The 57,671-nt window shown below is 39.2% G+C and carries 56 protein-coding genes (2 of these 56 running past the window's edge); 24 read left to right on the top strand and 32 right to left on the bottom strand.

The features are described 5' to 3' along the window. Together LEP1GSC195_RS16120 and LEP1GSC195_RS16125 are read right to left on the bottom strand one after the other, a co-directional pair. Positions 1-4,806, bottom strand: the 5' portion of a protein-coding gene (locus LEP1GSC195_RS16120) for a LamG-like jellyroll fold domain-containing protein (RefSeq protein WP_015681887.1). Its footprint begins 1,074 nt before the window's first position; only the first 4,806 of its 5,880 coding nucleotides appear in the window; the start codon lies at positions 4,804-4,806; its stop codon lies beyond the left edge, outside the window. A 209-nt stretch (positions 4,807-5,015) separates the two neighbouring features. Further along, positions 5,016-5,990, bottom strand: coding sequence for a cysteine synthase A (locus tag LEP1GSC195_RS16125; protein ID WP_015680820.1), 975 nt, complete (start codon positions 5,988-5,990; stop codon positions 5,016-5,018). Between the two features lie 47 nt (positions 5,991-6,037). Here LEP1GSC195_RS16125 and LEP1GSC195_RS16130 point away from each other — a divergent pair, with 47 nt between their 5' ends. From LEP1GSC195_RS16130 to LEP1GSC195_RS16145, 4 genes are read left to right on the top strand one after another with little or no spacing between them, the layout of a single operon-like run. Then, entirely contained in the window at positions 6,038-7,357 is a 1,320-nt protein-coding gene (locus tag LEP1GSC195_RS16130) for an MFS transporter (RefSeq protein WP_015681420.1), read from the top strand. 43 nt (positions 7,358-7,400) lie between these two features. After that, positions 7,401-7,943: an SRPBCC family protein gene (locus LEP1GSC195_RS16135; RefSeq protein WP_015681915.1), complete on the top strand. Its 543-nt coding sequence runs from the start codon at positions 7,401-7,403 to the stop codon at positions 7,941-7,943. Positions 7,944-7,958: 15 nt separating this feature from the next. Continuing rightward, positions 7,959-9,026, top strand: a complete 1,068-nt coding sequence (locus LEP1GSC195_RS16140; protein ID WP_015682493.1) for a family 43 glycosylhydrolase — start codon at positions 7,959-7,961, stop codon at positions 9,024-9,026. Beyond that, the gene (locus LEP1GSC195_RS16145) at positions 9,023-9,883 is read left to right on the top strand and encodes a pirin family protein (RefSeq protein WP_015682314.1); all 861 of its coding nucleotides are present in this window, start codon (positions 9,023-9,025) and stop codon (positions 9,881-9,883) included. The genes LEP1GSC195_RS16140 and LEP1GSC195_RS16145 overlap by 4 nt, the downstream gene beginning before the upstream one ends. 16 nt (positions 9,884-9,899) lie before the next feature. Here LEP1GSC195_RS16145 and LEP1GSC195_RS16150 read toward each other — a convergent pair whose 3' ends face one another. The 4 genes from LEP1GSC195_RS16150 to LEP1GSC195_RS16165 are packed head-to-tail and all read right to left on the bottom strand — an operon-like array spanning position 9,900 to position 12,731. Beyond that, positions 9,900-10,202, bottom strand: a complete 303-nt coding sequence (locus LEP1GSC195_RS16150; RefSeq protein ID WP_040506862.1) for a hypothetical protein — start codon at positions 10,200-10,202, stop codon at positions 9,900-9,902. A 54-nt stretch (positions 10,203-10,256) separates the two neighbouring features. Then, complete coding sequence (locus LEP1GSC195_RS16155; RefSeq protein WP_015680994.1) at positions 10,257-11,273, bottom strand: type I phosphomannose isomerase catalytic subunit; 1,017 nt, start codon at positions 11,271-11,273, stop codon at positions 10,257-10,259. Between the two features lie 11 nt (positions 11,274-11,284). Continuing rightward, complete coding sequence (locus LEP1GSC195_RS16160; RefSeq protein ID WP_015682023.1) at positions 11,285-11,995, bottom strand: J domain-containing protein; 711 nt, start codon at positions 11,993-11,995, stop codon at positions 11,285-11,287. 16 nt (positions 11,996-12,011) lie between these two features. After that, a complete protein-coding gene (locus tag LEP1GSC195_RS16165; RefSeq protein ID WP_015682041.1) occupies positions 12,012-12,731 on the bottom strand; it encodes an LIC_12936 family protein in 720 nt (239 codons plus the stop codon). A 118-nt stretch (positions 12,732-12,849) separates the two neighbouring features. Between LEP1GSC195_RS16165 and LEP1GSC195_RS16170 the strand changes: the two genes are divergently transcribed. Then, positions 12,850-13,194 (top strand): STAS domain-containing protein, encoded by a 345-nt coding sequence (locus LEP1GSC195_RS16170; protein ID WP_015682560.1) that lies wholly within the window; start codon positions 12,850-12,852, stop codon positions 13,192-13,194. On the opposite strand, the gene LEP1GSC195_RS16175 is transcribed toward LEP1GSC195_RS16170, so the two are convergent. Further along, positions 13,195-13,764, bottom strand: a complete 570-nt coding sequence (locus tag LEP1GSC195_RS16175; RefSeq protein ID WP_232227820.1) for an LIC10729 family protein — start codon at positions 13,762-13,764, stop codon at positions 13,195-13,197. It lies immediately after the preceding gene. Between the two features lie 36 nt (positions 13,765-13,800). Here LEP1GSC195_RS16175 and LEP1GSC195_RS16180 point away from each other — a divergent pair, with 36 nt between their 5' ends. Continuing rightward, positions 13,801-14,733 carry a bifunctional riboflavin kinase/FAD synthetase gene (locus LEP1GSC195_RS16180; RefSeq protein WP_015681730.1) on the top strand — a complete coding sequence of 311 codons (933 nt, stop codon included), beginning with the start codon at positions 13,801-13,803 and terminating at the stop codon, positions 14,731-14,733. Here the strand turns inward: LEP1GSC195_RS16180 and LEP1GSC195_RS16185 are convergent. From LEP1GSC195_RS16185 to LEP1GSC195_RS16210, 6 genes are all read right to left on the bottom strand, one after another. Then, positions 14,719-15,486 carry a hypothetical protein gene (locus LEP1GSC195_RS16185; protein WP_015682647.1) on the bottom strand — a complete coding sequence of 256 codons (768 nt, stop codon included), beginning with the start codon at positions 15,484-15,486 and terminating at the stop codon, positions 14,719-14,721. The two genes, LEP1GSC195_RS16180 and LEP1GSC195_RS16185, sit on opposite strands and share 15 nt — an antisense overlap. A gap of 8 nt (positions 15,487-15,494) precedes the next feature. Then, the gene (gene rodA / locus LEP1GSC195_RS16190; RefSeq protein ID WP_015681513.1) at positions 15,495-17,009 is read right to left on the bottom strand and encodes a rod shape-determining protein RodA; all 1,515 of its coding nucleotides are present in this window, start codon (positions 17,007-17,009) and stop codon (positions 15,495-15,497) included. Next, on the bottom strand, positions 17,009-18,946 hold the full coding sequence (gene mrdA / locus LEP1GSC195_RS16195; protein ID WP_002979253.1) for a penicillin-binding protein 2: 1,938 nt from the start codon (positions 18,944-18,946) through the stop codon (positions 17,009-17,011). Before mrdA ends, rodA begins: the two co-directional genes overlap by 1 nt. After that, positions 18,943-19,458, bottom strand: coding sequence for a rod shape-determining protein MreD (gene mreD / locus LEP1GSC195_RS16200; protein WP_015682373.1), 516 nt, complete (start codon positions 19,456-19,458; stop codon positions 18,943-18,945). The genes mrdA and mreD overlap by 4 nt, the downstream gene beginning before the upstream one ends. Beyond that, positions 19,455-20,630 (bottom strand): rod shape-determining protein MreC, encoded by a 1,176-nt coding sequence (gene mreC / locus LEP1GSC195_RS16205; protein ID WP_040506866.1) that lies wholly within the window; start codon positions 20,628-20,630, stop codon positions 19,455-19,457. Before mreC ends, mreD begins: the two co-directional genes overlap by 4 nt. Positions 20,631-20,696: 66 nt before the next feature. Next, positions 20,697-21,332, bottom strand: a complete 636-nt coding sequence (locus tag LEP1GSC195_RS16210; protein WP_015680799.1) for a hypothetical protein — start codon at positions 21,330-21,332, stop codon at positions 20,697-20,699. 71 nt (positions 21,333-21,403) lie between these two features. Between LEP1GSC195_RS16210 and LEP1GSC195_RS16215 the strand changes: the two genes are divergently transcribed. The 4 genes from LEP1GSC195_RS16215 to LEP1GSC195_RS16230 are packed head-to-tail and all read left to right on the top strand — an operon-like array spanning position 21,404 to position 23,816. After that, positions 21,404-22,129: a hypothetical protein gene (locus LEP1GSC195_RS16215; RefSeq protein ID WP_015682725.1), complete on the top strand. Its 726-nt coding sequence runs from the start codon at positions 21,404-21,406 to the stop codon at positions 22,127-22,129. Between the two features lie 16 nt (positions 22,130-22,145). Further along, a complete protein-coding gene (locus tag LEP1GSC195_RS16220) occupies positions 22,146-22,856 on the top strand; it encodes a YqjF family protein (RefSeq protein WP_015682205.1) in 711 nt (236 codons plus the stop codon). Positions 22,857-22,900: 44 nt separating this feature from the next. Beyond that, positions 22,901-23,575, top strand: a complete 675-nt coding sequence (locus LEP1GSC195_RS16225) for a hypothetical protein (RefSeq protein ID WP_015681096.1) — start codon at positions 22,901-22,903, stop codon at positions 23,573-23,575. Between the two features lie 46 nt (positions 23,576-23,621). Then, on the top strand, positions 23,622-23,816 hold the full coding sequence (locus LEP1GSC195_RS16230; RefSeq protein ID WP_040506868.1) for a hypothetical protein: 195 nt from the start codon (positions 23,622-23,624) through the stop codon (positions 23,814-23,816). A gap of 70 nt (positions 23,817-23,886) precedes the next feature. On the opposite strand, the gene LEP1GSC195_RS16235 is transcribed toward LEP1GSC195_RS16230, so the two are convergent. From LEP1GSC195_RS16235 to LEP1GSC195_RS16260, 6 genes are read right to left on the bottom strand one after another with little or no spacing between them, the layout of a single operon-like run. Next, a complete protein-coding gene (locus tag LEP1GSC195_RS16235; protein ID WP_015680763.1) occupies positions 23,887-24,570 on the bottom strand; it encodes a hypothetical protein in 684 nt (227 codons plus the stop codon). 31 nt (positions 24,571-24,601) lie between these two features. Beyond that, the gene (locus LEP1GSC195_RS16240) at positions 24,602-25,396 is read right to left on the bottom strand and encodes a hypothetical protein (RefSeq protein ID WP_015682424.1); all 795 of its coding nucleotides are present in this window, start codon (positions 25,394-25,396) and stop codon (positions 24,602-24,604) included. A 27-nt stretch (positions 25,397-25,423) separates the two neighbouring features. Next, positions 25,424-26,014, bottom strand: a complete 591-nt coding sequence (locus tag LEP1GSC195_RS16245; protein WP_015681106.1) for an LOG family protein — start codon at positions 26,012-26,014, stop codon at positions 25,424-25,426. Between the two features lie 48 nt (positions 26,015-26,062). Further along, on the bottom strand, positions 26,063-26,908 hold the full coding sequence (locus LEP1GSC195_RS16250; RefSeq protein ID WP_015681569.1) for a DUF4846 domain-containing protein: 846 nt from the start codon (positions 26,906-26,908) through the stop codon (positions 26,063-26,065). Next, positions 26,905-27,927 carry a zinc-dependent alcohol dehydrogenase gene (locus LEP1GSC195_RS16255; RefSeq protein WP_015682392.1) on the bottom strand — a complete coding sequence of 341 codons (1,023 nt, stop codon included), beginning with the start codon at positions 27,925-27,927 and terminating at the stop codon, positions 26,905-26,907. The genes LEP1GSC195_RS16250 and LEP1GSC195_RS16255 overlap by 4 nt, the downstream gene beginning before the upstream one ends. Before the next feature lie 57 nt (positions 27,928-27,984). Next, complete coding sequence (locus LEP1GSC195_RS16260; RefSeq protein ID WP_015681891.1) at positions 27,985-28,812, bottom strand: hypothetical protein; 828 nt, start codon at positions 28,810-28,812, stop codon at positions 27,985-27,987. A gap of 86 nt (positions 28,813-28,898) precedes the next feature. Between LEP1GSC195_RS16260 and LEP1GSC195_RS16265 the strand changes: the two genes are divergently transcribed. Then, positions 28,899-30,539 carry an ankyrin repeat domain-containing protein gene (locus LEP1GSC195_RS16265; protein WP_015680832.1) on the top strand — a complete coding sequence of 547 codons (1,641 nt, stop codon included), beginning with the start codon at positions 28,899-28,901 and terminating at the stop codon, positions 30,537-30,539. Here LEP1GSC195_RS16265 and LEP1GSC195_RS16270 read toward each other — a convergent pair. Together LEP1GSC195_RS16270 and LEP1GSC195_RS16275 are read right to left on the bottom strand one after the other, a co-directional pair. After that, positions 30,536-30,970, bottom strand: a complete 435-nt coding sequence (locus LEP1GSC195_RS16270) for an ABA4-like family protein (protein ID WP_015681427.1) — start codon at positions 30,968-30,970, stop codon at positions 30,536-30,538. The genes LEP1GSC195_RS16265 and LEP1GSC195_RS16270 overlap by 4 nt on opposite strands. Beyond that, positions 30,967-31,890 (bottom strand): hypothetical protein, encoded by a 924-nt coding sequence (locus tag LEP1GSC195_RS16275; protein ID WP_015682772.1) that lies wholly within the window; start codon positions 31,888-31,890, stop codon positions 30,967-30,969. Before LEP1GSC195_RS16275 ends, LEP1GSC195_RS16270 begins: the two co-directional genes overlap by 4 nt. 71 nt (positions 31,891-31,961) lie before the next feature. Here LEP1GSC195_RS16275 and LEP1GSC195_RS16280 point away from each other — a divergent pair, with 71 nt between their 5' ends. Next, a complete protein-coding gene (locus tag LEP1GSC195_RS16280) occupies positions 31,962-32,633 on the top strand; it encodes a TetR/AcrR family transcriptional regulator (RefSeq protein WP_015681433.1) in 672 nt (223 codons plus the stop codon). Here the strand turns inward: LEP1GSC195_RS16280 and LEP1GSC195_RS16285 are convergent. Genes LEP1GSC195_RS16285 through LEP1GSC195_RS16295 form a run of 3 tightly spaced genes read right to left on the bottom strand, consistent with a single transcriptional unit; the run spans position 32,608 to position 35,681 of the window. Continuing rightward, positions 32,608-33,192: a DUF6272 family protein gene (locus LEP1GSC195_RS16285; protein WP_015681388.1), complete on the bottom strand. Its 585-nt coding sequence runs from the start codon at positions 33,190-33,192 to the stop codon at positions 32,608-32,610. The two genes, LEP1GSC195_RS16280 and LEP1GSC195_RS16285, sit on opposite strands and share 26 nt — an antisense overlap. 31 nt (positions 33,193-33,223) lie before the next feature. Next, positions 33,224-34,159 (bottom strand): adenylate/guanylate cyclase domain-containing protein, encoded by a 936-nt coding sequence (locus LEP1GSC195_RS16290; protein WP_015680795.1) that lies wholly within the window; start codon positions 34,157-34,159, stop codon positions 33,224-33,226. A 10-nt stretch (positions 34,160-34,169) separates the two neighbouring features. Further along, positions 34,170-35,681, bottom strand: coding sequence for a PP2C family protein-serine/threonine phosphatase (locus tag LEP1GSC195_RS16295; RefSeq protein ID WP_015681925.1), 1,512 nt, complete (start codon positions 35,679-35,681; stop codon positions 34,170-34,172). A 118-nt stretch (positions 35,682-35,799) separates the two neighbouring features. Between LEP1GSC195_RS16295 and LEP1GSC195_RS16300 the strand changes: the two genes are divergently transcribed. Further along, positions 35,800-36,960: a GNAT family N-acetyltransferase gene (locus LEP1GSC195_RS16300; RefSeq protein ID WP_040506870.1), complete on the top strand. Its 1,161-nt coding sequence runs from the start codon at positions 35,800-35,802 to the stop codon at positions 36,958-36,960. Between the two features lie 26 nt (positions 36,961-36,986). On the opposite strand, the gene LEP1GSC195_RS16305 is transcribed toward LEP1GSC195_RS16300, so the two are convergent. The 5 genes from LEP1GSC195_RS16305 to LEP1GSC195_RS16325 form a co-directional block, all read right to left on the bottom strand. Then, positions 36,987-37,334, bottom strand: coding sequence for a slr1659 superfamily regulator (locus LEP1GSC195_RS16305; RefSeq protein ID WP_015681804.1), 348 nt, complete (start codon positions 37,332-37,334; stop codon positions 36,987-36,989). A 13-nt stretch (positions 37,335-37,347) separates the two neighbouring features. Then, positions 37,348-37,905 carry a slr1658 superfamily regulator gene (locus LEP1GSC195_RS16310; RefSeq protein ID WP_015681533.1) on the bottom strand — a complete coding sequence of 186 codons (558 nt, stop codon included), beginning with the start codon at positions 37,903-37,905 and terminating at the stop codon, positions 37,348-37,350. Positions 37,906-37,917: 12 nt separating this feature from the next. Continuing rightward, positions 37,918-38,697, bottom strand: coding sequence for a class I SAM-dependent methyltransferase (locus LEP1GSC195_RS16315; protein WP_015680792.1), 780 nt, complete (start codon positions 38,695-38,697; stop codon positions 37,918-37,920). Between the two features lie 140 nt (positions 38,698-38,837). Next, positions 38,838-39,698, bottom strand: a complete 861-nt coding sequence (locus tag LEP1GSC195_RS16320; RefSeq protein WP_040506872.1) for an LIC_13355 family lipoprotein — start codon at positions 39,696-39,698, stop codon at positions 38,838-38,840. Between the two features lie 28 nt (positions 39,699-39,726). Continuing rightward, positions 39,727-40,362 (bottom strand): hypothetical protein, encoded by a 636-nt coding sequence (locus LEP1GSC195_RS16325; RefSeq protein ID WP_015682804.1) that lies wholly within the window; start codon positions 40,360-40,362, stop codon positions 39,727-39,729. 460 nt (positions 40,363-40,822) lie between these two features. Between LEP1GSC195_RS16325 and LEP1GSC195_RS16330 the strand changes: the two genes are divergently transcribed. Then, complete coding sequence (locus LEP1GSC195_RS16330; RefSeq protein WP_015680869.1) at positions 40,823-41,581, top strand: lysophospholipid acyltransferase family protein; 759 nt, start codon at positions 40,823-40,825, stop codon at positions 41,579-41,581. Position 41,582: 1 nt separating this feature from the next. Here the strand turns inward: LEP1GSC195_RS16330 and LEP1GSC195_RS16335 are convergent, their stop codons facing one another. From LEP1GSC195_RS16335 to LEP1GSC195_RS16345, 3 genes are read right to left on the bottom strand one after another with little or no spacing between them, the layout of a single operon-like run. After that, positions 41,583-42,200, bottom strand: a complete 618-nt coding sequence (locus LEP1GSC195_RS16335) for a TetR/AcrR family transcriptional regulator (protein WP_015680628.1) — start codon at positions 42,198-42,200, stop codon at positions 41,583-41,585. A 60-nt stretch (positions 42,201-42,260) separates the two neighbouring features. Continuing rightward, complete coding sequence (locus tag LEP1GSC195_RS16340) at positions 42,261-44,099, bottom strand: alginate export family protein (protein WP_015681099.1); 1,839 nt, start codon at positions 44,097-44,099, stop codon at positions 42,261-42,263. Positions 44,100-44,136: 37 nt separating this feature from the next. Further along, positions 44,137-45,123 (bottom strand): sodium-dependent bicarbonate transport family permease, encoded by a 987-nt coding sequence (locus LEP1GSC195_RS16345; protein WP_015681889.1) that lies wholly within the window; start codon positions 45,121-45,123, stop codon positions 44,137-44,139. A gap of 144 nt (positions 45,124-45,267) precedes the next feature. Here LEP1GSC195_RS16345 and LEP1GSC195_RS16350 point away from each other — a divergent pair, with 144 nt between their 5' ends. The 10 genes from LEP1GSC195_RS16350 to LEP1GSC195_RS16395 form a co-directional block, all read left to right on the top strand. Next, positions 45,268-46,833: an AraC family transcriptional regulator gene (locus LEP1GSC195_RS16350; RefSeq protein ID WP_040506875.1), complete on the top strand. Its 1,566-nt coding sequence runs from the start codon at positions 45,268-45,270 to the stop codon at positions 46,831-46,833. A gap of 18 nt (positions 46,834-46,851) precedes the next feature. Beyond that, a complete protein-coding gene (locus tag LEP1GSC195_RS16355) occupies positions 46,852-48,462 on the top strand; it encodes a SulP family inorganic anion transporter (protein ID WP_015682381.1) in 1,611 nt (536 codons plus the stop codon). A 60-nt stretch (positions 48,463-48,522) separates the two neighbouring features. Then, positions 48,523-49,455 (top strand): TPM domain-containing protein, encoded by a 933-nt coding sequence (locus tag LEP1GSC195_RS16360; RefSeq protein WP_232227822.1) that lies wholly within the window; start codon positions 48,523-48,525, stop codon positions 49,453-49,455. Positions 49,456-49,550: 95 nt separating this feature from the next. After that, positions 49,551-50,861: a TolC family protein gene (locus LEP1GSC195_RS16365; RefSeq protein ID WP_232227846.1), complete on the top strand. Its 1,311-nt coding sequence runs from the start codon at positions 49,551-49,553 to the stop codon at positions 50,859-50,861. Continuing rightward, positions 50,851-51,795, top strand: a complete 945-nt coding sequence (locus LEP1GSC195_RS16370) for an efflux RND transporter periplasmic adaptor subunit (protein WP_015680649.1) — start codon at positions 50,851-50,853, stop codon at positions 51,793-51,795. The genes LEP1GSC195_RS16365 and LEP1GSC195_RS16370 overlap by 11 nt, the downstream gene beginning before the upstream one ends. Positions 51,796-51,798: 3 nt before the next feature. After that, complete coding sequence (locus tag LEP1GSC195_RS16375) at positions 51,799-53,745, top strand: MacB family efflux pump subunit (protein ID WP_015682351.1); 1,947 nt, start codon at positions 51,799-51,801, stop codon at positions 53,743-53,745. Further along, positions 53,742-54,368: a TetR/AcrR family transcriptional regulator gene (locus LEP1GSC195_RS16380; RefSeq protein WP_015682771.1), complete on the top strand. Its 627-nt coding sequence runs from the start codon at positions 53,742-53,744 to the stop codon at positions 54,366-54,368. Before LEP1GSC195_RS16375 ends, LEP1GSC195_RS16380 begins: the two co-directional genes overlap by 4 nt. A gap of 77 nt (positions 54,369-54,445) precedes the next feature. Next, positions 54,446-56,419 (top strand): right-handed parallel beta-helix repeat-containing protein, encoded by a 1,974-nt coding sequence (locus LEP1GSC195_RS16385; RefSeq protein WP_015682122.1) that lies wholly within the window; start codon positions 54,446-54,448, stop codon positions 56,417-56,419. A gap of 15 nt (positions 56,420-56,434) precedes the next feature. Then, entirely contained in the window at positions 56,435-56,746 is a 312-nt protein-coding gene (locus LEP1GSC195_RS16390; RefSeq protein ID WP_015681405.1) for a PLDc N-terminal domain-containing protein, read from the top strand. Positions 56,747-56,764: 18 nt separating this feature from the next. After that, a protein-coding gene (locus tag LEP1GSC195_RS16395) for a multicopper oxidase domain-containing protein (RefSeq protein WP_015680807.1) crosses the window boundary here: on the top strand, positions 56,765-57,671 show its 5' portion. 155 nt of this gene lie beyond the right edge of the window; only the first 907 of its 1,062 coding nucleotides appear in the window; the start codon lies at positions 56,765-56,767; its stop codon lies beyond the right edge, outside the window.

Genomic DNA, 57,671 nt, shown 5'->3' on the forward strand with positions numbered 1-57,671 from the left:
TACCATCGTACCGGGATTGGTGAGGTTCGATTTAAAATGAACACAAACGGTTCTTGGCTGTTGGCTTTTTGGTAATTGGGTATCAGTTGTCGAAACATTGATATAATTAGTACCGTTTGTACTAATGGCTCCCGCTGCATGACCAAATCTGTCAGTGAAAAGACCTACACCCATATTGGTAACTTGGTTTCCAAACCCACTTACATCCTGAAGGTCTTTGTTAAAATCAAAACGAGCCACAAGACCCACTGGAATTTGAGCAGAAAGTCTTCTCACTTCTTTATCAGTTAAAGCTTTTGAATACACACGGAGGTCGTCTATTTTACCGGCAAAAGTTTGGGTAGAAAAAGTCATGATTCTACCTATATAAACTCCCGTACTAGGAGTAGTGTTGATGGAGGATCCGATATTGGATGGACCAACGATATCAATACCATTGACATAAATATAACCATAAGTTCCATCGAAAGTTCCGCAAATGTGGGACCATCGGTTGAGTGGGATGGAATAGGTTGTATAAACCTCGCCACCACCTAACCCCCCGAACCGAATTAGATTGTCACCAAGCCCGCTTTTAAAAATAGAAAGTATAAATTCGGTTCCGCCGCCTGGGGTTCCATAAGAAAAAATGGCAGAGTGTTCATTGGGATTGATTGGATAAGTGTCTGGGTTCACCCAAACACAAACACTTCTTGGATGTTGGCCTAAAGGTAATCCTAATTCTGAACCAGTCAAAAAACCAGAGTTACCCAAAGTAAATCGCATACTCGAATTAGAACTTCTGTCCCGGCCTGGAGCGTATCCTGTCATACCGCCATTGATAGCAAGCGGGGTCCCAACTGGACCCAAAGGGTCTGTATTTCCTTTAAATTGGTAATTCATCAGAAGTTCGATTGGGCGAGAGGAATAGGAATTACCAACAAGAGCAGAATCTGCTGTCCGCGCTAAGTCATTGATTTCTGCATCATTTAGATTTTTTCCGTAGTACCTAACATCGGCAATGCGGCCAGGAAAGAAAAAAGAACCACCTGAACCGACTCCGACAGTAAGATTTCCTGTGACAGAATTGGTGGATCGTTGTTTTTCATAGATTAGATTTCCATTCATATACACACGATAAACATTATTGGTATCAACAGTCATCGCGACATGGGTCCATACGTTCGGAATGACTGTTGTGTATGTGGAGTCACTAGGATAACCTCCCCGTGCCACAACCAATTGTTTATTGGAGTCGATAAAAAGACCATGTCCGGAAGAGGCAATGTCACCATTAAAAACAATGACCTTACCAATTCCTGCATTGGTTCCATCCCAATTGAACCAAGCGGATAAAGTAATGTTGTTTATGGATCCCGATGGTGATGGTGCCGTTCCTGCATTTCCAATGGAGGTTGCCACTGCCCCTGCAGCTTCTCCAAATCGACCGAGTCCAAATCCTGGACTTCCCACAGCAGTGATTGTTTGGTTATTCAAATAATTTTGAACGGATCCATTGAGAGGATAGTATGCTAAAAGTCCAGAAGCATTGAGTGACCGAAGAGCATGTGCCGTTCCAAATACTAAAACATTTCCAATATTTGCAATGTACAACGGAGTATCAAGATATGCATTCACACCTTCTCCATCCGCAAGGCCTGTGCCACCAGATCCTGCGATTGTGAGTACTTCGCCCGTTACCATATGGACACGTCTTATGCGGTGATTTCCATAATCTGCTACATATAAAAAAATTCCATCATGAGTAAGTCCATGGGGCATTAAAAAACTGGCGCCAGTACCGGCACCATCGACAAAACCACCTGAAGAACTTCCTGCGAGAATGGTTGTGGCCCCAGTCACTTTATGAGTTTTAGTGATATTATAAGTACCCATATTTGTTGCATAAATATAATCGCCGAAAATAGTAATTCCTTCCGGTTGGTTGATATCACCGCCACTGGTAAGGGTAGTGACTTCGCGGTTTCTGAGTTTGATCACTCGAATCGCAGAATTATTACGGTCGGCGATATACAATTTATCATCGTCAAAAACAATTCCCGCAGGTGAGGCAAACCGTGCAAGTGTGGGATCAGCAGAATCAACATTTGCATTGGCTGGTGAGATTGTTGTATCATCACCTGCAAAAGTTTCCGCATAACCTGAGCTAATGAGAACTCTTTTGATTCGATTTCCACTATAATCTGTGACATAGAGATAGGTTCCGTCGGTTGTTATGGCTCTTGGATTATTGAAGGCACTGACAGATCCCGATCCTGAAGTATTCCCTGCGATCCCATTTCCCACAAGCGAAGTCACAGCACTGGTTGTTGGATTAAAAACTCGAATTTTATGATTTCCTGAATCAACAATAAACCCTCTGGTTCCATCAAAAGTGATCCCACAAATACTTGTGAATGTGGCTGAAGTTCCTGTTGCATCGGTCGACCCATTTGAGGCTTGCCCCGCAGCGGTACTTACCTGGCCTCGGTAATACTGTATTTGTAATGGTGCTGGTTTTTTGGCTGTGATCGTATTTCCATACCGATACCCAGCTACACAGTTCACTGCCACATTGGTAATGTTAGCTCCTTGGACAGTACCCATATAATTGGATTGGATCGCACAAACATGGCCGGGAGGTTCTGCTGTGATAGTGATATCATAATTGGTTCCACTGGCAATCGGCGTTGTAAAGGAGATAGGAGTGGTTGTAGCACCACCGGGAACATTGATGGTATCAATTCCATTGGTAACGGTCAGCCCAGAAGGTAAGGGAACAGTACTTGTGATATTTCCACTCATTGCATATTGATTGACCGTACAAGCAATGGCTACGTTTATAATGGCTGTAGAAGCGATCGTCCCTGTCCCATCGGTAACAGCACAAGTCTGCCAAGGGTTTTGGGGATTGGAGAGAACTGTGACAGAATAATTGGAACCAGTAGGGATGGCTGTGTTGAAGGTAAAAGTTCCGTTCCCCGCAATGGTTAAATCATCCCCTAAATTGTTTTGCAAAACAAAAGTATTTATGCCAAAGGGAATGGTTAAGGTACTAATCGTTCCACTAACAGTATAAACATTGGGTTGGTAGTTTAAAGTCAGAATGTCACTACTTGTATAATCTAATTTACACATTCTGACTTTTACGTTTTGAGAAGAGCCTGGAGTGGGGAATACATAATTACCTAATGTTCCCGAAGAACAAGTGTTCGCTGTCGCACCACAAACGGGATCAGTAGGTGTCCCCGCAGCTCCTTCCTGACAAACCCAAGTGGTTCCCGTTGTCGTAGTTGAAAAACTAACAGATTGTCCGGAATTCAAAAGAGAAGCTGTCGCCAAACTAGGAGTTGGCGTGGCCACCTTCAAAGTGTAAGTAGAGTTTTGAACGGTGGAGTCAAGCCAACCCGTTTTACAATGAATGGCTTTGATGACAGCTTGGTTTGTATTGGTGATGGGAACTGTATTCGTTGTCATTGTCCCTGTGGAGCAAGTTGGGTCCACTTGCCCGCCATTTCCCAATGTATAACGATACTCGGACCCAGGGATCAGAGTGGTGAGAGTTACAGTTCCATCATCATTAAAAACAGTTCCACTCACTGGAGAAAATGTAGGGATAGGCAGACTACAATTGACTATGGCGGTTCCCTGATCCGAAGTGGTTCCTGAGTGAGTGGCTCCTGCTGTCATCGTACAAACTTGGTTAGGTGCTGATGCAGAAACAACTATCTCGTAATCAGAACCACCGGGAATTGAGGATGGAAAGGAAAAATTTGTCACACCTGCATTTACAGTGATGGATTGAGTCACAAAGGGAGTTCCACCTGTATTGACTAAGTCCAAAGTGACAGTGCCACTGAGGATACTGGTTGTGGTTCCCCCAGGACTCGAAACCGTGCCACTGATAAGAAATGCATTGCTACAATTAACAGGAATGGCATAAACACCATTGGCAACGGTGATTGTACTGGATGCTAAAGAACAAACACCTGTTGTGATGATACCACCAGGGTTATCAATGGTTATGGAAAAGTTCCCTCCACTCAAATAGGTTCCTGGAAAGGCAAACGTTCCATCGGTAGTTACATTAATCGTATTCGATCCATCTAACGTAAGTTTGAGTTCATTGCCAACAGTGAGTGTTCCCAAAATTCCTGTCACTTGTGCATTTACCGCAAATGAGTTTGTGATACAGTTAATCGTTGCTGGTAAATGAGCAGCAGTCATTGTACCTGAGGTCATTGCCGGTGTTGTGATCGAACAAGTTTGGCTTGGGCTTGTGGGTTGGCTTATGATGCTAAAATTATACGTTTCTCCAGAAGGAATGGGTGGAAGTGAAAAACTTGAGGAATTGACATTGATTACATCAGTTCCAGCACCAGTTACATTTTGTACTTGGAGTCCATTGCCAAGAAGACCGGTGGCTGTTCCATAAATAAGATACAGTGCATCTCCGCAAACAATTTGAATCCCTTCAATATTGCCACTGAGTACGGTTCCTGATCCAGAAGACACAATGCATTTTTGGATGGGTGAAGTGGGTTGTGTTTTGACTGTTACATTATAAGGGGAGCCAGATTGTATTTTTCTTGAGAAGGTATAAGTTTGGTTAGCCGAAACATTCACAACATCTCCGTTGTTTTCAATTTGGAGGCCGGATCCCATAAGTCCCGAGACACGAAAGGATACAGAATATGAGACAGTATTGGTCTGTAAAAATCGAAAGGTGGAATAGGTTTCCAAAATAGAACGGTCAATCCCTGGAAATTTACAGGTAAAGAACAGCAGTAAAATAAGATAGAGGCAAATTCTTTGGAAGTAACTCATTTTTTTACTGAATAGGCAAAGCTTGAGAAATCTTGTCTTTGCGACCCTTTCTAGTATCGAAAAGTAAAATACAAGAATCTACAAAGTCGAGAAAATTTCTTTCTTAACCCTCAGTAATGTAACTTATATTTTAGTAAATTTAATTACAACTGGTACTTCCTGAGAAAGAGTTGCAAAAAAGATTCCAAAAAAACAAACATTTGTTTGGTTTAAATCAGTCCTTTGGATGCTAAAAATTCAGGATTAAAAATTTTAGATTGGTATTTTGCTCCACTGTCACATAACACCGTCACTATGGTATGACCTGGGCCTAAATCTTTGGCAATTTGGTAAGCAGCAGCCAAATTGATTCCTACACTTCCACCCATAAACAAACCATCATGTTTCAAAACCAAATTCAAAATACGAAGTGCCTCTTTGTCATGGATACGTATAGCATCATCGGCAGGCATTCCCTCCATGTTTTTGGTAATTCGCCCTTGTCCTATCCCTTCCGTAATGGAAGAACCTTCGATGGTAATTTTTCCTGTTTTGACAAAGGAATAAATTCCTGATCCATAAGGATCCGCAACAATGCATTTGATATTGGGATTTTTTGATTTAAAAAAAAGTCCTGTTCCTGCATAAGTTCCGCCGGTTCCGAGAGACGCAGTCCAAACGTCAATTTTCCCTTGGGTTTGGTCCCAAATTTCGGGTCCCGTAGTTTCAAAGTGTGCATTTCGATTGGCTAAGTTATCAAACTGATTGGCCCAAACAGAGTTCGGCGTTTCTAAAGCAATTCGTTCTGAGACACGTACATAGTTTCCTGGATCTGCATAAGGAACCGCTGGGACAAGTGTTACATCAGCACCTAACGTGCGTAGCATATCAATTTTTTCTTTGGATTGTGTCTCAGGGATGACGATGACGGATTTGTAACCTTTTGCATTACAAATATGAGTGAGCCCAATTCCTGTATTGCCTGCGGTTCCTTCAACAACGGTTCCCCCTTTTTTGAGAAGTCCTTTCCTTTCTGCATCTTCAATGATGTATAAGGCAGCCCGATCCTTAACGGATCCGCCAGGATTTAAGAATTCCGCTTTTCCTAAAATTTCACATCCCGTTTCTTCGCTTAAGGAATGGATGCGTATGAGAGGGGTATTTCCTACAGTATCAATAAATCCGTTTCGTATATCTGTTTTCATGAGAATCGACTTGACTCCTTTCCTTTAGACTTACATCTTCCAAGTCTATGTTACAAACCATTCGCCTATGGTTCGCTCCTGCTCCGTCCATACCGCAAAAACCAGAATCAGAAATCCAATCCCTCTATCCGAAATTTCGCTTTCGAGTGTTGGAATCAACTTTTCTTGGTTATACGACCTATTACTTAACTCGAAATAACTTCTCACCTGTTTCTAAAGAAATTGGTGAAGCGTTATCCTATTCGAAAACAGATATAGGTGACATCCTCGCAGTCACAGCCATCACTTATGGGATTGGAAAATTTTTAATGGGAGCACTCTCCGATCGTTCCAATCCAAGAAAGTTTATGGCAGTGGGTTTGTTTCTTACAGCCATTTTGAATTTTTCTTTTGGATTTGCGAATCATTATTGGATTCATCTATTTTTATGGGGAGCCAATGGTCTTGTGCAAGGAATGGGTTGGCCACCATGCGGACGTTCCTTGGGACACTGGTATTCGGTGAGAGAACGCGGAACTACGTTTGCATTTTGGAATATTGCACATAATATTGGAGGCGGCATCGTAGGAGTCATCGCTTCTCATTCTGCATCCCAGTTTGGATGGCAGTATGCCTTCTTTGTCCCAGGGATCATAGCTCTTATTGGATCTGTGTATTTATACATCCGACTCGTGGACACACCTCAGTCAGAAGGCCTTCCTCCTATCGAAGTCTATAGAAACGATTACCCACCGGAAGAAAAGGAAGATCACGAAGCTGAACTTACCACCAAACAATTGATTGTTGAGCAAGTCCTTATGAATAAATACATCTGGTTGTTTGCCATTATCAATTTTTTTGTTTATATCATCCGTTATAGTTTGATTGATTGGGGCCCCACTTACTTAAAAGAAACCAAAGGAGCCGACCTTTTGGGTGGGGGATACTCTACTTTTATTTTGGAATTTGGTGGGATTGGCTCTACCATTCTTATGGGATGGGTCTCGGATAAGTTTGACGGACGTCGGGGAATGGTAAGTTTACTTTGTATTATACCCATTTTCTTTGCATTTTTAGGAATCTTATTCAATCCACCTGGGTCTCTTTGGATTGACTATGTGCTCTTTGGACTGATTGGGCTTTTTATTTATCCACCGGTAATGCTGTTAGGTGTTGCTGGTATGGACTTTACTTCCAAAAAAGCAGTGGGAACAGCCGCCGGGTTTATCGGGCTCTTTGGATCTCTAGGTCGAACGGCTCAAGGTAAGGGACTTGCTATCCTTGCTACAAATTACTCTTGGGATGTAGCCTTGTCCGCTATTCTTGTTTCTACTTTGATTGCCATCACCCTCCTTATTTTCAGTTGGAATTTACGGCCTCGTGGGTAAATAAATTGACTAAATCAAAAAATATCAGTAGGATACTTTACTTATGACACTCGGCAGAAAAATTTCCATAGGAATCATTGGCGTTATCGCTATCCCGCTCATCGTGGCTCTCTTTCTACCTACTCAATACCAGGTAGAACGTTCCATTGACATTGGCAAACCAGCTTCGGATGTATTTGCGTACATTCGAATGTTAAAGAATCAGGAACAGTACAGTGTTTGGGCTAAAAAAGATCCCAACATGAAGAAAATTTACACAGGCCAGGATGGTACTGTTGGATTTGTTTCTCGTTGGGAAAGTTTAGACAAAGAAGTTGGAACTGGCGAACAAGAAATCAAAATGATCAATGCGGATGCTTTAGAAATGGAAACAGAACTTCGATTTTTTGAACCATTTGAAGGCACTGAACGTAGTTATATGAAAGTATCCTCTTTGGACCAAAAAAAATCCAAAGTCATCTGGGGATTTGATGGTTCCATGCCTTATCCCTCGAATTTAATGTTAGTTTTTATGAATTTTGAAGAAATGATCGGAAAAGACTTTGAAGAGGGACTATCCAACCTAAAAGTAGTTTTAGAAAAATAAGGAAATTCATTTCGATTGAACAAACAAAACATCTATTGGCAATTATACCAAGACGATCCCATTCTAAAACCCGGATTCCCATCACCTGTTTTGGCGGATCCGAGTTTTTTGTTTCCTGAAAATTGTACGGATGGCCTTTGGCATCTCTTCGCTCACAACATATTCGGTGTACAAGAATTTCTCTCAGAAGATGGTGTTCATTGGAAAAAAAGGAAAACCGTTGTATGGAATGCCATGCGTCCTTTTATCTTCCACGAAGAGGGGACGTACTATCTCTATTACGAGAAATATAAATTCCTGCATGTTCTTATGTCTTGGTTTCCGTATAGAAAGTGGAAATCGCGGATTGAAGTCCGAACTAGTAAAGATTTAAAAACTTGGTCCTCTCCTAAAACTGTCATTGAACCAAAATTCCCGTTCCATAAAGATTTGAGGTTTGGTGAATCAGTCAGTAATCCATGTTTGGTGAAGTTTGGAAATAAGTACAGAATGTACTTTTCTTCTTCGTTAGTGTATATTCCTGACTGTGGGTTTTGTGAACCCAAATACATCACCGTTGCGGAATCAACTTCTCCTCTCGGTCCATTTTCCTATTTCTCTGATCCCATCCTTTCCCCAAATGAAATGGATCCATTTTGTAATTTGGGTGCCGGCTCCATCAAAGTCATCGAATGGAAAGGGCGTTACCTTGGATTTCAAAATGGAATCTTTTGGAATCCTGTAAGGAAGGAATCTTGTTCGGCGATTTTATTCTTACAAAGTGAAGATGGACTTAATTTTGAAAGGATCAACCAAACTCCTATCCTTGGCCCCACGGGAAAAGGGTGGAAGGCAAGCCATGTCTATGCTTGTGATGTGAAATATTCTGAAGCAGAAAAAATCTTTATCCTCTACTTCAATGCCAGAGACAAAGCTCATTGGACCCAAGGAAAAGAAGCCATTGGACTTTTTGTGGGAAAGGTAGAGGAATCAAAAGGGACTGTGGGCAAAACGGCAAACAAACCGGCCAAAAAACAAAGACCAAATCCGAAAAAGAAAATATCCAAACCAAAACCAAAAGTGAAGAAGTCTAAACGCAAATGACAAGATCGCTCGTCGGACACTCCAAAGATTTAGGAGACAGTTTTATCATCCGTCGCGTTCTTCCTGCGATGGAAAAACGTTCTGTGGGTCCCTTTGTTTTTTTCGATCATTTTGGTCCAGTGCCAGTGGTCACGGGAGAAGAACTTGTGGTTCGTGCTCATCCACACATAGGTCTAGCCACCATTACTTTTTTGTATGATGGTGTGATTACCCACAGAGATAGTTTGAAAGTGGAAATGGATATCAGGCCACACGAAACCAATTGGATGGTGGCAGGTTCCGGTATCGTACACAGTGAACGTTCTAAATTTGATCCTAAATATGAGGTTCTTGAAGGGATTCAAACTTGGATCGCTCTACCAAAAGAAAAAGAAGAAATAACTCCTAGTTTTGAACACTTCTCTGAATTGGAAATTCCTGTTCTAAAAAAAGATGGATTGGTTTTTCGATTGTTAGGTGGGAGTTTCTTAGGATTACATTCTCCCGCAACAGTACATTCTCCGTTATTTTATGCTGACATTGAAATGAAACCTGGGGCAGATACCGTGAATTGGATTCTATCAGACAAAGAAGAAGCTGGCCTTTATGTTTCCCGTGGTTCCATTGAATCGAATGGAGAATCCTACGCAGCGGGATCAATGGTTTTATTTGAAAAAGGCACAGCTGTTACGTTTAAAGCAAAACAAAACAGTCGTTTGATGCTACTCGGTGGTGAGCCACTGATTGAAAAAAGACATCTCTATTGGAATTTTGTTTCTACGAGCCAGGATCTCATTGAAAGGGCAAAGGAAAGATGGGCAAAAGATGAATTCCCAAAAGTTCCAGGAGAAACAGATCGGATTCCTTTACCCACCTAAAAGGAAGATTCGAAATTTATTTCAAATTTTCAGCAGCTTTTTTGTATTCTTCTGCTTCTGCTCGAAATTCTTTTGCAAGATTTAGGCAATGTTCTTTAAACTTAGCTTCGGTGATTGCCTTTCCAGCTTTGTTTCCAGCCATTTTCTCGTGTCTTTTGGCACTAGCTTCCTTCTCTTTTGCAATGGAGTTTAGGTAAGAACGTGCAGCTTGTTTACTTTCTGGTGAAACTGCCTCTTTTATCATCAAGTTTTCCAAGTCAGACAAAGCAAATACCGATGTAGATGCTAACACGAGTAATAGGGTGATTATTTTTTTCATAGAAACCTCTCTGGTAACAATTATACTGATTCTATTAGAATGTCAATAGGGCAGTTATTGATATTTTACTGAATCGGAACCAGCTGACATAAAAGCAAGTTTGGTCCCAACAGAGGCAAAGGCAGATATGGTTTCCGAAAAACCGGTTGCGGTGATCATAAATGTTTCGTTCGAGCCAACAGACTGATTCATTTCAGGAAAATAAACAGATCCAGAAACTGTATAAAATATACCAAAGGTCACAGGATCACCTAGCGGTGAGAAGGTGAAATTTTGCGCTTGGTTGAATTCCCAAGATTCCAATCGAAATTTATCATTCGAAGTAAAAAGGTATCTGGGGAATGGATGGTAGGTGATGAGTTGTTTGTTTTTCTTTTCTGAACCATCGGATTTTTGAAAATTAAGAACTGCCAGGGCTTTTTCTAAATGGAGTTCTCTTGGATTTCCATCATCCCCCAATCGACCATAATCATACACTCTGTAGGTGGAATCAGAAGATTGTTGAACTTCTAATAATAAAACTCCTCCACCTATGGCGTGGATTGTACCGGGGTTCAATAAAAATACATCCCCAGACTTTACTTTCCATTTCCGAAGAATGGTTTCTCCGAGATTTTGTTTTACGAGAGTTTCATATTCTCCCCGGTTTGTATTGTTATCAAATCCAACTACTAGGTCTGCATCGGGGTCTGCGTACAATACGTACCAACATTCTTTTTTACCATTGGATTTAGGATCGTATTTGAGTGCGTATTCATCATCGGGGTGGACTTGGACAGAAAGTTTTTCTTTGGCATCAATAACCTTGACTAGTAAAGGTAATCCTGATGGAACAAAAGGTTTACCTAACACTTCGTTTGGAGATTTTCGTATAAGTTCTGTCAAGGGAATGTTGCGAAACTCGGGATTGTTGATAGGGGAAATATCGGTTCCGTAAACAGAAACTTCCCAAGATTCTCCTATGGATCCTTCTGGAATTTTACGACCAAGAGCTGTTTCGAATTTTCGTCCTCCCCAGATTTTTTCCTTATATATGGGGGTTAAAAATAAAACTTTGGGAATCTTTTCCATCGATTTCCTTTTTAGACAGCACTCTTCACTCGTAAAGGGATATTTTTATGAACTAAGAGTTTCACTCGTAGGTATTTTTTCTTAAAATGAGTAAAGGAATCGGGTCTGAATTTGGAAAGATCAATTTCAAAAACCTTTCCATGGATGAGTGCAGATCTAGGGAATTCTACTTTCAGGTTTCTGTAACCTTTGTAGCTTCCGCGGCCGCTACAAGCAGGGCAGTGGGGATCCCCACCCATACAATCTCCACAAACAATTCTTACAGTAAGGGGAATGACTGCAATCACCGGTCGCATAATCTCTGATTCTTTTATATCAATGATCAAATCATAATCAATTCCTGTAACTTTTCGCCTGTCTTTATTCCGGAATCCTTTTCTCATTAACCCGCGTTTGGCGAGCTCTAAAATTCCAGTAGTGAACCGAACCCGAGATACAGGTAGGACCACGGGGTGTTCTTCTAGTTTACGTTTTAAAAATTCACGAGCATAATTTTTTTTGAATTCTTCATCGTAAGCCTTTCGACCTTCCCCTGTTAGAGTTTGGTAGGCGAAGTAAATGATTTGGAATTTGGAATAAGAGCCTGTGACTGGAATGTCTGGATGGAATTGTTTTACGAGATGACGGAAAGAGGATTTAATCTCTTCCGTCGTGGCTCCAAAGGGAATCTCTAGGACTTCGTAAAGGTTGGTAGGCTGTGGTGGTGGTATGGAGTGACTCATTCCACCCTCGTAATCATTATGGTTCTTGGAAATCCCCGCTGACAGAAACTTCCATTACCGATTCAGAAACCATTCGAGTTTCTAAACTTCCTTTTGCTTGGATGTATCTGTCAATGGTTCTTGCTACTTCGCGTAGTCTGTCACGGTAAGCTGTTGCTAAACGCAATCGTTCCCAAGGGCTTTGGATTTTTTCTAACTCAAAACTTAACGTGTTATCATCTGCATTAGTAACTGTACGAACAGAGAGAGTTAGTCCCTTCACTCCACCAGAAGAATTGTTTTTTAATTCACGGTAAGTAGTCACGGGGTCTTTACCTTTTTCTGTGAGTGATTTTCTGGACCAAAAGGATAATTCATCTAAAGAGAATCCACCACCTTCGGCTCCACCGCCACCTTTCAATTTCATGACAAAACGGCTGTGTAGGACATAACGTGGTTCAAATGGCAGGTGGATTTCCCTTGCATTGGTCACTTGGCCATAACGACTATCTTTAATTTTCTTTTCGAAACTTAGGAACTTTACCTTCTCATTGATGACGGCATGGTAATCATCTACTTCTTTACCAATTCTTTCGATCTTCTGTTGTTGTTTCGCGTTATAAGGGATGATGGCGATGCTTCCATCCGGATTTAACTTTTTAGAATCTGCTTGGCTAACAGGTTCATTTTTTTCGTCAGCGGCAAAAAGGCCAACGGTGAGTAGAAAGGATAAAATTAGGACAAACGAGATGCGCATACGAACTCCCAGGTAGTAGACTCTATATCTATTTTCGACTTTTGAAATGAAATCATTAATTTGTTAAAAATAAGGTTGATAAAAAACGCAAAAACCCGACTCTAGCGGTAGGTCTCCCATGGAAATAAATCTAAAAAAAAATGCCGATGCCTATGTGATCAGCATTTCTGGAAGTTTGGACATTTACACTTCCCTGGATTTTAAAAACTTCCTGGAAACCAATGTTCCTACTCAACCCACTGACAATCTACATGTTATCATCAATTTAGAGAAACTCAACTATATTGATTCTTCTGGGATTGGAATGCTCATCAAACAACTGAATTATGTCCAAGAATTGAAGGGAAAGTTCTCCATTGCGAATATGAAACCAGCCATCGAGAAGGTTTTCAAAGTGGCAGGCCTTACTAGCTATTTCCAAACCATTGGCGAAGACGAATACCGCGAAAAATACGCAGTATAATCAATCTTTCGCATCCAACCGATTTTCTAAAACAAAAGCATCCCAAACTCCCCAAAAACGACCAAGTGAGTTATGGCTTGGCACTAGATCGACATAAATCTTCCCATCTGGATATTCGGAAGGCTCTAAGGGAATTTCGACTGGATTGGCAAAACTTTGGTTTTTGTCCGTATAAACAGAAAGTTTGGGCCTTCCATTCACGAGAATGTTCAGTTTCCTCGGTTTGAATTTGGAACCCTTAAGAGGGCGGTAACGAGTTAGGTCTAGGTAGAGATAGACTGTCGATTTGGAGACAATGGGTTTTTCCAAAAGGAACTGGAGCCCTGTTTCTGGAACCATTCTACAGATATAATCCTGAAGTCCGAGGTGCGCAGTGTCTGGTTCTAATTCATAGGATTGGTAGATGGCCCATGTTTTTAACTCCGGGAAGGTAGAAATATCTTCTGGGAGTAGACCTTCTTCTAATCCAAATTCTTGTTTCGGGATTTTAGAGTCTGATGCAGACACCGAAGCAAAGGATGATAAAAAGATTGCCGTAAGGAGAAGGATTCGTAGTTTCAATGGAAGCACCTAGTACAAGTATCGGATTACGAGACAAGTCCCCCTTTGAAAATTATTCGCTCTTTAGAATCGATCCAAAACGAGTTTCAAACTGGCTCTTCCTTGACACTCGGCAACTTTGATGGAATCCATGTAGGCCACCAGACCCTACTTTTGCGAACTGTGGAAAAAGCTAAGGAGTTAGGTCTCCCTTCCGTCGTTGTGACATACTACCCAAACCCTTCTGTGGTTCTTGGTAAAAAACCTAATTTCAAATACTTATCTTCTGAAAGAGAAAAAGAAGAACTCATCCGTGGGTTTGGAATCGACTACTTAGTTGTATTAGATTTTACATTAGAACTTTCTAAAATGTCAGCAGAAAACTTTTTAGAAAAAATTATGATCCAAACTTTGAATGCCAAACATATTGTGATTGGTTATAATCATTTTTTTGGAGCAGAGCGACGCGGTGATTTTAATCTTCTAAATACAAATAAACCTAAATATGGTTATGCGGTAGAGTTGAAAGAAGCGGTTTTAAAAAAAGAAAGTAAAATCTCTTCCTCTCTGATCCGTGGGTTTTTGGAAAAAGGAGAAATGGAAGAGGCCAAAATTCTTTTAGGTAGGAATTATCATATAACAGGTATTGTTTTTGAAGGAGCCAAAAGAGGTAGAACCATTGGATTTCCTACGGCAAACATCAAAGTTCCAGAGGATAAACTTTTGCCGGCTATTGGTGTTTACGCCTGTTTTGCGAAGTTTGGTGGCAAAGATCATAAGGGAATGGTGAACATCGGGCACAATCCCACTTTTGATGGTCTGGGACTTCATGTCGAAGTGAATGTTTTTGACTTTGATGGAGATTTATACGGTAAAGAAGTTGAATTGGAAATTGTTCACAAAATTCGTGATGAAAAAAAATTCAGCGGTTTGAATGAACTGAAAGAGCAACTAACAAAAGATAAAGAGGAGAGTGTTCGTATTTTAAATTTTAACTAAATGGTATAACTTTCCTTTCCGTTTGATTTTTCCTAATATTTGTCCATTTGTAGAATCTTTTTCTAATAATCCTTCCAACGATGTTTTTGATACAGCCCAATCTTCTTTCAGTTCATCAAAATAAAAACCATTGTCTTTTTTTGAAGAGTCTTTCATAAGAAGTACATTTTTTTCTTTTTTTTCACCTTCTTCCATCAAAACAAATCCAGGTCCTGGAAACAAAGGTACTAACTTGTCCTTGAGCCGTAATTGTTTTTTGAAGGCAGGAATATTTCTAAGAATGCGGTAACTTTTTTTAGGAATTAAGAAATGTACACCTTCTAACACATAACAAATAAAAACCAATTTTCCATTTAGCTTTTGCAATGAGGATGATGAGTTTTCCTTTTTTTCCGTGAGGCGATTGGCAATGCGAGTGATTCGATTTTTTAAAGCAGAATCTAAGAATTCTATTTTATCTTCTGATTTAATTTTTTCTAAGATATGAAATAGATTATCGAACTCTTTTTGTTTGTATTCATTTTTAATTTGGAACTTATGAATTTCTGTATTTAGGCGTTTGCTTCTTTGCAAAAAGTAGGGTGATTCGTTTGTTTCAGAAATACGAATCAATTGTTCCGAAAGTTGGACCATGTTTGTGATACAATTTTTCGAATCTCTTTCCAGTTCTTCCAGACGAATCAATTCATTTTCTAATTTGATTTTGGTCTGAAAGAACTCTTCTGCCCCCAATTCTTTTTTGGTCGGTTTCATGGCGATTTTTAGTTTGCAAACTTACGTTTTTTAATCGAAAGGATAATTCCAACGGCAGTCATTGCCATTACCAAATGGGATCCACCATAACTCATAAATGTAAGCGGAACACCTGTTACTGGGAGAAGCCCAATCACAATACCGACATTGATGGCAATATGAAAAAAAATCATCGCAACAATTCCTGCGGCAAGTAAGGACCCGAATCTATCTTTACTTTCGAAACTAATTTGTAGCCCTCGTAAAGGTATCGACATTAGAAAGAATAGTAGTAATACACTTCCAAAAAAACCTGTTTGTTCTGCCCAGGAAGCAAAGATAAAATCTGTTCCCGATTCGGGAACATGTGGGATTCTTCCTTCGGTCATCTCTCCATGAAAGAGTCCCTTTCCAAAAACCTTTCCTGAACCAACCGCTGGTTTGGAAGCTCTTAGTTGGTAACCCGCCCCTTGTTTGAATTGGTCAGGGTTTAGAAAAGCTGTGAGCCGTATAACTTGGTTTTCTCGGAAAGGAATGGATTTGTGAACAGCAATGGCAGAGAGAATGGAGAGCCCTAAAATTCCGATCGTAATGTAATAGTTTCTAAGATGTTTGGAACCACGCGCAATACGGATAAAAATCATCACCAAACTAATGAGAGCAAGTGTCCCACCGAGACCAAACATAAATGGCTCGTTGGATAGAATTTTAAAACCCAAACTTGCATATTCGTCTTTTACGATATCAGCAGCTTCCCGGATCATCTGTAGATTTTTCGGGTTTTCGATTCCTGGTAAGGTCAAACCAGATACTTTTTTCCCGTCTAAAATGAGCCAAATTTTACCTTGGAGTTGGTTTACAATCGATACCAGTTCTACTTTGTTATCTTTGCGAAGTAAATCAACAAGTGGTTGAATCAGCGTTAGTTGAGAATAAGCAAGATACATCGGTACCATGAGGGATATTCCACCAAAGGTAAGTAGAGATCCAATATGTAAAATATCTGCCCCACCTAAATACAACATAGTGAATAACATTGGTAAAAAGGATACTGCTGTTCCAAAATCTGGTTGTAAAATAATGAAAAGCATAGGCACCAAGCAGATGATAAACGGTACAACTAGTACCGTTATTTTGTGCATTTCTTTTTCTTTTAAAACCAAATACTGGCCAAGTAAAATCACTGTGGCCAATTTGGAGAACTCTGAGGCTTGGAGAGTGATGGGTCCCAGTTTTAACCAAGAACGAGCCCCACGTCCAGAAGGAAGGTATCCAATACCTGGAATGAGTGTGAGTACAAGTAATACAATGGAAAAGATGTAAATGAAAAGAGCATAGGAACCTATCAACTGATAGTTGATCCTAGACATAAACCACATGGCAGCAAGACCAACGAATACAAAGGTGAATTGTTTGTACCAACGACCCAGTCCGTCGGCGGTGTTGGCTTCTTGGGTGTATAAAGTAAGAACTCCAGCCATTGCCACGAGGACTACGGAGAAAATGAGAAAAAAATCGAGTTTTTCTGTATTGCGATCAGCCATTAAAATGCCTCTTGTTCTACTGGTGCTTCTTCTAACATGGTTTTGGCACGAGACCTATCCGTTCTTGGGAATGATCCTGGTGGGAAAGCAGCTTTAAATACTTCTCTGGCGGCAGGAGCAGCAGAAGCAGCACCACCCACTCCATATTCTACGAAGGCAGCAACTAATATCTGTTTTTCGGGAGGAGCGTTCACAGGCGCATATCCAATAAACCAAGCATGGTTTGAGGAGGAAGCTCCCCTACGTCTAGTTTGTGCCGTTCCCGTTTTACCAGCAATTTCTGGAAGTGTCGGTGAGTTGAGAACACCGGATGCTGTTCCTGAGTATCCCACTAAATACAAACCTTCTTTGAGTGCTTCCACTGTGGAACGTTTGAGAGGAATGTCCCTTAAAATTGTTGGTTCCGTTTTCTGGATGAGTGAGTTGTCGAGAGGACTTCTGATTTCTGAAACTACATAAGGTTTATAAATTTTTCCATTATTAACAACGGCCATATAAAACAGTGCCATCTCAATAGGAGTGGTTGAAATAAAACCTTGTCCAATGGAAAGGTTCACTGTGTCCCCATCAAACCATTTGTTGCCGTAAGTTCTTTTTTTCCAATCGGAACTGGGAATAAAACCTGTGGCTTCCCCAGGTAAATCGATTCCTGTTTTTTTATCTAAACCAAATAATCTACAATAGGCGAGAATTGGTTCGGCACCTAACTTATATCCTAATTGGTAAAAATATACGGAGTTGGATTTTTCCAAAGCTTGAGCCAGGTTGAGGTCTCCGTGATTTTTTTTGTCCCAGTTATAAAACACTTGGTCCGGCACACCTTTGAATGTTGACTTTAATGTAAAACTTGCGGGGCAAGAAAATGTTTGTTTGGGATCAAAATTAATTTTGTGTTCACTCTCCATTGCGGCAAGGCCCACGAGAGTTTTGAAAGTGGAAGCAGGTGGAAACCTGGATTGGATTGCTAAATTTAAGAAACCACCGTTGTTGGTAACACGCGTAAAGTGGTTGGATCGATCCAATTTGTTTTTTCCTGAGAGGATATTGGGATCATAAGAAGGATTGGATGCCATCGCCAAAACTTCACCTGTGGTTGCTTTGATGGCAAGGACAGTTCCCCTAACACCTTTTAGGGCGCGATAAGCAGCAATTTGCATATCACGGTCAATAGTTAAAACTAAGTTGTTTCCGGGAACCGAATGTTCGATGACACGTTCTTCTTCGATATTTCCTTCAGTGTTTCTTTTTTGGATACGAAACCCGTCTTGACCACGAAGAGTTGTGTCATAGAGAGATTCAATTCCACCCTTACCGATCAGTTGGTAGGTTTTGATTTCTTTTTCTTGTAAATCGCTCGTTGTTGGTTTTCCCACATAACCGGTCACATGCGAAAGTGCAGGCCCCATGTGATACACACGTGCTGGTGAAGAAACCAAATAGACATATTTATTGATATTATCAAGTACAAGAATTCGTTCTTGTTGTTCGCGAGAGATTCCTTCTAAAAGAACGAAAGGTTCTCTAGAACGAATTTTTTTAATCATTCGAGAATCTTGGAGTTCTTTTTCGTAATAAACGATGGGGATCGAGAGGGCTTCACAGAACTTGTAAATAAAATCCTTCACCTTTCTTGGATCATTCTTAAGCAAACTCGTATTTAGGATGACATCTAAAGATGCAGAGTTGGATACAAGAGGTTGGCTTGTTTCTGGAGTAAGGAAGTTACGATCGAATATATTGCCGCGATCAGCTGGGATGGACTCACTTCTGCGAACAAAACGTTCGGCCTTTAGAGAGTTCTCACTACCTTGTACAATTTGTAGATTAAACAATTGAAGGATATAGGCTGTTAATGTAAAAACAACCATACCTGTAAAAAAATATAATCGTTTACGAAAACTTGTTTCTAAGCGAAACTCAGATGCCGACTGGCTCATTGCCTCACCTCATCTGCATCTAAACGGAAGGCCCACGAGAATAGAAAAAACAAGGCAGGGCCAATGAATGCATTGTACAAAGATACATACAAAAAGGAATAACTATGATTGGAGTGAAAGAACATCAAAAATAAAAGATAGGTGATGAATCTTGAAACCAATGTAAATCCAAGGATATAGATAGTAATGGAAATGTAATTTTCTGTATAGGAAGATCGCATCACCTTTCCTACAATGTATCCTATGATGGCATAAGAAAAGGAATGGAGTCCTATCTTATAATAAACAATGTTGTCTCCGCCGATTTCGCCACCGAGTGCTGTATCGGTGAGTAGGCCTCCAAAAAATCCCAACCAAAGTCCATACAGTGGGCCTTTTCTAAGTGCAAAAAAGACAACAAAGATAACCATAAAGTCGGGTCTGACTGCATTTCCTAATTCAAATAGGTTAGATCCATTGAGGAAGTGAGAGAGTAACAGCCCTATGATGATAAAGAGTTTATCTAAAATCATTGTGATGTCTCCTTGGGAGTTTCTGGAACTGAAGGAGTAGAGGGAACTGTCGGCGAGGAATCAGGTGTATTTGTATTCACAGATGGTTTTGTATACTGAGGAGTTCCGAAAGTAGATGGGAAACCACCTTGTTTTTTATCCTTCTCTTTTTTGTTATAATCTTTTTCCTTTGGAAAATCAATTTCTCCAAAATAAGGGCCATCAATTTGAATCGTTTTTTCTGCAGGCCACTCTTCGCGCCACTTTTCAGGAAGTTTCTTTACAACAATTACATGTAAAAGTTTATCAAACTCAACAAACGGCCGTAATATGGCAGTTTTAAAAGATCCATTTCTTGGACCTTCTTCAATAATGGTTCCTACAGGAATTCCTGAAGGGAAAACTCCTGATCCACCGGAACTAAACACTGCTTTTCCAATTTTACTGAATCCTTCTGTAAACATTGTATTGGCTGATGTTTGTGGAAGATTGGGACCCATTGGAAAATTTCCTATGGCTTTTGGATCGATTACAATCCCGGCATCAATGTAATCTAACAGAACATCTGTTCCGCGGCCACTGTTTCCATTGAGTGAGGCCCAAAGGTTGGTTCCCGGAATGGACACTCCCATAGAAAAGTTAGAATTGATGATGGGTTGGATGACAGCAGATCCTTTGGAAACGGCGATGATCTTACCCACCAGGGCTTCCGTAAATTTTCCCTTTTCGTCCAAGGCCCGAGCGACCACTGGCATATAGGGTTTAATTCCCACTTCGGAACCTTTGTTGATGATGATGGTGCGGTAGATGGCGTTCAATCGAACACTCAAAACTTCAGCGCGAACCGAAGGATAATCGATATGGAGAGGGAAGTTCAACTCTTGTCTGAGGATAGCGTTCTCGGCTTTTAGTCTTTCGACATCTTTGGATAGTTGGCGGTATTCTTCCATAACATTCAAACAAGAGTCGCGCTCTTCTCGGACACGTTCGAAAGACTCCAGTTTGTTATAGCTACTTTTGATTAAGGATCCAAAGGAATCAAAGGACCCAGAAAAAAAGTCGCCTACACCCTGAAAGCTGGCAATCCCTCTCACCATGAAGTTGCCGTTCCAAATTAGGGAAGTAAAGGAAAACAGGAATACGAAGAGTAGGGAAAACAATTCGTCATTTTGATTGATGCGATTCCACTTCATGGACTTATGTCACATTAATTTTATTGGAAATAATATTTCAAGCGCGAATCCAATTTGGTCAATTTTTCAATCTTTGGGGTTCGTAAGCTCGGGAAGGAAATAAAATGAGGAGGGGGAGGCCATTCTCACCCCACCTCGAATGGTTTGTGGTCCCTTCGGATTGCGAAAGACAGTGACCCGAACGCTGTCCACGGAAGGGAAACTGGCTTTATCAAGTCCCAACTTCAATCGAACTTCCCCGGCCCCAGGATCTACCACTTGAGCGAAATAGGTTTTGGGTCCCATTTGCACGATGGCAAATTCTCGAAGGTGGAAAAGAGGTCTTGGGTCGCCTGCAGTTCCTAAAAATTTCGAGATGAGCGAAAGGAAGGCCGGAAAGTCTGTCCTGTCCAGAGAAGACACATAAGTGAGCAGGTGTTGGCGGAGGTATTCTTTGGCATGGTTGTGAGCAAGGACTACACGATGGCGCCTGTCCAGTTGGCGGTAAAACGACTGTAAAAGTTTGCGTTCCTCCTGGTTACAACCGGCACGGAATGCCAAACGATCCAAACGTTTGCTATGCAATCGGACAAGTTCTATCCTTTGGGTGATGTAGGCGGAGATGCGAAACGAAAGATAAAAGAAAAGGAGAAGTAAGATTAGTTTTAAAAGTACGAACTCTTGGTTACCCTGCCAAATCCAAACTGGTCTTTCTGGAAACATTGGTTGTTAGACGTATGGATTTCCCGTTTTGTGCTTTAGTTAGGATTGGGGATGAGGTAACTTGGAGTTAGATGGGAAAACCGAATTCTAAGTTAAAAATGATTCCATTGATCCATTTTTTTTTAATCCTACTGTTTTTATTCAAATGCGCTAATACAGCAAATATCGAACTAAAAAAAGTTTCTAAGGAAGATTCGGTGAGTAATCAAAAAACGATTACCATTAAACTCAACAACTTCAAGGATCTAAAAACAAAGGTGATTGTTTCTCTTCAAAACCTAAAATCGTTTGAAGCCGAAAACTATAAGTATGAAGCAGAGTATTTTTATAACCAAACGATCGAAGGAGATTCTATCATCCTTGCAATTCCTGAAGGTAATTTTGTTGGCTCAATTACTTTATTGCCTTCCCAAACAACCCCTTATTACAAAAGTATCAGTGGGTATCATACGATTTATTTCGGTACAAATGAAAATTATGGAAAAAACGAATTGAAAGACCTTAATTGTTATTTAAGATATTTGAGAGGCAATTCGATCCTTTATTCTAAAGCAACAGCTAATTTTTGCCCTATCCTTGATTTAACAGAAAAAAACAAAAATTTTGAATTTTCGATTCCGAAGGAAGAACTACTGAATCCCGCAGGAACATTTTTTGGACTTTACTTAAGTATTAGGACTGCCTTTGTCCCCGCTTTTGTATATTATCCTTATGCCCCTTTCCTTGTCTTTCATGGAATTTTCGGAGTCACTCAAAATGTAGTTTTGATTCAATTAGACAAACATGATTTATTTTAATTTGCAATGATACAAAATGAAAAAAGAAATAGAAGACATCTTAACTTACACCGAACATAGGCCTTGGAAAATACCAAACCAAAAATGGTTTTGGTACCAAGAGTGGAATGGTGTTATTTTTCTACATTATCAAATCGAAGAAAAAATCTTAAGAGGTTTAGTTCCAAGTTCTTTAGAACTGGATTCCTTTGATGGGTCTTATTGGATTTCTGTTGTTGCCTTCTCTATGAATGAAATCCATACTAGGCATACATTCCCAATCCAATACCTTTCTAATTTTTATGAAGTGAACTTACGAACTTATGTAAAAAGTAACAATAAACCAGGCGTATACTTCTTAAGCATTGAAGCAGAAAAACTGATTCCCACTTTGCTCGCAAATCTTCTTTCTGGATTGCCCTACAAACATTCCCAAATCAAAAGATCATCAAATTCTTATTCTTTGCTTGGGAAACGCGCTAAAATAGAGATTGAATTCAAGATTGCAAAGTATAAATCCAATCCATCAAAATTTGATTTATGGCTAACGGAAAGATATTGTTTGTATCAAGGTAAAAGTGATGATCCAATCCCTTTGGAAGTTCATCACAAACCTTGGGAGTTATATGGTATCGACATTGGAGGTTTGGAGATTCAATACAATCAATTGGATCACATTGTAGATTTTCAGCATCCAGCTTTATGCCATTATTCGCCGGGAGTCAAAGTAATCGCATGGAATCTTTAATCGGGTAGTCGTTTTCTAGCGGATATAAGAAACAAAGAACATTGATGATTTCCAAATTTGACCATTTTCTTCTTTATTCAGATAAACTGGAAGAAACTTACCGGTTTCTATTAAATCATTTAAAGCTAGTACCGCTGACTCCACTTACAAATTATGGATCTTTTCAAAGTGGGATGTTTGTATTCCAAAATGGAATCCTTGAATTACTTTGGTACCAAAAAAATCCAGAAGAAGTAACTACGATTGCCTCGACCAATCATTTTGTTGGATTTGCACTTAGATCTGATCTCGATATACAAGATACTAAACTGGCTTTAAAAAATTTCAATTTTGATTCATCTGAAGTAATCGAACAAAAAGTTTTAAATGCAAAAAAGGAAGAAGTAGTGATTTCTGAAATTCTAATCTTAAATCATTTCATCAATCATCTCCAAATTTTTTATATAGAATATAAAAATGACTATTTGCCCAAAAAATTTGATGAACTTTCAAAAACATCTCCATGGGAAATTGATTCATTTGTTTTGCAAGTTTTGAATCAAAAATCGATTTCGGATCAATTTGTTACCTTAGGATTTAAAAAGGAAAATGATGATACAATAGCAGACCAAAATGGTATCAAAATACGAATTCAGGAATCTTCCTCCCAGAATATGATTCCATCGTTTCTGATAAAATCAGAGGAAGGAACAATCAATATTTTAAAAGTTATCGATTAGTAAATAAATTCTTTCAAAATTATCAAATTCAGTATTAATGAAGCCTATGAAAAAAGTCATTGTGTATCTTGTTCTGGTAAGTGCGATACTTCACTTCTCTTGTGCCTTCTTTGCCATATCCACGGCTCCCAGTAAAAAACAGAATACCACCGAATCCGAGTTAGCCAAAACGGCGAATGATTTTTTTTGGAAAACACTTCCTGGTGGCGATTATCATCAAATTCCAAAAGCGGATGATTAACAGTCCATTCAGTTGTGTTGGGTGTCATCAGAAATAGGGATCTAATCTTGCGATCTATGGTTGCATTTGATCACTTCGCAGAAAAATCCATTCCTTCGTTTTTATAAAATACGAACTGATTGTTATATTCATAACTGTAAGAAATATGAGAATTTCTGGGAGTTAAGATTTCAAATTCGTTTTTATCGTTTTTTTGATCGTCTTTCTTAAAAACCAAAATGGTTCGAATACACATCAGAAAGTCGGTTCCTGTTTTTAGGATTACTTTGTTATAAGGATAATCATCATTCATATAGAAAGGATATTTTTTGGAAATTATACTCCCTCTTTTGTAATAGGAGTAAGGATAAAAATAGGAAGTTCTAGATTCGTATGAAATGTCGTTTAATTGAAAGTGATGATTTTTGATATCTTCTGTAATGTTAATTTCTTTTTCCTTATCATAACAATACTCATACATAATATGGATTTTGTTTGGATCAAACGGTTTAATCTCCAACTTTTCCTCTTTATTGAATGTGGAATTGTTGATATCATTGGCAATGAGTTTTAGGTTTGCTGATTCTATATAAAAAGCAGAATGATTATAGTGTTTGGAGCCATAAAAGGCGGCCTCTTCAAATTTTATATTTGTTATGTTGTCTAATCTATAGTGAGAATTGAGTCCTGGAGAAATGAGAGTTAAGGCGCAAGCGTGTAAGGTGAAAAGTAAGATGATGACAAATTTTTTGAGTAACAATTGATATGGATTCATTTTGACTTACTTATCTCCTCCATTCCCATCTTCAATCCGTCAAATCAACCTCTTCGAAGTTTTCTGTTTGGTGGCGAAACATCCAAAGTTTATCTCCTGCATAAAAATTGATAAAACCATCTCTCATCTCAAATTGGTGGATTCCTCGAAGGAGTAAGTTCTGTTCGAACTGGGCTTCCGATGGAAGATCAATCACTAAAATTCGGCGGGTGGTTGTAATAGCAACTTTGTCGTATAAGTTGGCAAAAGATCGAATGGTTTCTTGTTCTAAACTGATGGTTTCCCAATGGTTGGTATAACTATTAAACAGATATAATTTTCTGTCACTAGCAACTAAGGCTGCTCTATGACCCATCGCAACTCGGTAACGTTCCTCGCCAAAATGATGGCCTTTTTCCCACTCAATACTGGAGTTACTAACACCTAACAAATTTTTTTGTGTGACCAAAACGCAAAGGTCGCCATAACATTGTGAATGCCATATATGTTCCCCCCGAGTGGAGTATGAGATTTCTTGACCACTAGATAAAAAAGCCTTATAGGAAAGATGGCCTTCTACAAAATTTAAAGTAGTTTGAATATAGGGATAGGCAGTTTTGTCTGTAACATAACTTTCAAAAGTGGTGACCTGATGTTTAGGTGGTGGAGCATTCAGAATACGGTTGGCTTCGGGAGAGAGTTGACGTAGTGGTGTGAGACGCGTTTCATGATTTCCTTGTCTCTGGTCATGTTCACCATGTTTTGGGTCTGCTTTCATAACCCCAAAGTTTGCAAAAATAAATCCAACCACAAGGAAAAGTGAAAGGATATATAACCGATTTCGCATAGAAGATTTCATTTCAGTAATAGAACTTTATACATTTTCTTCCGACAACCATTTCTCTGTTTTAGACGGTGAATAGTTTTGAATGGTTTGTAGTAGATCCTGAGAGGTTTCTAGAATTTGTACGAGGGAGGCATTTTCTTTTTTCAAAAAACCCGAATCCATCATATTTTGCATTAGTGTTAGGAGGGGATTATAAAATCCACGCCAATTGAGGATGATGATGGGTTTGTGGTGTAAACCTAACTGAGACCATGTGACGACTTCGAAAAATTCTTCCATGGTTCCAAACCCACCAGGCAAAACAATAAAGGCGTCAGACAAATCGAACATTTTTAGTTTTCTCTCATGCATACTCTCCACGAGGATGAGTTTGCCAAGACCTGAATGTTCGATTTCTTTGTTTTTTAAAAAATTCGGCAAAACCCCTGTAACTGATCCATTTTTTGACAAACAGCCGTTGGCAACAGCTCCCATAAGGCCTACACTTGCTCCCCCGTACACCAAACCAATTTGTTGGGAACCCAAATATTCACCTAACTCAAATGCTGCGTTCATAAAAAAAGGGTCAAACCCTGGTGAAGATCCGCAATATACGGCAATGTTTTTAATCTGATTCATTGATAAAAACCAAGATATTAGACATCAGTAAACATAGTAACTAATACTTCATTTTATAAATCCATAAATTTCTTTAGTTGGAAATTCCCATTCTGGAGTTTGGAAAGATTGGCTTTTGGGTAGTTCAAACCATGGAGAGTATGGACTCTCAGACTTCAGAATATGCATTTCTTGAGAAGGCATATAACTTTGTGCCAAAAGAAATAAAGTTTGTCCATTTTTCCCTGTTACTTGGTCTACCACCATAACCACGTGTCCTGGCGAACCTGCTTCGATCCATACGTCACCAGGAATTAAGTTTTGGATGGATTTTTTCTTTAGTTCTGATTTTAGAGAAATGGTTCCTGCATAGATATAAATAAATCGTAAGTACTCTTCCAAGACATCCCGTCCTGTTCCTTGTTTGAATTTTCCTTTTTTCCATTGGGATTTGTTTCCATTGACTTGGACCCGTTTCCCTTGGGCAAATCGAGAAAACGCAACCTCCATTCCGTTGCTAATTTTGAAATGGATTTGGTCATATTGTTTGCGAGAATAGAAATACTCAGCTCTTAGTTTCATCACAGCGTCGGCACACTGGATTAAATCTTCTCGTAAGAGGGGGAAGTCCAAAACGGCAACATGAACTTGGTTGGTTTTTATCCTCCCATCATAGAGAGAAACCGAACTTCCTTTTGGTTTTAATGGGAAGTTTTGTAAATATGCCGCAAAACTATCTTGGGGAAAATTGATTCTTTGGAATCCATTCGGTGGTGGAAATCGCTCTTGTATGGAATCTGCATATAAGTTTTGGAAACATAGGGAAAGGATTGTAAGAAGCATCCCAATCAGAAAAAAGCGGTATCCATCCAATGGATCGGTCAAAATTTTGGACCGGAATTTCCTGGATTTCATTTTGTGATCACCAACTTGATTGACTCTTCCAACCAGGCTTCTTTCGCCTCATTAAAGTTAGCTGTTTTTGTCACAATTTTTTCCGGCGTAAACGTTCCCGATAGAATGTATGGATAAAGTGCTTCCATGGATTCTTTAGACTCCACGCGACCTAAATGGATTTCCACTCCTTGGTTGTACATTTCCAGATACGGAATTTCCCATTGGTTGGTCCAAAAAATAGAGGCAGAACTAAAAATCGCATTTCTACCAAGTGAACGAACCGCAAAATCCCAGCCTTGTTTATTTGCAGATGCATCACAAACTAAATCGTATTTTTTTGTTGGTTTGGGAAAGTTTACGAAAAATTCCACTGGGATTCCTAAAGATTCCGCTAATTGGATTTTTGTTGTATCAGTATCAACATACAATACTTCGGCTTTTTTTGTTTGGTGGAGAAACAAGGCTGTATAGAGTCCAATACTACCCGCATGGCCACCTACAACGAGAACTTTCGGATCCTTTTTTTTATCTAAAAATCTTCCTGCTAGTTTCCAAACTTCGGCAATATTGTCGCTTAGGCTTGCAATACCCACGGGATCTATTTTTTTATCCACTTCAAATAGCATTTGTTTGGCGAAAGGTATTTTGATTTCGTCGGCTATGGCTCCACCAAAAGAATGAGCCCCCGGTGGCATTCCATAACCTGACGTATAGGGAACTGACTCGCAGGAATTTGTATGATGGCTAAGACAAGCAGGACAAGATCCACAGGAAATTTGAAAGGGAGCGGCCACTGTCATGCCTACAGAATATACATTTGCCAAATCCTCTGAAACAGATTTGATTCTACCAACAAACTCGTGTCCTACGGGAAAAGGCGCTCGAAATAAAGTTTCTCCTCGAAGAATGGGTAGATCTAAATCACAACGTGCAATGGAGATGGGTTCGATGATTACTTGGTTTTCGCCTGTGACTGCAAGTGGTTTCACTTCTTCCCATTCTAAAATTCCCTTTTTACGAAACATAAGTCGACGCATACTTGAGCCTCCGTATACCTATCGGTCTACTTTATTTTATCGCAGAAAATAGAACAACTAGAATTGTCTAAACCAATCGGGGACTTGGGGAAGTTCTGTCTCCTCAAAGGACCAGTCTCCGAGAACCGTGACTATGGGCGCACTTGATTCTAAAACTAATCCTAAACCTCGACTTAAGTCTTTACGTTCTGTGGGCCGGTAAGGTATTTCAAATTGGGATTGGAAGGCATCTTTTTCATGTTCCCAGGCATAAGATAGGAAAAAATCCATAAACTTTTGACCGGAGTCTTCATATCGCCTTTTTAATGTTAGTAGATCGGGGTTGTTTGTCTTTTTCATCGTACGTTGGAGGATAATAGAGATTCCCCTAACACTCTTAGAGAAAAAAGTACCGGCCCTGATTATCTTTCTTTTTTTGGGATCCTCCAAGGCCCAAAGATCTGCTTTGTACTTAGCAACTCCCATGGACCCGTAGAAAGACAGAGTATGACTGAGCCAATAAAATGCTGAATAGGCAACCATAAGTTCTGGTTTCAATGTTTGTTCCAATTCCAGAATGGGATTCAAACAAATTGCTAGTGTGTCTTTGATTTGCGCGGGAGTGCTTTCAGCAATTGGGAATCCTACTTCCCCAAGCGCTGGAGTGTAAATGATGGCTTTAAAATTAGGAGAAATATTGTGAATTTTTAGATCAGCTAGAATCTTTTCGGAAAGCCCAGGTTCTGCTGTTTTATTGAAAAGTGTAAGGTCCGCATTCGACACAGGTTCGTTTGTTGTAGTTGATGTTATGATATAGGCAGTTGAATCCTTCTCTTTTAGGCAGGTAATAGCACTTTGGCCTGCTTCTCCTGATCCTCCGATGACCAAATATTGGTTTTGTTTCATGAAATCCTACCTGAATGGTTAGAAGATTTTAATTTTAGATTGATCCGTCAAAACTCTCCTGTTTTATATATCGGAACAAGCGAAATATGAAAACGATTTTATCCTGCTCTAATTGTTTTAGTGGTCACTCCATTTCAACTTCCAAATTGGAAGGAAAAAAGGGGAAGTATCGCTGCAAAAAATGTTATTCTTGGAATCAATTTGATTACCGCACAGAGATTGCGTCGTCACCATCCGACTCACTTGTGTTATTTGATTTAAATTTTAAAGATCAAATTCCTGAACACAAACTTCAAGGTCAAATCTTTGGAAGGTATACAACGGATTTTGTGTCTGATTGGTCGAATGAAGAACTTGTTTTCTTGAAAGACGAAGAGGGCAATGAAAACGATTTACGAATTTCTATTTCAGGGCTACCGGAACTCAGTCGATTAAAAAATTTCCTCTTTGATATCTCAACAGAATCTCTTTCTCCAACACTAAAAATTATCATCAATCAAAATGTAAATGTTTCCCCAGTTAGACTATCGATCACAATTGATTTGTTAGATGAACGTTCGGTGGCAGGAAAATTGTATTTAGCCATTGCAGATCAGTGGAACACCTTATTACACGGAAGTTTTTCTGCCACTCATATCTATAAAATCCAATTTGATGAACACGGAGATTCGGATAAAAAACTTCCCGAGTTTATTCCAAATGAATTGTCTGCAAAGATTCACGCATTGTCTGGAAATATTTTAGCATTACAGGAAGATTTCTCTCTTCTAAACGGCCAAACCAAAGATGAGCTATTAACTCTTATCATGTACCATTGGCCGGAAAACCAAACTACCATTTCTGAAGTTCATTTTAAAGAAGGAAATGTGCAGGTTCTATTCCAACTTACTCAAAAAAAACTCAATGAAACATTGATTTTTCTTCTTTCTAACCAAGTGGTTCCTAACCAAAAACATTGGCAACTATTCCACGATGTAGTCTGTCATTCGGAATCGGAACCATTGTTTATCCCGCTTCTCAAACATAAATTTCCAGAAAGTTATGAAACTAATTTAGGTTCTAGTTTAGAATCTAAAAATGAGGATAAAACTTTGGACTGGTTGGATTCCGATGATGTATATCTTCTGGATTCCTTTGTTCGCACGGTGGGATCTCTTGATTATATAATTAATGATCCAATTCGAAATCCTTTGGGGTTTTCACTTTTACAAGAATGTTTTGTTCGCGCAAAGTACAAATCTTGTATGCGGCTTTTGGAGCGAGGTGCAGATCCCAATCAATTGGATGCAAATGGCGAAACTGCGATCTTTAAACTTTGTCAGGATAGTACACTACGTTTACAAGAAAAAACTTCGCTTATGGATGAGCTAATTCGAAAGGGTGCCAAAGTCAATCTTCAATCAGTGAATGGAATGACACCTTTACATTGGTGTTCTGTTTTTGGAGAACCCAGTATGGCGAAGAGGTTGATTCAGGCTGGCATCGACATTCATACAGCAGATAACACAGGTATAACGGCACTACACGAAGCTTGTAAGTTTGGAAACTCAGCTGTGCTTGCTTTATTGTTAGAATCTGGTGCTAAATCCAATGCCAAAACTTTAGATGAAAAAACTGGTAGGGATCTTGCCTTCGAAAATCTGGAAATTGCCGAATTGGAAGGTGACGAAGAGAAAAAGAACCGCTGCCAACGAGTTCTTTCCCTTCTAGATGTGTACGGAGGTTAGGTCGTTGCTTTTTTCGTTACGTTTCTTGTAACAAATCTTAAAATTAAATATAAGAGCCACCCCGCCGGCCCGAAATAAAACGTAAGGGCCAAAACCGGAACTAGAATCCACCTGTTGATTCCTTCTTTGATTCCGTCCTCTACTTCCCAAGTTCCCAAAAACAAATCAAAGGCAAGGTAATGGATCCATCCTGCCAGTAAAAAGTAATCATTGGCAAATAGTGACCGTACCGACTCCAAACTGGAAAAATCCCCTTCGGCCTGCCCATTCCCAATGATAATAGCGAACGCATAGACTCCACCGAGAACAAGACCTGAGACAAAAACTCTAAGATTACGAATCACCTTTAGTTGGTTTGGTGATAGAATCAATACCAACCATGATAATAATGTGATACCGTTGGCAATTTTAAAGATTAAAGAAGGGTTCATATTGTTACCTGTGTATGAAATTTTTTAGGTTGTGAGATTAATCTGAAAAAACAAACGAAAATAAGAAGTAGGAAAATTCCATAAATACTAGTATAAATTGGATTCAGATTAAAAACAGATTCTCCGTTTAAAGTTTGGGTTACCATAACTATGTTCATTAGTAAAAATAAAATTCCTGTAATACGAATTAGTTTTTGGTTGGTAAGGGAATCCCTTTGATTCATTAAGTAAGCTGCAAATAATACAAAGATTTGCATTACATGCATTCCAAAAAAATGGGGAACTCTCATATCTCCGATTTTCGTACTCCAACCAAAGAAAAATAATCCACTTCCAGAATCTCCGCTACCAAATTGATGCGAACCGCTAGTTTGAAAGATTCCCAATTTCATTGCCTCTAATTGTTCTGAACGAGGGGATGTCATAAAAAAACCAATAATCATACCAAATCCGGCAATGGTAAGCCCCCATACTAAACTTTCTCTTACAGATGGAGGAATGGACTCTTTTCTAAAAATTCGGTACACAATCCAAAGGTGGAACACCCAAAATATGGAAATACTAGTGCCCATAACTGAATATACAATTTGATTCCAAGTGGTTGTCACATTGAAATGACTCATCTCTCCGCGAGATGCTTGTAAGGTGATAAGGACAATTTCAATGAGAGAGGTAATGGTTAAGGCCACTTGGATTTGTCTTTGGTATTTCCAGTCTTTTAAAAATCGAACCAAAACCCAAATCGTGGTTAGAGAATAGAATCCCATGGAGAGGGAAAATTTTAAGGGTTTGATCCAGACATTGACTCCCAAAAGGGTTCTTGTATCTAGAAATAAGAGGGGAAGGATGGCAACTGTGAGTAATGCCATGGCGATCCCATTCCAAAAAAGTGGTTGTTTTCTGTAGTCATCAAATCTCATAATGTAGACAGTGTAAATATAGATGTATACTCTGTCAACATAGAAAGTATACATTGTAAACATTTTTTATTATGAAACCTGCTAAAAAAAAACAAACACTCCCAAAACCAAATGCTACGACCTCATCAAAGCTTAGCACCTACCACCATGGAAACCTTAGGGAAGAGGTTTTGGATCATTCCAGAAAGGTATTAGAAGCAAAAGGTGTCTCTTCCCTCAGTCTTCGAGACATTGCCACCGATTTGGGTGTGAGCCATACCGCCCCCTACCGCCATTTTCCCAAAAAAATGGATCTCCTTCAGGCCCTTGTTACCGAAGGATTTCGGGAATTGACTGCGGGTATGGAAAGAGCCTGGACACACTCGGAGGATCCTTTGGAAAAAATTAAAAAGGCAGGTGTGGAATATATTTTTCTACTGCTAAAGAACCCCAGAAGGACAGAACTCATGTTTGGTGGCGAGATCTATGTTTCAGGAGATCCCATTTCTGATGAGTTGAGAGAGTGTGGAAAGTTAGCCTATTTAGGAATGTATAAGATAGTGGAGTATGGCCAAAAATCAGTGAAATTGAAAAATTCCGTTCCCACAGATATGCTCATGATGAGTTTCTGGAGTGGGGTTCACGGCTTTGCTGTGTTAAACGAACGGAAATGGAAACAAATCAAATCCAAAGAGGAAGAAGAAACATTTCGAAATGAGGTAGATCAAATTTTAGAAATTATGATCGAGGGAACCCGTTTGTAAAATAAATGACTCTGCTCGTGATAATGGTGTCTTCACCTTCTGATTCAAAAGAGACTTCCATTTCGACAGGATAATCTTTCAGAACCATGATAAGGCCAATACCAGAATGGTGCGGGTCGTTTTCGTTGGTTTCTAATTTTTCGATGTACAAACGTTCCAAGTCTTTTGCCGAGAAAATTTCTTTCAAACTAGCTTCGTAAGCAGTTACATTCGATTCGTTTGTTTTATTACGAACTAACATTTCGAATGTTTTGCCTCTATGGATTAAAGAGATTTCAATATCTGCTTTTTTATCATAAGAATATTTCGCCGCATTTTCCAATAACTCGTTAAACACTGTGGAGATGGAATTCACAATGTCTGAATTTTTCATATCCATTGATTCTGTTGGAACATTGGGTAAAAAAGAGAATCCGTAAAAATATCCAATAAAATCGGACATGATTCCAATACGGCGCCAATAACGCATTAAATCCAAGGGTTTTAAATGGATTTGGATTTTGGAATCGGGTTCTTGGTTGATGTTATTTGCGGATTGGAAATTGCCGTACTTTCGCATAGTCGTAGTTCAACTAACGAATGTAGATGAGTTATTTCAAAGCCGCAAGCGCTTTTTCTAATGCGTATTGCATTAATCGGCGTTCTTCGGGGTTTGTGCTCAGTTTATCAAAATGTAATGGTTTGAGAAGGAAACCATCAGTATCAAATTTTAGGAATGGGTTTTCTTTTTTATCTTGATCGTTTTTTAAACCAATGACTTGAAAGGTCTCAATGGGAGTGTGGACCCCTTTGACAACAATTTCCCCCTTTGGTTTTGTATCAATGAACTCGTCTATCAGTGATTTGGTTGCATTGGAGATAAGGATTTCCCCAGCATCAGAAGCATTTTCTAGTCTAGATGCCACATTTACAGGTCCTCCAATGATAGTGTAGTCCATTCTTTCGTTGGTTCCGAAATTTCCAACGGTCACATAGCCGGTATTAATCCCTATACGACAGGTTAGGTTGTGGTTAATACCAGATTTTTTCCAATATTCAGCTAACGAAGGTAAACTATCCCTCATTTCGATGGCCATTTTTACGCAGTTTAATGCATGAACCTTATCTGTATCAAATGAGGGTGCACCAAAAAAAATCATAATGGCATCCCCGATGAATTTATCTATGGTACCACCATATTTGATGGCAATACTAGACATCACATCTAAATACTTATTCAAACAATCAGAAAGAATTTCTGGTTCTATGGAATCGGTGATGGTTGTAAATCCCACAATGTCAGAAAAGAAAATAGTAAGTTTACGTCTTTGGTGTGAAATGGAGGTTTCTACTTCGGCCCCAGTGATCATTTCATAAAGTTGTGGGGAAAGATAACGACGCATACGATCTAAAATCGTTTGGATCTTTTTATTATTTTCTAGAAGTTCGTTTTCAATTTCTGTCGAGTGATCAATGATGTTTTGGTAAAGGACTTCTAATTCAGCATACTTGGCGCGTTCTTCCTCCAAAATTGATTCATTATCCATTTTATGAATTCTATCCTCTCTTGCGCATGATCATGATGGTAATGTCATCATAAACATCCATTCCATCAATAAAGACATAGATGTCTTTAAAAATTGCATCCAAAATTGCATCGGTAGTATCAAGTTCGATATGCCTTTCTAAAGATTCAATCAGTCGGTGAGCGCCGAATTGTTCCCTTTTTGGATTTTCCGCTTCCGTTGCTCCATCAGTGTATAATAAGATGATGTCTTTTGGTTGAAGAGGAATCGGTTTTTCATGAATAAACTCATCAATAGATTCTGTTAGACCAACTAACATTCCATTGTCGACAGTGTCGATAGTTTCTGTTTTCTTCAGAGTATTTCGATAAACCAAAATGGTTTCGTGTTGCCCAGCAGTAGTAAACACTCCATTTTTATAGGAAAATAAAGACAGGGTAAGATTTCGAATGTCATTCATTCGAACATGGATATTGGAAAATAAAATGGAGTTAATGGAACGAAGCGATTCCCGTAAGGAAATTACTTTAGAACGCAAAGTCGTGATAAATGCTGACTGAGTCATAAGCATCACAACACCCGAAGCTAGACCATGATCTGTTACATCACCAATTCCAATGTAAACAGTACCATCTTCGTGGTGGACCACATCGTAATAGTCACCACCCACTTCATTCGCTGCGTCCATCCGAGCAGAAATTTCTAGTTCTTGGATTTCTTTTAATTCTTCATTACGTGGAGGTACCATAGCTTGAATTTGTCTTGCTACGTCTAATTCCATACCCAGTCGTAAGTTCTCTTCTAGGATAGCTTGTTTTTCTGTATTAAAAATTAAGTCAGCCTGTTCTTGTGTTGTACGAGATGTATTGAGAATAGCATAAAGAATGAGGCCACCTGTGACTATCATGTACAAGAGGATGAGAAAAATTCCCATCGGGACGGCACTAACAAGGAAGAAAGTACTGTTCTCTTCTAAAAATTCTGGTTTGAGATACTGGGATAACTCTATGAGTTTAGTATTCAAATCAGTCATCTCTGGGTAAAAGTAGATGGTGAGTGATGCATACTCTACAATGAGAACAATGACAGCAAAAATGATGGTCTTAGTATTATTACGTATAGATGCCAATGCGATGAGAATGAAGAAAACATAAATCATCGGAGCTGCATAGACAAGGCTTGGGTTTTTTTGGGAGTATGCCGTATACCCTGTAACAAATGTCAGTAGGGTAATTTCTAAAAAGGAAGATAGGAATTTAAAGATGTTGAGGTACTTACCCGATTTCTTTAAAGAGTAAAGGACAATGAAGTTATAACAGAGAAGAACTAAAATAGCAGAAATCTGATAGTAGAATTCGATGGGGGGCCGACCGGAAAGGAGACCCAATGTGGCAAAGATAACTAAAAACCCGAGGAAGAAAAATCGGAACTTAGTGGCGAAGGTTTCTGCGCGGAATTCCCCTTGGTAGGCAATCTCTTTTAGTTGTTTCTTGTAATAGTCCGAGAGGACGAATCGATTTTCGTTGGCGGGAGATTGCGGCATAGAGTAAAGGTTTCTTTCTTTATATTTCGTTCAAGAGAATGCGGAAAATTAGCTTATAACGTCATACATTTTGCATAAATTGCAAATGATTTTTCATTTTTTTAGGGGGAAGACTAGGATGAGTCAGATCAAAGTACATTTGGCTACAACTGAGGAGGATCGCAATAAAATTTATCATCTCCGATACGACATTTATGTTCAAGAAATGAACAGAGTTCAGGAATATGCTGATCACAATACAAAAATGATCAAAGAACCCTTTGATGAAACGGGACACCTCTTTCTCGCAGAAACAGAAGAAGGTGAATGTATTGGAACAGTTCGCATCAACTTCCGTAAAGACGGAAATTTAGAATGTGAAGAATTATATGAGATGGAACTCTTCCGGCCTTTTTATCCAGACCAAGTTTCTATGTCCACAAAACTCATGGTCAAACGTGAATATCGACATACGGCCGCTGCCAGTATGCTTTGTATGAAGATTTATGAGCACGCACGGGAACATGGAATCGTTATAGATTTTATTGATACCAATCCTCATCTAGTTCGTTTGTACAACCAAGTCGGTTACAGGATGTACAAAAAGAACATCCACCATCCCGAATATGGAATTGTGATTCCTATGGTTTTTTTACTGGATGATAACGAATATTTAAAACAAATTCATTCACCTTTTCTTCGTTTGGCGAAACGTTTTCCTGCTGGAACCGAACTTGCTCATTTATTCGAGACAAAATTTACTGAGTACAAAGACATCCGTCCTCTCTTCTCAATGGATGGTGACGAAGTTTGGCAAAATATTGTTCATGATATGATGCTTCCTCCAAGCCAGTTCCTCTCATTTCTCAGAGGATTCACAGAAGAGGAATCAAAGAAGTTATTATCCATGTTGGATCTCATTGATTATGAAGATGATGATATTGTATTTCACCAAAACCAAGAAAGCCAAGGCCTCTTTTGTGTATTGGATGGAAGTGTGGAAGTGGTTGTCAATCGTGAAGATGGAGTTAGGTCTACCATTTCCATTTTAAACCAAGGAGAGATTTTCGGAGAGTTGGGTTTTGTATCCAAGTCCAACAGGAATGCGGATATCATTGTTCGGGATCACGCAAAGTTATTAATTTTGACTCCCAATGAATTTCAAAAATTGGAAATCCAAAGTCCGACTCTTGCGATCAAACTGCTTACAAATTTGTTTGTGATTTTAGCTCAAAGATTCAATGAAATGTCCCGCCGCATGCTCGAATTTAGAAGGTTGTACGAGATGGGCGGAAAGTAGGGTAGGTAGGCCCTTTGAGTTGTGATTTAGGAAATTTCTAAAACCACTTGGTCCCAAAGTTTTTTGAAGTTGGAAAGTGATTTTGACTGCCAAGAAACATTGAGGGATCCTTGGATTTTGATTTGGTATGCCGCACTTTTCCGTGAATCAATAATGAACATAGAGAGGGTAGTGATCCCCGAACTGTTTACAAATTGTAAATCCCTGAAGTCCATAGTGAGCAAAGTTCCTTGGCAAAGTTTGGCAACGTCTCTTAAAAATAATTTTATGGGTTCATAAGCGGGTAAGTTCTGCAATCGGATGGAACCTGTGAATTTGACAGTCTTAGTGGCTTCGTCGTATTGTATGTTGTAATCTAAGTCTTTGATTTCCATGAAGCTTCGCCTATTATATCTCTTCTACGTTGATAATTGCTCTTACCGTGATTTCATGAGTATCGGCATCGATTTCATGAAAACTATAACCAAAACGAACTGGGTAGTCCTTTAACATCATGAGTAGGCCCAGACCAGACTTGGTATCACTATCTTCTTTGGTTTCGAGTGTAGAAAAATACATCTCCTCCACGTTCTCCGACAAGAGTTTGTTTACAAAAAGCTCAAAACTATCTCGTAAGGTTTTTGACGCCACATTTAAAACATCAATTCTTAAAAGATTTCCGTATTGTTTCAATTCTACGTTAATTCTACCTTCTCTCGCTTTCGAAAATTTAGAAGCATTTTCAAGAAGTTCGTTAATGATTGTAGAGAGGGAGTTGGCTTTGGTTTCACTAGCTTCGTAACAATAGGAGTAAAATCCGGCAACAAAGTTTGCAGTGAGCCCACATCGCCTCCAATACGTAGTCATATCGATTGGTTGGAAGATCAATCGGAGTTGGCCATCAGCAGGCAAATTTTCTGGAATGATGTGGTATTCCCCGATAATGATGGGTGTTTTTTGATTCAATTTTGCCTCCGTCTATTTTTGGTATAAATGCGTTTCAAGTTTGATCGTGAATTTTACACGATTGGACATATACTCTGATTGAAGTTGGGAATACAAATCTTGCATTCCATCCGGATGACCCATAAAGGACATCATCGACCAACCTGTCATCATTCCCAAATGAATTTTTGGGTAGTCCACCAATGGTTTATCATCATTGCCATCATTGGATGCAATAAAGTCTGTTCTTGCCGATAATTTAAAACCCAATCGTTCCATAATTTCAGGAACCTTTTCCATCACATAACGATCCGCCGGATGAATCGTAGCATGTTTTGCCACCATGTCCAAAAGAACTTTGGGGCCGGTGAAGGATTTATCGTTGGGACAATGAATCAGAATCTTTCCCCCTGGTTTTAACACCCGGTAGAATTCTTTCAGGGCCCTTTCAGGTTCTTTGATATGGATGAGAACCATTGAATTGAAGATAAAATCAAAATGGTTGTCCGGGTAATCGAGAGAACGGACATCAGAGACCTTCCAGTCTACTTTTGGGTGTACAAGTTTGCAATACTGCACCATCTCTTCGGAAATGTCACAAGCAGACCAATGGAGATTAGGATTCTTTTTCATTAAGAAACTGGTAAGCACTCCAGGGCCGGCACCTGCGTCCAACGCATCCCCTAATTCTTTTTCGAAGGAAATAGAATCCAAAAAAGGATCAAGTAGGAGTTTCAGAAGATTGGCCTGCGCGGATAACCTTGGCATCTCATCTTGGATGGATATTTTTTGTGTGTATAGGTTTTCGCTCAAAGTGGATACGCGCCGAGGTGTGGTTCTAAAAAAAGAACTCTTTTTTAAGAATCGGTCAACTGAAATACAGGTTCTTTTTTTATGTTTTTTTTAGTAGAACTTCGAAAGAGGAAAAATCTGACATAATGACTAAAGGATGGTTATTGTAATTCGCGAGCCACCACCCCATCGATATCGCTGCCATTATAACTACCTGGGGGCCATGGAAACTTGGAGCCAGGGGTATTCGGATTATCAACGTTGGCAGCCGAAGTAATTTTTAAAAATTTGAATCCACTCGCTTTGATTTGGTTCGCAAGTGTGGAATCGCAGCCTATATCATTGGGATCTGTATCATCTAAATTGTTCAAATCGAAGCCGTCACCACCACCTAACAAAAATGATCCACCGGTATTGGCAAATAAGTCTTCGTTTGTAAATGGTTTGGTGGTCATATTGAAATAGACTGGTCTGAGTCCACCAAAACGTAACCAGCTATTCATTAAGTTGACACTAGCACCCGTATAACTAGGATTAAATCCGCAGAAATTAGTACCGTCAATGGAAACTTGTATGACGGACGGATCCATTGCATAAGTATTTGTCTCGTCGGAGATGCGAAAACTATTATCATAAACAATGAAGTCATCACCTGATACATTCTTCACAGTTTTTCCACCCCAACTGAGAACCATTGTGGCTCCTGGCCCTGTGATGTCCAAGGCATAGACATCGAGAGAACCAACTAACTCGCCGGCACCACAGATTCCGTTCACTGCTTTTTTTGCGTCCGAAAAACCGGCAACGTTTGCGTTTGCACTAATAACTGTTGTAGCAATATGAATCTCTGCGGGGAGTGGAGTCTTAGGACAGAAGTTTACATTGGAAACTAAATTGAGTAATGGCAGTAACGCAGCAAAATTCTCTTCTGCCGAAGCAGAAGATTTTTTACAGTAGGCGAAAGATACAAAGACCAACAGGATGAAATGACATAATCTTTTTAATCTTGTAAGTAATTGCATCACATCCCCCAATATACGAAACTATTTCTTAAAGTCCAGTCCAAGTTGAGTTTTCAGTTCTTGAAAGTGCTCTACTGAAAGGAAACCCACCACAACCATTGGTTGCATAATTAGTTGGATTGCTTGTTACCGTACTTGCTTGCACTTCTGCCAGTGTTGCTTTTCCTGAAATCAATTCGCAAAAATAAAAACATTTTGTGGCACCAAGTTCACATCCAGAAGTAGTGACCGGGGTATAATCAATTCTTCCAAAAGAAGATTTGGTCCAGTTATTATTGCCTGGAGTATTTTGGTAATAAAGTCTACGAGTAGATCTGTCAAAAGAAAGAATTCTATAAGTTAAATCTCCTCCACCAACACCGTAGGTTGGAGTTGTGTCAGATCCAGAAATGATACTTCCTGAACCATCTGGATTGGTTGCGATGATGAGACGTCCAGTGGTGGATGCTTTAGTCACTTGCCCATTCGCATCGTAGGAAAAACCTGCGTTCCATTGGCCGTTATAATCCAATAAAAAAGAAGTAGAGAGGGCACTTCCAACAGCAAGACCAAGTAATAATTTGTTATTAGCATCTGATTCTGATACTTGTTTTTCTGTTTGGCATGCGATGATTTGTGCCAGTAAAATCAAGGAAAGGGTAGTTGTTTTAAGTGTTCGATTCATAGAAGTCTCCTAAATAGTTTGAATTTAGGGGAACTCCGATTCAATAATAAACAAACTGCTGTTAGGCTCTTTTGGATTGATACCTAAAATACAAATATAGTTTTTGATTGTTTCGGGTGCCCCGATGCCTTCGGGGCCCCTGTATCCAAATGGAGGACATTTGAAATCAGTGTGTAAAGTTCCATAACCACGAGGTAGACTTTACGGGGAAGATCTGGCTCACCAAACTTTGGTTTGGATTACAGTTGCGGGTCAGCACAGGAATTACACCTGTTTCCTCCCAGAAGGTATTTCCCAGGATTTCGTCAACGGAGGAATTGTCAAATTTTTAAAGCCAAGATTGGGAGATCTTGAAGGTTTCATTTGATACAGAAATGACTTGGAATTGTAGCGAAAATCTTCGGTAAACTTTTGCAACCAAATTGGGTTTTAGGGCACTTACAGTATAAGAGGAAAAGTTATGTTCTATTATGTGGGAAGATCCATCGGATTTGTGCTTATGTGGGTAGTGGTGAAACCAATGCGTCTGAAGTATGGAAACAAAAAAGTTGAAATTCAAAACGATCATATCTTGCGTAAGTTAAATGGCAAATCCATAATCCTTATTTCAAACCATATCAAACCCAGAAATAAATTTTTAAAAGCGATCACCATGCCTTATGATGCTTTTGTGATTCGTGGTGTTCTCAAACGATATGGAATTTATACAACAGCACTTACAAGTTATGATTCTGGAATTCCCAATAAAGGAAAAAAAAGAAAATGGTTGTATAGAAAAGAACAAATGGTCAAAGGAATAGTAAAGTCCATTGATTTGATTCCGTTGAACCGAAGTGAATCAGATCCTGTTACCATAAAAGATTTTAAACGTCGAATTGGTCGCGGGAATTTAGGGATTGGAATTTTTCCTGAAGGAACTTGGTATCGCGGATTTCGAAAGAATAGAAAACTATATCCTGGTATGGTAGTTCTAAGCAAACGATATAACTTACCAATTATTCCATTGTATTTAGATGCATACAATTTGAACAAACCGATTCGAATGTCTGTTGGGAATCCAATTTGGGAAGTGACCGATGCACCAGAAACAATCACTTACATTCGAAGTGAATTGGTCCGATTAAAAGATAAAGGCACGTCTATTTCGGTTCCAGCAGAAACGGAAGGAAATTTAGATATGGATGATGATGGACTCGAAGTCTCACCAAGCATAAGTTAGTTTATTTTTTGCTAAGAAGTTTTTGGAAATAGGAAATCCCTTCTTCAATGGGATTTCCAGAACCTTTTCGTTTGCGAAGCATTCCCGTCATGTCCAAAACTATCACTCCATACATCCAACTCCACATCATACGAGCGATGGCAGGGTATTCATTTTTTGGATAAGGAATTTCACCAGATTCAAAACCAATGCGTACTGTTTCTAAAAAGAAACGGTAACTTTTTGGCAGTTGTGGGAAGGCCTTTCTATGGACTCCACCATAGTCGGTCACAAACATCACTTTGTGTAATTCGCGGTTATTACTTGCAAAGTTAAAATAGGAGCGAGCTATGGCGGCCAATTGTTGGAAGGCAGAACCAGTTTCCACCTCGGCACTTCCTTTTTTCAACATGGAGAGAAGTTCATCTTCCCCCGATTTGATTAAATCTTGGACTAAGTCGATTTGGCTTTCATAATACGAATAGGGACTGGCAACGCTGCAACCGAGCCTGTTGGCAATCTTTCGCATAGAGAGACCGTCCAATCCTTCTTCTTTTAAAATCAGGAGGGAAACGTTTCTAATTTCCTCACGAGAGAGGCTGTTGCGAATCCGTCTTTGTTTGTTTGAAGCTTCCAACATGGATTTGAATCAATCTGGCCTCCATTGTATTCAAATCCATATAAAAATCGAACGTTTTTCTTAAAAAGCAGCATTGATTTGAGCATAAGCCATATAAGCATCACGAGCCAGTTGGTTTTTGCCTTGCAGGTAGTTTTGGTTCCATTCAAAGGATTGTGTGGTTGTGTTGTATTGGATTTTGCTATTTCGATAGTTGCGGATGGAGTCTCCTGCATTCAAATACCCAAATCCCATCCATAGAGAAACAAAATCATTGATTTGTCCGTGCCAAGTTACATCCACTTCTGTATAAATTCGTTTTCCCAACGCATACGGCGACGAATAGGAATTATTGGAATAGTTTTCCGTACTACCTTTGTCAGCCGATACTGGATAAGAATTTTTTTCACCCAAAGAACTTGTGGAGTTGGCAGCACCACTGATGGCATACCATGCATCTTGTTTTTCTGCTTTATCATTTTGAAAGTAGGTAACTTGGAATTCACCAAAGGATTCTGTTTGGTAAGTAATACTCACCGATTTAGAATAGAGGTTCTGAGCGTTGATATTTTCTGAAATCCCTGCCACACTATTGAAATAGGGGATCACTCCAAATCTCGGATTGGCTAAAGTTTGGAATGTGGATATGGAACCATCGGCTCTATTTTTGTCACCGGATGCATACAGGACTTGACCACCTAATCTTAGTTTTTTGAAAATGGTATATCCCGTTTGAAAAACGTGCATCTGGCCTGTGTACTTTTCTCTTTCGGTTCTTGAGTTATCATATTCATTAGGAAGGTATTCTTTTAGATATGGGTCTTGGATCCGTCGCCCGCTAGTTCCTGTTTGGAAGGCAGATTCCCATGTAAAATCCCAAGATTTTCCTTCAGGAAGAAAGTTTCCTTTGGTTCTGTTGGTGAGGCGAAACCCGGTGGTGATCAAGTTTTGGTTTTGTCTACTTCGGTTGGCAGCCAGTGGATCATCACTAGAAGATGCGGGTAGACCAGTGATGGAATTGTAAGAATTTTTTTTCCATTTCCGAACCACTCCCAAACTATAAAGATCCAAAGTAACCCAATCAGGAATGGTAAAACTATTATAGGTTCCAATTAAGGTGGTGTCTGTTCCTGTAGCAGCGGAGTTTAATTTTGGATCGTTAGCCGATACGACTCCATTAGTCCCGCTTTGGGTCCAGTAGGGCCTTGCCATTAAAAAATGGATTTTAAAATTGTCGTAATTAAACATGAGCCTAGCCCCATCAAAGGAAAGTCCATTGACAGTCCAGTTCCCACCACCAATCATTCGTTGGTCGCCGTAAGCCCAAATTTGTCGTCCTACTTGTAATTTTGAATGAAGGGGAAGTTGGTTCAATGTTAAAAAAGCTTCCCTTACGCCTGTTTGGTTTAGGGAGACTGCATTGGTTTGATTTTTAGAATAAATATCCGCAGTGTTGTTAAAGAAGTTGGCACGAATGTCACCAGAGGAAGCGGGTGATTCTCCTCCCCAAACGCGAGCATCTTGGAGGGTTACTTTTGCTTGTATATAAGGACTTGGATCAAAAATAAAATAAATAGAGGATGTTTGAACAGTTCTATCAATATAACCTTTGTCAGAAGCATTGAAATCTAAATTGTATCTGGATTCTTGTCTGGGCCGTAAATATAAACCAAACCGTAATACATCGTTTAACCAGAATTGCTGTGAATTTGCTGAATGTTTGGATAACTCGGGCTCTACAAACATGTGACGGTTATATTCAGGATCAATTCCCTTCTCTTTCATGGAAGAAACATAGGGTTTAGGAGTTACTGTTGTTCCGTCAGAGTTTTGTGTTTCTGTGGGAGTGGCCATTGAAACTGTCAGCGGTAAAAATACCGCTAACAGTAGAAAATAGAAATAACCTTTTGAAATATACATGATGTATCTCCTTTTTCTTAAGTAATGTTTGTTTTAACTAAACGGTTCCTGCGATCACTTTCAGAATGTAAAAGTATAAAGGGATTCCGATAATGATGTTGATAGGAAATACAATCGATAAAGCAACCGTTAGGTAGATACTTGGGTTTGCTTCTGGAATGGATTCCTTCATTGCTGCCGGTACTGCGATGTAAGATGCAGAGGCACACAAAACCACAAACATAAGGGCATCACCAATTGGCATTTGAATGATTTTAGTTAGTAGGATTGCAATTACTACGTTAATCAACATGATGATGAGTGCCGATCCTACGAGAAAAAAACCAACTTTTTTCAATTCGCGCATTTGTCTTGCGGCATCAATTCCTTTATCTAATAGGAAGAAGGTGAGTAATCCTTTGAAAATATCTTCAGTGAATGGTTTTGTTGTATTCCAACCAGACTCACCTGATAAATATCCAACAATCAGTGCTCCAATTAAAATATAAACGGAAGAACTAAAGAAAGCTTCATGGAGTAATTGTTTCCATTGAATTTTTTCATTTAAGTTCTCATTACTTTTCTTTTTGCCTAATCGATCAATGATGACTGCAAGGACGATCGCCGGTGATTCCATAAGAGCCATTCCAGCCACAATGAAACCTTGGTATTCATATCCGTAACTGTGTAGGAACGCTCCAGCAGTTACAAAGGTCACGGCACTGATGGAACCAAAACTTCCCGCAAGGGCAGCAGAATTTGCATGATCCAACTTTGCTCTGAAGATGAAGTAAGAGTAAATCGGAACAAAACATGCCATAAACATACAGGCGATGAGTGTCATGAGGTGTTCTTCTGCAAAGGGAGACTTAAATAGTTCATGGCCACCTTTGAAGCCGATGGAGAACAAAAGATACAAAGATAAGAACTTGGAGACCCCTTCCGTGATCCGTAGGTCTGATTTAAAAAATACGACACCCATTCCTAAAAAGAAAAAGAGTACCGGTGGGTTTAAGATGTTGTTGAGTGCTGCGTGGAAATCCATAATTTCTACCCTCGTGTTGTCATCATTTTAGACACCCATTTTGTCCAAAATCATAAAAATGGACAAAAAATAATTCATTTCAAATTTCTTCAAACATCGAAATCGCTTCCTTGCGCATAGAATACGCTAAAACTGGTGATTCAGATGAAACGAACGGCCGCCATCCCCCTTCTATTGGCAATCCTGACCGGATTGGGTGGGTGTTTGTGGAAACCGGAAAGTTTCTATGGACGGAACATAAGCCGAAATGTCCAATTTTTGGTCCCCCACAAGACAGATATTCCCAAAAATTGCAGCCATGAATCTATCCAATCTTTGCGAAGTTCGGTCTGGATAGACAACCGCAGTGCAGACTCCCTTAGGGGAAAACGGGAAGATGGGGGGCAATGGGTCCGGTTTGAGCTAAAGAATGACGGTCCGGTGGATACCTATTTCAGTATCTTAATCCAATGGATCAACATTCCCTTTGTGGAACTTTGTTCGGAAGGGGAAGACGGGGAAATCGTCGATTCCTATAGTGGGTATGTTTGGGAAGATTGGTTGGGATTACTGTCCCCGTTCCCGCATTTCAATGTCACGCTCAAGGCCAAGGAAAATCGCTATTTTTATATATACCTTGTATCGAATGAAGACTTAAACTTCCCCATTCGAACCGTCTCCTCGGCGAGCTATCGTTCCATTGTATTATTTCGTTTTCTAACATTTTTATTTTTTTCGATGGTCGGGATTGTTTCCTTCGGTTGGGCCATTGCAGAATATTTAAAATCAAAAGAAAGGGTCTACATTTCGATCTTAATTCATTTTTTAATGTTTTTCCTTCTGGTGTATTCTGTTCATGGAAAGGAGTTTGCTTCAATATTTGGAAATTCAAATAACTTGGTCAGACATTCTTATTACATTTTTTTATCCATAAACCATTTCATATTTTTTGTCTATCTTGCTTCTTTCGACCAGTTTGTCGGTAATCGTTTCTCAAAACAGGTATTGTTTTGGATCGGTGCGTTTGCAGGATTTTTATATTTACTCGTCCCGTTAATTCCTCGTGTTTATGAATTTAGAATCTTTTTGGTGTTATCTATTTTTGGAACGGCAGCTTACTATTTATTTAAGACTCATGGCTCATTATTAGCAAAGCAAGAAAGTGATGAAAGGGCTTACGTATTTGGATGGTTCTTTTTTCTTTTCTCGGTATTTTTGAAAACGTTGTTTCATTTTGATTTTTATCCATACCAACCATTCTTCATTTATGCTGCAGTTTTCTATCTTCCTTTTTTGACAGCGGGCTCGTTTTTGTTTTTGCGAAATTATGAAAAACGAGATAAGTCAAAAACTAGATACCGTTCTGTTACTACGAAGTTAGATAAAAGTGAATTTCGGAGTAAACTCGAAACTTTGTTAGGTGTTGAAAAGGTGTATCTTGATCCAGAATGTAACGAAGAATTCATTGCTTCTAAAATGGGTTTATCTTACCACCAATTAAGTGAACTGATTAACTCAGAATACAGTTTCAATTTTCCATCGTTGTTAAACCAATATCGAATCAAAGAAGCCATGGTTTTACTGAATGAACAACCAGAACTCAATATTGCTGAAGTTGGCAAACTTTCTGGATTTGGATCCAGATCTGCGTTTTATCTGGAATTTAAAAAACAATCCGGTGTGAATCCGAATCAGTTTCGGAAAAATAAAAAGCCATTTAAAGATAGTTAGATAAAGAGGACGTTACCTATGAAGAACGAAGACAAACCAAAAGATTGGTTACCCGGATTAAAGGAAAATTGGCGATCGGACATAGTGTCCGGTTTTATTGTGTTTCTGATTGCGTTGCCCCTTTGTTTGGGTATCTCACTCGCTTCTGGAGCACCCCCTATGGCCGGAATTTTTTCCGGTATTGTTGGTGGAGTCATAGCTTCTTTGTTAAGTGGATCTCATCTTACGATCAATGGCCCTGCGGCCGGACTAATCGCTGTTGTTTTGAACTCGATCATGGTATTAGGTGGTGGGGATGCAAAACTTGGATTTGAGCTGACACTGGCTGCTATTGTAATTGCAGGAGCCATTCAAGTAGTTTTGGGTTTGATCAAAGCAGGAAATTTAACCGTATATTTCCCCATATCTGTAGTACATGGGATGATGGCGGCAATTGGGATTATCATTATTTCTAAACAGTTTTATGTAGCTCTTGGAATTACCCCCAAAGCCAAAACGATCGGCGGATTACTCCTGGAAATTCCTTTCAGTTTTTCTTTTGTAAATCCTGAGGTGGCAATCATCGGGATCTCAGCCATTGTGATCCTCGCCATTTTAGCAAAAATCAAAAGTCCTTTGGTGAAAAAACTTCCAGCACCACTAGTTGCAGTGTTAGTTGGGATTGCCCTTGGAGTGGTTTTTGATTTAGCAGATGAGCATTCTTATACTTTGCTCGACCAAACGTATAAAATTGGCCCAGAAAAGTTAGTAAACCTACCAGAGCATATTTCCGATGGAATTACCTTCCCGGATTTTTCTAGATGGAAGGATGGAATCTTTTGGGTGATGGTAATCACTATAGCTCTTATTGCAAGCATTGAATCATTGTTAACTGCGACTGCCGTTGATAATACAGATCCGTATCGACGCCAATCAAATATGGATCGTGAGTTGGTTGCAAAAGGGGCAGGTAACTTTCTTTTAGGTTGGATTGGAGGATTACCGATTATCGCCGAGGTGGTCAGGTCCTCTGCTAATATGGACAATGGCGCAAAAACGCGTTGGTCCAATTTTTTTCATGGCCTCTTTTTACTTTTCTTCATTTTGCTTTTACCGGGTCTCATCCATCGGATTCCTTTGGCATCGCTTGCCGGAATTTTAATTATGGTCGGGATTCGATTGGCTTCACCTCATGTTTTCAAAGAAACCTATGAAAAAGGGTGGGATCAAATTGTTATTTTTACTGTGACAGTAGTGCTTACTATAGTAGAAGATTTGTTAGTTGGTGTTTTTTGTGGTATTATAACGGCTATTTTGATTCAAATTTATTTTGGAGTCCCTCTTCGTTATATTTTTGTAGCCGACATCACAGTTAAATCAGAGAACAAAGTCCATATTTTGGATGTAAAACATGCTTTGTTATTTTCAAACATGATTTCACTGAAACTATTGCTTAGAAAGATCACTCCTGCCGAAAGGGTAGACCTGAAGTTTGATAAGAATGTAAAAATGATTGGTTTTTCGGCTATTGAGTTTTTACAAAGTTTCAAACGAGACTATGAACTTAGGGGTGGAGAAGTGAATTTGATTGGCTTTGAAGACCTAAAACCAATCTCTGCTTATTATGGAGCCACTCGAATCCACAAGTAGTCGATAAAAAATTCTTGTAACTTAATGTTTTAAAATCAATATCCTTGTATGCAGAGGATATTGATTTTTTCCCTTCTTTTCTTTTTCCCCATTCTTATCCAAGCAAAAGACGTTCCCACTTTAAAGGCCCGAGTGATGGACGAAACTTGGACTTTAGATCCTGGGTTTGTTTCCGCTTTAGAAAGACAACTCAAAGATCAGGAAAGTAAAACAAGTAATCAAATTGCCGTTCTTGTTGTCCCTTCATTAGATGGGGAGGTTTTAGAAGAATACTCAATCAAAGTTGCTGAAGAGTGGAAACTTGGTCAAAAGAAAAAAGACAATGGAGTTCTATTGTTAATCGCCTTAAATGACCGCAAATTAAGAATTGAAGTCGGATATGGATTGGAGGGAAGTTTAACGGATGTTTTGTGTCACCATATCATTGAAAAAGAAATGAAACCCTATTTTAAAAAAGGCGATTTTGAATCAGGAATTCAAAATGGTGTGAATGCGATTATTGATGCAATCAACGGTTCTTATTCGGCACCACCTCCTGAAGACTATTCTCACTTAGGTCCTCTTTCTTTTTTAGGTGAAATATCGGAGGGACAAGATGAAATTCCTTATCAGGTAAAAATTTTTGTTTCAGTTTTCGTTTTAGTTCTTTTGGGAATTTTTACATACGTAGCAGCTAACGCACCTTATATTGGCTGGTTTATTTATTTCTTTTTATTTCCCTTTTGGAGTATCTTTCCCGCTGCCATCCATGGTGCGAATATTGGTGCTTCTGTATTTTTAACTTATGCGATTGGAATAGGTCTGTATAAACTCTACCATCTTTTGACCCCTCACGGCCGCAGGAGAATGAAAAAGGGAATCTTTGGTGGATCATATCGCAGTTCTGGCGGTGGCAGAGGTTGGTCAAGTAGTAGCGGAGGGGGTTCTAGGTCAGGAGGTTTTAGTGGTGGTGGTGGGAGTTTTGGAGGGGGAGGTAGTTCCGGAAGTTGGTAAGTTTTTTTAAAAATTCAAATCTTAGGAACTTTTTCCATCAAACTTAGGTTTAGTATATAGTGAAGTTGAGTAGTTTTTCATTTGTTATTTTGGGAGTGTCTGGATTGGTAACTCTGTCTGCAAAACCGGTCCAGGTGAAGGAACTCTGGCAAACAGCCCTACAATCCAATCCAGAATTTTTATCTGCTAAGGCCGATTACGACAAAGCCTTTTTTGAAAACGAAAAAAGTTATGCGGCCTATTTACCAACTGTCAATGTTTTGGCTTCCGCTAGACAATCTTCTGCAAACTTTAGTGGCTCAGGTACTGTCAATGATCCTTTGATTAATGGGGCAAACTCGGGCTCTAATACAACACAAACATCAAGTTCAGGGGAGTCCAGACCAACAGCAATTAACCGTTATTCGGTGGGACTTAGCACAAATCAAAACTTGTTTGCTGGATTTCGAGATAAAAGTGGAATCGATAAAACGGAAGCGTTACTTCAAGCAGCAAAACAAACATTACATGACTCCAGGTTAAAGGTTTGTTTTGAATTGAAGTCGGGTTATGCACAAATGTTGTATGCAAAAGAGCTTCATCAACTATCTGAAAAAATTAAAGATAGGCGCACTAAAAATCGAGATTTGGTAAAACTTCGTTATGAAGTTGGTCGAGAGCACAAAGGTAGTTTTTTGCTGAGTGAATCCTTTGTGAAACAATCCGAATTTGAAGTATCTTCGGCTTTTCGTTTGTTTGAAAGTAATCTAAACGAAGTAGAGAGAGTGATTGCTAATCGATTGGATATAAGTATTAATTCTGAATTTGTTTATGAGCCGGTGATGGAAAAGAAATATTCAGAGAAAGAAAAAGAATCATTATTGGAATCGCATCCTTCCGTTATGGCAGAACAATCGAAAGTCAGAGCAGCTCAAGCCAACATTGGTGTAGCAGAAGCCGGTTTTTATCCTGACCTCAATTTAAGTGCCACAGTAACGAGGCAGGATGATGTTTGGTTACCAAAACCCAGGAATTATAGCTTTGGATTGAACTTAACCTATCCCTTGTTTAATGGTGGGAGGGATTATTATAATGTAAAGATTGCAAAAACTGAATACGAAAAATCCATCCACACACGAGATTCCAAAAGGAACACACTTTCGTTTTCTTTGGAGCAGTCCCATTTAAATTTTAAAAATGCTTCGGAACAATTATTGGTATTAACAGAATTTTATAAAGCTTCTGAGATTCGTGCGATGATTGCCAGATCTCAATATTCCAATGGACTGATTAGTTTTGAAAATTGGGATATTATCGAAAACGATCTAATCAATCGTGAAAAAAATCTTTTGTTGGGTAAGAGGGATCTTAGTTTATCTGAGGCTACTTACTTGCGAAATTTAGGAAAATGTTTTGATGAAGATTAAATTTGTATTTATTACCATTGTTATAGTCATTGTTTCTGTGATGATTTATCTATTTGGTTTTGGAAAATCAAAATCCAATACAAAATTAGAATCTTCGAAAGTGTTTCGAGGAGATTTAGTTGTTACAGTTCGAGCCACTGGTACCGCCATTCCTAAAAACCGATTAGAAATCAAACCACCCATTGCTGGACGAGTGGAATCAATTCTAGTCAATGAGGGAACGCATGTAGGGCGTGGAAAAATTATCGCTTGGATGAGTTCTACAGAAAGAGCAGCCCTTCTAGACGCGGCCAGAGCTAAAGGCGAGGATGAGTTAAAAAAATGGGAAGATTTTTATAAACCTACTCCAGTAATATCACCTTTACGCGGTTTGGTGATTGCCTCAAATATCAGTCCGGGACAAACCGTAACCCAACAAGACATACTTTATGTTCTTTCTGATAATTTGATGGTACAAGCGAAAGTGGACGAAACGGATCTATCAAAAATAAAAATTGGTCAGACTGCCAATGTCACAGTAGATTCTTATTCCAATACGCCCATCCAAGCGAAGGTATCTCATATTGGATATGAAGCTGTGACGGAAAACAATGTAACTATGTACAATGTAGATTTGGAATTAAAAATCATCCCGGAATATTTGAGAAGTGGGATGTCGATTACCATAGATTTTATCCTTTCGGAAGAGAGGGATGTATTACTGCTTCCGAATGAATTTGTAAAAGGTGGGTCTGGCAAAGGAAAAGTCACTAAAAAAGTAGAGGGTGAACTTGTGGAGACTGTAGTTTCCATTGGAAATTCTGATGAACAGAATACAGCGATTCTTTCTGGTCTTACAGAGAACGAAACGGTTTATCGGAAGAAAAAAATCCAAGAGGAAAAAAAGTCCAATTCTAGTGGCCCATTCTCTTCACCTAAAATGCCAAAGAGATAATATTTGTTAGCAATTGAGATTCATAACTTAAATAAATCCTATACCATTGGAAATTCAAAATTCTCTGTTCTTTCTGGGATCAATTTAAAGATCGCCGAAGGTGAGTTTGTTGCCATTATGGGTCCCTCAGGTTCTGGTAAATCTACATTATTACAAGTGATGGGTCTACTGGATCATGTAGATTCGGGCACCTATATGTTGTTTGGTCGTAGGGTAGATGGGGAATCTTCTGATGTGTTGTCAGATGTCCGGGGAAGCCTGATTGGATTTGTATTTCAACAATTCCATTTATTATCCAAATCTAATGCAACACAGAATGTAAGTTTACCATCCTTATACACAAATGTTGATCATACTAATGAAAGAGCAGTGGAACAACTACAAAAGGTAGGCTTGGAAAATAGAATCCACCATACTCCGAATGAATTATCTGGTGGGCAACAACAACGAGTGGCTATTGCACGAGCATTGCTTGTTGATCCCCCAATTATTTTTGCCGATGAACCTACGGGAAATCTAGATTCCAAGAGTAAAATTGAAATTATGTTGGAATTACAACGACTTCATAAGGAAGGAAAAACCATTGTGATGGTCACTCATGAGCCGGAAATGGCGGAGTATTGTGATCGTATCATCCATGTAAGTGATGGCCAGATTGTATCCGATGAAGGAAAGAAGAAAAAGAAAGATTTCGATTTTTACCCTAAGACGAATTTAAAACGCAAAACGGGCTGGCCCTTATTTCAAGGTATCTTTTTACAATCGCTATTCTCCTTGTCTACTAATCGTTTACGTACCTTTCTATCTGCCCTAGGAATTCTTTTTGGAGTTGTTTGTGTAATCTCTGTGATGGCACTCGGAGAAGGGGCCAAAAAATCCGTAGAAGAGCAGTTTTCTTCGTTAGGTGCTAACTTGGTTATTGTTCGTACAGGGGGAATGAGAAGTGGGGGAGTATCCCTCGAAGCAGGTACAGTCAATCGTTTGGATGTTTTTGATGTAGGTGCTGTTGCCAAAAAATTTCCAGAAGTAAAACAAATCTCTGCGGTTGTGAATGGAAGAGGACAATTGGTCTATGGAAATCGAAATTGGAATAGTTATATCACCGGAGTGAGTCCCATCTATGAAACACTTCGTAATTTAGAACCAGTAGAAGGTAGATTCTTTACAGAAGAAGAAAATCAAAAAAAAGCACTTGTATGTCTTGTAGGAAACACCGTCGTGAAAGAACTTTACGATGGAAAAAATCCTGTTGGTACTTACTTAAAAATAAATCGTATTTTGTTTCGAGTGATTGGCCTTCTTCCCGAAAAAGGAAGTACTGGGTTTCGTGACCAGAATGATGTGGTTTTGATTCCGCTAAATACTGCTATGCGAAGATTATTAAATAAAGATGCAGTTGATAGTTTAGAAATGGAATTAGAGAAAATCGAATCTTCCGAAGAGTTCACAACTTCATTAAAACGATATTTGCATGAGAGGCATGGAACCAATGAATCGATGGGAAATCTCTACCAAGTGATGAATATGGCTGACATCCAATCCGCTGTCTCTGAAACCAACCAAACCATGACAACACTTCTCATTGCACTAGCAACGGTTTCCCTTGTGGTAGGTGGGATTGGCATTATGAATATTATGTTGGTGTCGGTAAAGGAAAGAACCAAAGAAATCGGGCTTAGAAAAGCACTCGGTGCTAGAGAGTCAGACATTCGGATGCAATTTTTGATTGAATCTACTTTAACAAGTTTGACCGGTGGAATTGTGGGACTTGTTTTTGGAATCTTATCCGTATTATTTTTACAAGAATACTTTGGTTGGAGTATTGTTTTGTCCTTTCCTTCTATTGGATTTGCTTTTCTATTTTCCATATCGATTGGAATTTTATTTGGTTGGTGGCCTTCTGAATACGCAGCTAAATTGAGTCCCATCGTGGCGTTACGATCGGAATGAATATAAAACTAAATCCAAGGAAAATTCCTCAACAGAAACGTTCGATTGAACGGTATCAAAAAATAGTGGATACCGCGATTGAATTGTTAGGTGAAGTTGGCTATGATGATTTGACTACGGACTTGATTGCCGAAAGGAGTGGAATTTCTGTTGGTTCCATCTATCAATTTTTCCCCAACAAAGAATCTATTATTTATTCTCATGCTGAATCGTGTTACTTTATCCTTCATGATCATTTTTTCAAACTTCTAGATGAAGAATTAAAAAAGAAAAAAAAATTCTCTCCCGATTTCATTGAATTCACTCTTCAATCTTTTGAACGGACATTGAGTGAGGTCAAAGGATATCGTTTGATCAATTCTATACTCTATACGAACCAAGCTTTGTTGTTATTGGACATTGAGAGTAATGAAAGATTTGCAAAGTCGCTCGCAAAAAAAGTAATTCTACCGTTGTTCCCTAAAGTAGATAAAAAACGCGCCTACTATAGTTCTTTGATGATTGTGGAAACGGTTGATTCTGTATTCAAAATTGCCCAAAGAAAGGGGAAACCGACCGAAAAAAAGGCAGTGATCGCAGAACTTAGGAACCTCTTGTCAGTATATTTTTCCTCCTTCCTTTGATTTAACATTGACAAAGTTTTAACACAGATGTAAAATTCTCAAAATGTGAGGGAATCCTCATATTCTGGGAAAGACCGATGAAACAGACCAAAAAGATTTTATTAGGAATCTCAATTGCCGTATTCATAACACTTGGTATGAATCATTGCAGTTCGGAAGATCCTGCCAATTCGGCGTTTGTCCACGTTACTATGATGGACAATGCCTTTCACCCGCCAGTCATTCGAACCTTTAAGGGCGGAAAAATTCGATTTGTGAACGAAGGAAACAACCCTCACAATGCGATCTCTATTACCAAAGATTGGTCTACAGAGAAAACATTTGGAAATTTGGCGATGTTTCGTGGTGCACATACGGATGTGTTCTTTCCAGAAGAAGGTGTCTTTCCTTATTTCTGTTCCTTCCATGCCTCACCTGATGGCAAAATCGGAATGACCGGTGTTGCGGTGATTGGAGATGCGAGTTATAATCCGCAGACGAACATAACAAAATCAAAGATATCAAAAAAATGGTCAGGGGTAACTCGTAAAGTTCCTGCTCAATACAAAACCATTCAGAATGCGGTGGATGCAGCATTACCTGGAGACTTGGTACTTATTGCGAAAGGAGTTTATAAGGAAGAAGTCACAGTCACTACTCCTTCGATTGTGATTCGTGGGGAAGACCGCAATGAGACCATTATCGATGGGGAATTCCTTCGTGGAAACGGAATTATGATTGTAGGAGCTGATGGAGTTGCTGTAGAAAACCTAACAACAAGAAATGCTACACTGAATGGTGTGTATTGGACGGGAGTGAAAGGATACCGCGGATCGTACTTAACGGCTTATAACAACGGAGATTACGGAATCTATGCATTTGATTCTGTTGATGGACTTATGGAACATTCCTATGCTTCTGGATCTCCTGACTCTGGGTTTTATATTGGACAGTGTAACCCATGTAATGCGATTATCAATGATGTCATTTCTGAGAACAATGCACTTGGTTATTCTGGAACCAATTCAAGTGGAAACTTATACCTTTTGTCTTCTATTTGGAGAAAAAATCAATTGGGTATTGGTCCAAATACATTGGATAGAGAATTACTTCCTCCACAAAAACAGATAGTGGTGAAGAAAAATATTGTTTATGATAATAACAATACAAATGCTCCTTCTAAAAAATTGGAATACCCATCGATAGGTAATGGTATCGCTTTACTCGGAGCCTTAGAAAATTTGGTGGAAGACAACTTAGTTTTTAATCATAAGAACTATGGAATTTTGGTAACGATGAATATCGACGAAAACATTTGGATTTCCAATAACAACGTCGTTAGAAACAATAAGGTATACCATTCTGGTAGGGGAGATATTGCTCTCAGTGGACCTGTGAATGTGGGAAACTGTTTTGAAGGAAACTCTTATGGCGTGTCAAGCCCACCACTCCTAGAAACCCTTCAGTCTTGCACAGGCATTCGTTATCCTCATACGGGAGATATGTCTTCAAGTATAGGATTGTTAGCCTTATTTGTTCAAGCAAACCTTCGGGAATTTGTACTCGGTTCTTATCAAAACCAACCAGTCCCACCTTCCCAAATGAATATGCCGAAAGAGAGTTTGGGTAACATAGTTCCTGCTCATGATGTTTTTGAAGCAAACAAAGGTTTGATTACGTCTGCGGAGCTACCGAAACTCAGCCAAGCGGAATTTGATTCTGCAACGAACAAAATGTACACATCCGGATGGAGAGTTCATTTTCCTGGCACTTTGAAAACATGGTATTTCCATATTATGGGTTATTTGTTGCCGTTTGCCATTTTTGCAGCTTGGACGGGTCTTGCTATCTTGGATCGATTCTCCGCCAAAGGTTCTAAGTTGGATTATTACTTTTGGTTGATTTTACTTGTTCCGTTCATTGGATCTTTGGTTTCTTTATACTCTAAAGAATCAAAAATTTCAAAAGCCGTTCGAAACACAGTAGTGATCGGTGGTATTTTTCTTTTTTTAACCATTCTGGCTTATGCCGGTTATGCGATGACGGCGGTAACTGAACCGTCTGTAACTTAATATAGGAGTTTATTTATGGAAACAACTTTTGCAAACCCAGGTTTTTGGACATATTTTATCGGTTCTTATGCGTATTACCTTCCTTTTGTTTTAACAATGGTTTGGGCGCCGCTGGCACTCTTTGGTTTATCCAAACAAAAAGGAATGGATACAACAAAACAAATCATTTGGTCACTTGTGATTTTGGTGATTCCAGTGGTTGGGCCTGCAGTCTACCTACTTGTTATTGATACCGAATACGAAAAAAAATTCAAACAAGTCGCTGTTGGTGGTGGTCTTGGAGTTTTAGTTCTTGTTTGGGTACTCAGTTTAATTTCTCACATCTAAGGTATAAGAGAGTCTATTATGGATCGGAAGAGTTTTTTAACAACACTGGGATTTGGAGTTATGGGATTTGTTGGATCGCTTTTTGGGTCTATTAAATTCAATTCGCGTAACTCTGAGGAAATTTGTGGCCCTTCTGATCCTTCTGTAGCAACTAACTTTGGAGTGGTGACTACTCCCACCGTCAGCGACGATTATCAAAATTCGATTGGAGCTGGTGGGAGTTTACGGGGTACGAATACTTATGGAAGTATGGCTCATCCACCTTTTTTTATTAAAGAGGAATACACCGAAAGGTTTTACTATCCACCTAACTATAGAAACACGAATCAGAAAGTAAAAGATTTTAATTTAAATCTTTTTCCCTTGAGTATGAATATTGCTCATAAGATAAACTATCCCGCATGGACCTTTGATGGGCTCGTTCCTGGTCCGGTTCTTCGGGCTAATTTGGGAGACACTCTTCGCATCCACGTCAAAAATTCTAGTCCGGATCCTCATTCTTTGCACTTTCATGGAACCCATGACCCGTTGGAAGATGGATGGGAGCCGATTCCGGCCTTCGGAGAAAGAACTTATCAGATTGAAGCAGGTCCTATTGGACTTCATCCTTACCATTGCCATGTTCCACCACTCATGCTACATACCGCCAAAGGGTTGTATGGTGCTTTGCTTGTAGATCCACCTACCAAAAGAAAACCTGCTCATGAATTTGTTCTCACATTTTCGGGATGGGATACCAAAGGAAAGGGTAAAAACGATTACTATACATGGAATGGAATAGCTGGAATTTATGATCGTTATCCTATGAAAGTTCCCGTAGGAGAAAGGGTTCGATTCTACATTCAAAATATGATGGAAAGAGAACCAATCATTACCTTCCACTTACATGCTCAAACCTTTGATATCATTCGAAGTTTGGGAAGTA

Origin of the sequence: Leptospira wolbachii serovar Codice str. CDC, assembly GCF_000332515.2 — a bacterium.
GTDB classification, from domain to species: Bacteria; Spirochaetota; Leptospiria; order Leptospirales; family Leptospiraceae; genus Leptospira_A; species Leptospira_A wolbachii.

Bases quoted from the DNA above. Each gene is read 5' to 3' on its own strand.
- LEP1GSC195_RS16125 (WP_015680820.1), bottom strand. From the start codon at position 5,990: ATGAAAACAGATATACGAAACGGATTTATTGATACTGTAGGAAATACC.
- LEP1GSC195_RS16130 (WP_015681420.1), top strand. From the start codon at position 6,038: ATGTTACAAACCATTCGCCTATGGTTCGCTCCTGCTCCGTCCATACCG.
- LEP1GSC195_RS16135 (WP_015681915.1), top strand. From the start codon at position 7,401: ATGACACTCGGCAGAAAAATTTCCATAGGAATCATTGGCGTTATCGCT.
- LEP1GSC195_RS16145 (WP_015682314.1), top strand. From the start codon at position 9,023: ATGACAAGATCGCTCGTCGGACACTCCAAAGATTTAGGAGACAGTTTT.
- LEP1GSC195_RS16150 (WP_040506862.1), bottom strand. From the start codon at position 10,202: ATGAAAAAAATAATCACCCTATTACTCGTGTTAGCATCTACATCGGTA.
- LEP1GSC195_RS16155 (WP_015680994.1), bottom strand. From the start codon at position 11,273: ATGGAAAAGATTCCCAAAGTTTTATTTTTAACCCCCATATATAAGGAA.
- LEP1GSC195_RS16160 (WP_015682023.1), bottom strand. From the start codon at position 11,995: ATGAGTCACTCCATACCACCACCACAGCCTACCAACCTTTACGAAGTC.
- LEP1GSC195_RS16165 (WP_015682041.1), bottom strand. From the start codon at position 12,731: ATGCGCATCTCGTTTGTCCTAATTTTATCCTTTCTACTCACCGTTGGC.
- LEP1GSC195_RS16170 (WP_015682560.1), top strand. From the start codon at position 12,850: ATGGAAATAAATCTAAAAAAAAATGCCGATGCCTATGTGATCAGCATT.
- LEP1GSC195_RS16185 (WP_015682647.1), bottom strand. From the start codon at position 15,486: ATGAAACCGACCAAAAAAGAATTGGGGGCAGAAGAGTTCTTTCAGACC.
- rodA (WP_015681513.1), bottom strand. From the start codon at position 17,009: ATGGCTGATCGCAATACAGAAAAACTCGATTTTTTTCTCATTTTCTCC.
- mrdA (WP_002979253.1), bottom strand. From the start codon at position 18,946: ATGAGCCAGTCGGCATCTGAGTTTCGCTTAGAAACAAGTTTTCGTAAA.
- mreD (WP_015682373.1), bottom strand. From the start codon at position 19,458: ATGATTTTAGATAAACTCTTTATCATCATAGGGCTGTTACTCTCTCAC.
- mreC (WP_040506866.1), bottom strand. From the start codon at position 20,630: ATGAAGTGGAATCGCATCAATCAAAATGACGAATTGTTTTCCCTACTC.
- LEP1GSC195_RS16210 (WP_015680799.1), bottom strand. From the start codon at position 21,332: ATGTTTCCAGAAAGACCAGTTTGGATTTGGCAGGGTAACCAAGAGTTC.
- LEP1GSC195_RS16215 (WP_015682725.1), top strand. From the start codon at position 21,404: ATGGGAAAACCGAATTCTAAGTTAAAAATGATTCCATTGATCCATTTT.
- LEP1GSC195_RS16220 (WP_015682205.1), top strand. From the start codon at position 22,146: ATGAAAAAAGAAATAGAAGACATCTTAACTTACACCGAACATAGGCCT.
- LEP1GSC195_RS16225 (WP_015681096.1), top strand. From the start codon at position 22,901: ATGATTTCCAAATTTGACCATTTTCTTCTTTATTCAGATAAACTGGAA.
- LEP1GSC195_RS16230 (WP_040506868.1), top strand. From the start codon at position 23,622: ATGAAAAAAGTCATTGTGTATCTTGTTCTGGTAAGTGCGATACTTCAC.
- LEP1GSC195_RS16235 (WP_015680763.1), bottom strand. From the start codon at position 24,570: ATGAATCCATATCAATTGTTACTCAAAAAATTTGTCATCATCTTACTT.
- LEP1GSC195_RS16240 (WP_015682424.1), bottom strand. From the start codon at position 25,396: ATGCGAAATCGGTTATATATCCTTTCACTTTTCCTTGTGGTTGGATTT.
- LEP1GSC195_RS16245 (WP_015681106.1), bottom strand. From the start codon at position 26,014: ATGAATCAGATTAAAAACATTGCCGTATATTGCGGATCTTCACCAGGG.
- LEP1GSC195_RS16250 (WP_015681569.1), bottom strand. From the start codon at position 26,908: ATGAAATCCAGGAAATTCCGGTCCAAAATTTTGACCGATCCATTGGAT.
- LEP1GSC195_RS16255 (WP_015682392.1), bottom strand. From the start codon at position 27,927: ATGCGTCGACTTATGTTTCGTAAAAAGGGAATTTTAGAATGGGAAGAA.
- LEP1GSC195_RS16260 (WP_015681891.1), bottom strand. From the start codon at position 28,812: ATGAAACAAAACCAATATTTGGTCATCGGAGGATCAGGAGAAGCAGGC.
- LEP1GSC195_RS16265 (WP_015680832.1), top strand. From the start codon at position 28,899: ATGAAAACGATTTTATCCTGCTCTAATTGTTTTAGTGGTCACTCCATT.
- LEP1GSC195_RS16270 (WP_015681427.1), bottom strand. From the start codon at position 30,970: ATGAACCCTTCTTTAATCTTTAAAATTGCCAACGGTATCACATTATTA.
- LEP1GSC195_RS16275 (WP_015682772.1), bottom strand. From the start codon at position 31,890: ATGAGATTTGATGACTACAGAAAACAACCACTTTTTTGGAATGGGATC.
- LEP1GSC195_RS16280 (WP_015681433.1), top strand. From the start codon at position 31,962: ATGAAACCTGCTAAAAAAAAACAAACACTCCCAAAACCAAATGCTACG.
- LEP1GSC195_RS16285 (WP_015681388.1), bottom strand. From the start codon at position 33,192: ATGCGAAAGTACGGCAATTTCCAATCCGCAAATAACATCAACCAAGAA.
- LEP1GSC195_RS16290 (WP_015680795.1), bottom strand. From the start codon at position 34,159: ATGGATAATGAATCAATTTTGGAGGAAGAACGCGCCAAGTATGCTGAA.
- LEP1GSC195_RS16295 (WP_015681925.1), bottom strand. From the start codon at position 35,681: ATGCCGCAATCTCCCGCCAACGAAAATCGATTCGTCCTCTCGGACTAT.
- LEP1GSC195_RS16300 (WP_040506870.1), top strand. From the start codon at position 35,800: ATGAGTCAGATCAAAGTACATTTGGCTACAACTGAGGAGGATCGCAAT.
- LEP1GSC195_RS16305 (WP_015681804.1), bottom strand. From the start codon at position 37,334: ATGGAAATCAAAGACTTAGATTACAACATACAATACGACGAAGCCACT.
- LEP1GSC195_RS16320 (WP_040506872.1), bottom strand. From the start codon at position 39,698: ATGCAATTACTTACAAGATTAAAAAGATTATGTCATTTCATCCTGTTG.
- LEP1GSC195_RS16325 (WP_015682804.1), bottom strand. From the start codon at position 40,362: ATGAATCGAACACTTAAAACAACTACCCTTTCCTTGATTTTACTGGCA.
- LEP1GSC195_RS16330 (WP_015680869.1), top strand. From the start codon at position 40,823: ATGTTCTATTATGTGGGAAGATCCATCGGATTTGTGCTTATGTGGGTA.
- LEP1GSC195_RS16335 (WP_015680628.1), bottom strand. From the start codon at position 42,200: ATGTTGGAAGCTTCAAACAAACAAAGACGGATTCGCAACAGCCTCTCT.
- LEP1GSC195_RS16340 (WP_015681099.1), bottom strand. From the start codon at position 44,099: ATGTATATTTCAAAAGGTTATTTCTATTTTCTACTGTTAGCGGTATTT.
- LEP1GSC195_RS16345 (WP_015681889.1), bottom strand. From the start codon at position 45,123: ATGGATTTCCACGCAGCACTCAACAACATCTTAAACCCACCGGTACTC.
- LEP1GSC195_RS16350 (WP_040506875.1), top strand. From the start codon at position 45,268: ATGAAACGAACGGCCGCCATCCCCCTTCTATTGGCAATCCTGACCGGA.
- LEP1GSC195_RS16355 (WP_015682381.1), top strand. From the start codon at position 46,852: ATGAAGAACGAAGACAAACCAAAAGATTGGTTACCCGGATTAAAGGAA.
- LEP1GSC195_RS16370 (WP_015680649.1), top strand. From the start codon at position 50,851: ATGAAGATTAAATTTGTATTTATTACCATTGTTATAGTCATTGTTTCT.
- LEP1GSC195_RS16380 (WP_015682771.1), top strand. From the start codon at position 53,742: ATGAATATAAAACTAAATCCAAGGAAAATTCCTCAACAGAAACGTTCG.
- LEP1GSC195_RS16385 (WP_015682122.1), top strand. From the start codon at position 54,446: ATGAAACAGACCAAAAAGATTTTATTAGGAATCTCAATTGCCGTATTC.
- LEP1GSC195_RS16390 (WP_015681405.1), top strand. From the start codon at position 56,435: ATGGAAACAACTTTTGCAAACCCAGGTTTTTGGACATATTTTATCGGT.